Genomic DNA, 57,671 nt, shown 5'->3' with positions numbered 1-57,671 from the left:
CCGTTCAGGCGGAATGGGGCGTGCGGGTCACGGTGGCCGTCAGTCAAGCATGCGCCGATGCGACCCATCTTCCAAAGCTTGTTCAAGAGGCGCGCGCAGTGCTGAGAAAAAGGCGATTTTCTTCCGCTTCTCCGCTCACCGACATGGCCGAGAATGCCGAAGAAGCCGGTATGGATCGGGCGTTCTATCCGCTGGAGCTGGAGCAGGATATCCTTGCCGCATTGCGAAACGGAAGCGAACAGGAAGCAATGGATCGATTTCGCGATTTTGCGAATCGTTATGCCGCTTCCGCATCGCCCGGGGAGCAGGTTCGCCAGGCCATGTACCAGCTGCTTGCCCATATCCAGCATGCGCTTGCGCAATTGGGTGAAGATCCCGTGCGGCTGTTCGGGTTGGGGCTCTATGAAGAAGTGATGGAGCTTCATGATCTGGAGGAGACATGCGTGTGGTTCAGGGAGCGGATCATTCGCATTTGCGTGGAGGAATTCACCGGGCGGGAGGAGAAGCAGGTACAGATGGCGGTCCATCACATGAAGGAACATGCCGAAACGCAGTATGCCGAAGCGCTGTCCCTGGACGAACTGGCCGATGCTCACGGAATCCATGCCTATACGCTCAGCCGGGCGTTCAAGCAGGCATTCGGGCAAAATTTCGTCGACTATCTCACGGCCGTCCGTTTGGAGCGGGCCAAGGAGTTGTTGAGGACGACCGACGTCAAAATCAGCGAAATTGCGGAACAGGTCGGTTATCAGCCAAGTTATTTCAATCGTTTGTTCAAGAAAAGCGAGGGCACGACACCGAACCGGTATCGACAGGACCTTCAAAGGCAGGACGTGCATGCTCGGGATGACCGTTCCGTCTAAAAAAGCCAAAGGAGCGTGAGAGGCGACGTGTCACAGGAATCGCAAAATCAGCCGGACATTATTTTTCTCATGACAGACCAGCAGCGATGGGATTGCATCGGTCAGTATAACGAATATATACGCACCCCGAATATCGACCGGATTGCCGCCGAAGGCATTACTTTTCAGGAGGCCGTGTGCCAGGCGCCCATGTGCGTGCCGAGCCGCAGCTCGATGATGTTCGGGTATTACCCTTCGCAGCTTGGCGTGCGGACGAACTACGGCGGGCTGTTCGAAGAAGACAGGCTGCCGTCGGAACCGCTGCCGGAGCTGATGCGCCGTGCAGGGTATCAGACCGCCGGCTTTGGGAAAACGCACTGGAACCATGCCGAAGGCGTGGAAGAACCGTCTACCCGCGGATTTGAAGTGCGGGCCGTCGGATTGGCGCGCACAAGCGGCCATTACGAACAGGGAGCGACCATGATGGGAGACACCCATGCCGAGGATCTGGAGGCGTACCATCGGGAGACGAAGGATTTCGGCGGCGGCGAAGAAAACGCGAACGGTTATACCGGGATGACGAGCCAACTTGAGATGCATCAACACCGGGACGGATGGGTTGCGGAGCAGGCGCTGCAATTTTTGGAAGACGGCGTGGATCCGGATCGTCCGTTATTTTTTTACTTGTCGTTTCTCAAACCGCATGCCGGCTTCAATGTGCCGAAAGCATTTGAGGATCTGTACCGGCTGGAGGATATCCCCGACATCGCGCAGCCGCCCTGGCTGGACGAGCCGGACACGCATCTGTCCGCATCCGATGAATTAAATCCGCACAGCCGGCAATCGTATCTGGACAAAAGGCAAGTGTGGGAGCAGCGCAGTCCGGAAGAACGCAAACGGACCACGCTGAGATATTGGGCGAACTGTTCCTGGCTGGACCATTATTTCGGGCGTGCCCTGGAGCAGCTGGAGCGGCTTGGCAGACGACGGGACACCCTGGTTGTTTTTCTGTCGGACCATGGCGAGATGCTGGGCGAACGGCAATACCGGTTTACCAAATACAACCTGTACGACAGCAGCGTCAGAGTGCCGCTCATCCTTTCCGGATCTTACATACCCGAGCGGAACCGCGGAACCGTCGACGCCAAACCCGCAGAACTGGTCGATGTGGTGCCGACGCTCATGGAGGCAGCCGGGCTTGAACCGAACCCGATGCTTCCCGGCGTCGATTTGCTGGGCGGGCTGCGGCATCGCGGCACGTTTTGCGAGTTCCACGGCAAAGGCGTAACCGCGCCTCATTCGGCACCCGCGTATATGTGGCGGACAGGGGAATGGAAGCTCATTTTGTATATCGAAGGCTCCGTCGCGCAGGCAGCTTCCCGGGTTCATGAAACCAAAGGAGAGCTGTATCACTTGCTCACAGACCCCAATGAGTGGGACAACCTGTATGAGCGCGAAGAGCACGCGCGGATCAGGGAGCAGCTGAAGACCGAACTGTTGATGCATCTCGCGGTCAGCTGGGCCAAAGGGCCGTTTTTCTACGATCGCGGCGGACTGAAACCGTTGAGGTAGATTGCCTGCGACGGACGTGACCGTGGTTACATCTTGTATTGGACCTTTAGGCGTGGATGCGCGTGTCGCTCCATATGAATTACTCTGTTGACCGGGTAACCGGAGGCAAAGCCGTTGGCTGCCAGAATGCTTGCAGGACGAAATTCGATGCGGGCAGGGCGGAAGTCGGACTTTGCCTCTTTTTTTATACCAGAGATTAATCACGATGGAGGCGAGTTTGCGATGAAGATGTGGAGAACGGCGAAGAGGGAAGAAGCGAAGAACAGCACAGGCGGAGAAAACGGGCCGAGCACAGTGCATGCAGCAGGCAAAACAGACAAGGGGCGCAGAACGGCCCGCGGAAGCAAACGGATGTTGATGCTGCTGCTCAGCGGCGTCATTGGCGCGTTCCCGTTGGCAGGAAGCTTGGGATGGGACCCATATGCCCATGCGGAAACAACGTCTGCGCCCCGTTTGGTGGAACAGCTCGGGCGAGGGTTGACCGCCGTTTATTTGGGAGAGGGAAAAGTTTACCTGAGCTGGCGTTTGCTCGGTACCGAATCGCAGCAAACCACATTTGACATTTACCGCAGAACGGGCTCGGAAGAAGTGAAGCTGAATGACGCGCCGCTTGCCCAAGGCACGAATTTTACGGACACGGGAGTAGACGTTACGCAGAGCCACGGTTACGTGGTGAAATCCGTTGTGAATGGACAGCTGCAGGATATTAGCGAGGAGACGGTTATCGCTGCGCAACCGGAGGTTCGCAACTTCTTCAGCATTCCGCTCGAGCCGATGACCTCCAATCCGTCCGACTATTTCGTGCAGCATGGCTGGCCTGGCGATCTGGACGGAGATGGGGAGTATGAATTCGTGGTGACCCGCATCCCGGTCAATGGGGGCAACAAATATGTCGAAGCGTACAGTCTGACCGAAGGGTTTCTCTGGCGCATCGATCTGGGACCTTACAGCGTCACCGCGATCGATACGTATAACGCTCCGCCCGCATCCGTTAGCGAGTTCAGTGTTCCGGGCTTGGGCGGTTGGCGCGATAACGACAATGTCACCGTCTTCGACCTGGACGGCAACGGCAAAGCGGAGGTGCTGCTGCGCACGTATGAAGGCGTTGCGTTCGCGGACGGGAATGTCATACCTGCCACGCCGCAGCGTGAACAATACGTGTCGGTCGTGGACGGTCTCAGCGGAACAGAGGCTGCCCGGACGACGATCGTGAATGACTACGCCGCAGACGGTCCGTTGAGCGGGCATTTCGGCATCGCTTATTTGGACGGCGTGCATCCGAGCCTGGTGACTGCACTGAAAAATCGTGCCGCCAGCCGCGTGTTCCAGTACGTAACGTCAGCCTATGATTACAGGGACGGCGCGCTGACCGAGCGATGGAGACATGCCGGGGCAGACGGGGAGTTTTTTCATCAAATCCGCATACTGGATCTGGACGAAGACGGTCGGGACGAAATTTCCTTCGGCGGCTGGGCGCTGGATGATGACGGAAATACGTTGTACAGCCTGCCCGGCGTCGTGCACGGCGATCGGTTCCATATCACGGACATCGATCCGGACCGTCCGGGACTGGAGCAGTACGGGATACAGCAGGCGGAGAACGGCAACGTCAACCAGTTCCCCTGGTTTTATGCCGATGCGGCTACCGGGGAGCTGATCCGCACGGGCGAAGTGCCCCAGGACGTGGCACGCGGCACGGTTGCGGACATCGATCCCCGGTATAAAGGGCTTGAGTCATGGTCAAGCTCGGGCAGCATTTACAATGTAGACGGCGAAGTCATCAGTGCGGTTCAGCCTTCCACCAATTTCCGCATATGGTGGGACGGAGACGTATTGAGCGAATTGCTCGACAAAAACGTTGTGGAGAAATGGAATTGGGAATCGGAAGAGACGGCCAATCTGTTCACGGCAGAGGGCGTGCGCGTTAATTCGAGGAACGCCCCCGTGCTGTACGGCGATTTACTGGGCGACTGGCGCGAAGAAATTCTGTTCGAAGCCAGTGACAACCTGGAATTGAGATTATATACAACGACCATCCCGTCGGACGTCCGTCTGTACACGCTGCCTCATAATCCCGCATACCGTAACGGTCTCGCGGTCAAAGGATACATGCAGTCGCTGCTGACCGATTATTATCTGGGCGACGGAATGACGCCGCCGCTGTTGCCCAATATCCGGCCCGTATCGGAATAACCCGTTTACGAGAGATCCGACAGGAGACGGCGATTCTTCGCTCAATGATGCGTGGCACAACGGAACCCGGTAAGGGTCAGATGCGCTGTTCGCAAGCACTCCTTCAAAATGATCACGAAAAGAAAACCAGCCCTGCATGACCTGCGCCTCCATTGTTAGTCCTGTCTAACAAATGGGGGTGCAGTTCAATTGTCAAGGGCTGGTTTTGCATGTTCAATCGCTCCGCACGACATCGATTTCGAGCTGTTGCAGCGCCTGCAGCCAATCGGCCGGGCAGCATTTGTCCGTAACCACCATCGAAATACTTTCCAGTGGCGCAATGCGCGCAAAGGTCGAGCGCCCGAATTTCGTATGGTCCGCCACCAAAATCGTTTCCTCGGCCCGCTCCATCATCGTGCGGGATATTCGGGCTTCCTCCAGCAAATAGTCGGTGATGCCGTCCGTTAGCGATATGCCGCCCGCGGAGATGAACGCCTTGTTGACCTTGAACTGGTTCAGCAGCTCATGCGCGATCGGGCCGGTGGAGGCCTGAACGGCAGGCTGGATGTCTCCTCCCGCAAAAATGATTTTGCCTGCGAATTGTTCCAGTGCGCAGTTCAGGATCGGGACGGAGTTGGTGATGACGGTGACCTTGGAACGGGCTCTCAGCTCGCGCATGATCTCCAGCGTGGTCGTCCCGTTGTCCAAGAGGACGGTCTCTCCATCCTCGATCAATGCGGCCGCCGCGCGGCCGATGGCCTGTTTCTCGGCCGATTGCAGCTGTGATCGTTTCTGGAAGGGGGCTTCATTCATGCCGGCGCGAACGCGGACGGCGCCTCCGTATACTTTGCGCAGCTCGCCTTCCTTCTCCAGCCGGTCCAAATCCCGCCGAATCGTCTCGGTCGAGACCTGGAACAGCTGAGCCAGCGTTTGCACCTGAACCTTGCCTTCGATGGCCAGCCGGGTAAGAATCGTATGTTTGCGTTCCTCATAGGTTAGGGACATGATGCGGTGCCTCCTGTAGTTTACGTCGTTCTGCATTTCAATACTCGGGGGACACGGTTGTTAACGGTGTTTCAAGTCGCGATGAATCCGTTCCGTATATTCCGTAATTACCTCGTCGTATGGGGGATAAGGGTAACCCTGCCGGGATGCGACCGCTTTCGCGTATTTGCGAAACAGGTCGTAGATGACGAAGAGGGATGACCACATCTCTTTATATCCGTGTTGCGAATAAGAAGACAGCAGCGCCTGCCAGTCTTCCTCCGGCAAAAAGCGGTCGATGAATTTGTAGTTTTTCCCCACGCTAAAAGAATAGCCTTGTTCCGCCCCGATCTGCCAACTCATCATGCGCAGCAGATTCGGTCTGGAAATGTTGTTCATGTGATCCGCGGCAAACAGAATCTCTTTTCGTGCGAGGCCCTTGACGACATAGGTGGCGACGAACCAGAACTCGTTGCAGCAATCGTCGAAGGACCTGGCCGTAGGCGGTTTGATCCAGTAGGACTGATCGGTGGGTGCAGTTTGCTGCTGCTTCGCAGCCCGGCCGTCCTTGTCCAGCAGCACGCGAACCAGTCCGTCGCTGTCTTCGAAATAGGCTTCCGTTTCGTTCAGAGGAATGAGCGTCAAATCCAGTTTGTGCCCATCCGCCATAATCATGAGGTAGGAGAACCAGTTGCCGAGCTCGGGCGGGAACAGCTCCATGTCCTCGGGCTTTTGCATCATGAGTCTTTCGCCAAAAACGTCGAGCCAGGCATCGTTCGACTTGAAGGAGTCCAGTTCGGTCACGAAAAAGGATATGTCGAAATCGCGGAACGGGTCTGGCGCAATGTTGGGATTGGTTCGTGAGCCTTCCAGCGTGACGAGGCGCACGCGTTCATCGGATTTTGCTGCGTTCAGGATGCATGCCAGCATGTCCTGGTCTGTTCGCATGATGCATTCCTCCATTGTGTATTAGGTTGAACCCATGATTTTTACACAGAGACACTACGCGGTCAGAGCCATCCTCCAATCGCTGTTATCTCCAGATTGTTTCTGTTCTCTCTCCGTTTGGTGCAAAATTCCAGTTCAATCTATATCGTTTGTTATTTTGTTGTTGTGTAGTTCGACGCAAAGGCCGCGCAATCCTTCTAGTTCGTAGTTGACAGATGGAGGAGTCAGGAATAATATCATAACAAACAACATGAAACCACACAAAACAACAATGTGGATTTCAGGCATGGGCAGGAGGCGCAGGATGAAACAGCCATTGGCATTTGGGAAAAATGGAAGCTTTACGATCGTGCAGTTTACGGACTTGCACTGGAAAGACGGTCGGCCCGAAGACGAACGCACGCGCCGGATGATGGAAACGATCGTGGAGGCCGAACGGCCCGATCTCGTCGTGTTTACGGGAGACGTGATCTATACCGGCCCGGTCGATCCGGGCAATCAACCATGCGAGCATCCGGAGCAGGCATTCCGGGATGCGGTGTCCGCGATTGAGGAACGGGGCATCCCCTGGGCGTTTGTATACGGGAATCATGACGCGGAGAATCGGATCACCCAGCAGGGGCTGATGGACGTCATTCAGGAACATGACCACAGCGTCACCGAACCCGGGCCGACGTCCATTGCCGGATTGGGCAATTATGCGTTATCCATCGCCGGTACGGACGGCAAGGCGGCAGCGCAGCTGTATTTTCTGGATTCGGGCGCCTATTCGCAGATCGAATCCATCCCCGGTTACGGCTGGGTTCAGCCGAATCAGATCCAGTGGCTGATGGATGAATCCACACGCGCCAATCCCGGCCGCGCACGCGGGGAGAAGCTGCCAGCCTTGGCGTTTTTCCATATCCCGATTCCGGAATATCAGTACATGTGGGATACGCAGACCTGTTACGGCGTGAAGCATGAACCGGTGTGCTCCGCTCAAGTGAATTCGGGCCTGTTTGCGGCTATGCTGGAAATGGGGGACGTGATGGGCACCTTTTGCGGGCATGACCATGTGAATGATTTCCACGGGACGTACCACGGCATTCGCCTCTGTTACGGGCGTTCCAGCGGACACAGCACGTACGGACGTGACGGCATGCTGCGCGGGGCGCGGGTCATCAGGCTGCAGGAAGGGCAGCGCTCGTTTGATACATGGCTTCGTCTGGAAGACGGTTCGACGGTTGCAGAGCAGCCCGAACATGCTCCGGAAACGGCCGCAGGGCAGCAGCAAGCGTAAGAGAGGACGAAGACAACGATGATTTTGCCGATTACGCTGGTGTTGGCATCCGGCATGGCTCATGCGATATGGAGCATGTTTACGAAACGCAGCTTGAACAAAAGCGTTTTTCTTTGGTCGATTATGATGATTCCGACGGTGATTTTGCTTCCCGCATTAGTCATGGAGCTTGCGGAACAAACACTGTCCACCGTGGCATACGGATTGTTGGTGGTATCTATGGCGCTGCAGGCGCTGTATTCGTGGCTGTTGTCCAAGACGTACGTTCTGGGCGACCTGTCACAAATTTATCCGATTATGCGGGGGACGAGCACGCTGCTGGTCCCGCTGATCGGCGTCGTTTTTTTGAGGGAAGCGCTGTCCCCGGCGGGATGGATCGGCATTGCCTGCATGCTTGGCGGTTTTGTTGCGTTGAGCGGCATCGGCGGCAGGTCAGTGGCGGGCCATTCCGGAGTACAGGGGTTGAAACCGGTGCTGATGGCGCTTTGCGTCGGGCTGTGTACCACCAGCTACGTGTTTGTGGACAAGTTGAATCTGGAACACCTTTCGCCGTTGTCCCTGCTTGAAGTAACCAACATCGGTTTCGTGGCGGGACTTACGCCGGCCATGCTTGCTTCCAAACAATTGCGGCAGGAATGGAAGGCCAATCGGTCGACCATCCTGCTTGGTGCGCTGCTGAACCCCGGGTCGTACCTGCTGTTCCTGTTTGCGCTGGAGCAGGCGCCGATGGCTCGTCTTGGCCCGCTGCGTGAGGTAGGGACGGTGTTTGCCGCCTTTCTCGGTATTTTGCTGCTGAAGGAGCAGCAGGGCAGGAAACGCATCCTTTGCTCGATCGTCATATTCGGCGGCATCCTGTTGATCGGCATGTGGGGATGAGGGCCATGTCTGATTTTTGAAGCACCGGGATTCGGGAATATCATGTATACTCTTGGGGACAACGTATTTTTCAAGAGGGGGAGTCATGGTTGAGCGAGTTTAGCCTGGAGCAGATTCATTTGCGTGATCCTTACATATTGACGGTACCGTCCCGAAAGAAATACTACCTGTACGGTTCGATCGGAAAAAACGTATGGAACGGTCCGGCTATCGGGTTTGATGTTTACGAGAGCGAGGATCTTGTCCATTGGCAGGGACCGATTCCGTGTTTTCGTCCGGCACCGGACTTTTGGTCCGATCATCACTATTGGGCACCCGAAGTCCATGAATGGGATGGACGGTATTACATGTTCGCCAGCTTCAAGGCCGAGGGCATACCCCGGGTAACCGGGGTGCTGGTTGCGGATCAGCCGGAAGGCCCGTTTGAAATATGGGCGAAAACGCTGACCCCGCCGGAATGGGAGTGCCTGGACGGCACGCTGCATGTGGATGGACAGGGCGACCCGTGGATGATCTTTTGCCGGGAGTGGGTTCAGGTTGAAGACGGTGAGATGTATGCGGTCCGTCTGAAGCCAGACCTGTCGGCAGCGATCGGTGAACCGGTTCTGTTGTTCCGGGCTTCCGAAGCCCCATGGTCGGTGGGCAGCGGGGACGAAGGCCGCTGTCATGTGACGGACGGACCTTTTTTGTACCGGATGCAAAACGACGAGCTTGTCATGATGTGGTCCACCATGGGGGAGGCCGGATATACGATGGGCATTGCGCGTTCATTATCGGGGCGGCCCGAGGGGCCGTGGAAGCAGGACGAGACGCCGCTGTTTGCCAAAGATGGCGGACATGGCATGTTGTTTCGCACGCTGGACGGCAAACTCTGCCTGACCATTCATACGCCCAACGAACATCCGAAGGAACGCCCGGCCATATTCCGCATTGCGGAGCAAAACGGGAAATTCAGCCTCATAGACAAGTTGGGTTGAGCCGGGTTTGATAAATTCAGCGAAGTGACAAGGTCGAATAGAAACCAATAAGCATCGTATGCGGGAAAACCCCTTTGGTTGCCCAGGCTGCAAACGTCTGTACGGATGGATGTGAGCGGGGCTGCGGAAGGGGTATTTGCGTTTCTTAAAGGGGTCTTTGGCTTGGTTAGTTATTCCGGGAACCGGGGTTTGTTTTATTTGGGTCAGCCGGACGTGATATAGTGGTAAGGTGATGATTTGGAGATTACATGGGATCTGTGGGGGGAGGGCTTGGCTTAGGCGATGATACGGTTGGAGGATCGGCTGAAAGAGGACATCTCCGAATACGCGCAGCTTCTGCAGGATCTGCGGCGGGTACGGGCGCTTGGCTTGCCTCAATGCTGCATTGGCGCGGGATATATTCGCAATTATATATGGGATCGTTTGCATGGTTATAAGCATCGTGACTCGCATACCGATATCGACGTAGTTTATTATGATCCGGAGGATGTGCGGGAAGAACGGGACGTGCAGATCGAGAGCGTTCTTCGTCGTGAAACGGGGAATCCGCTCTGGTCGGTGAAAAATCAGGCCCGGATGCATCTGCGCAACGGTACGGAGCCGTATCAATCGACGTTGGATGCCCTTCGGCATTGGCCCGAGGTGGTAACGGCGGTAGGCGCTCGCCTGAATGAGCAGGACCAACTCGACATTTGCGCGCCGCACGGACTGGAAGACTTGTACGGTCTGATTGTGCGTCGAAGTCCCTTTTTTGCGGACCGGAGCGCATATTTGCGGCGTGTGGAAGGCAAAAATTGGCATCTACAGTGGCCGGAACTGACGATTATTCGGGATTAGCCTTGGGCAAATTCATCGAGTATTTCGTTCGTGGAGCTGTGGGTGGGAGTGGATGCCGATTGATAGAGAACTGGATGGGATGTTCACGTGTTAACGAACCTGAGGCGTTTTATTCGGCGGCATTGATGTGGTTTCGAGCGCTAACGAACCGTAGAGACGCTATTTGGCTGGATTGACATTAAAAAGACTCGTTCGGTCTACTTTAGCGTGCCTGAGATTCGTTAGCCTTCAACATAGGCGAAATCTTGCCGAATAAGGTGTGTGAGTTTCGTTAGAGTCTCTCCAGCGCCTGCTTTCCGTTACATGATGGGAAGGATACGTGGTAACTCGCAATTCGTGCAATCCGTCTATCCATCGCGATTGGAATTTGGTTCCTTGTTTGGCCGCAACGAAACTTCATATGATTTGTTTATAGGGTATACGGGAGCTTGAGTCAGAGTTCTGGCGTAAAGCTCAAGGAAGGAGGACAGGCCGGAGTTCATGAAACAATTCATGCGCAGCAAAGGGTGGATATTGGATATCGTTTTAGTGGTTAGTTTTATGCTCTTTTTATCGTTCTGGGGAGCACGGTTTCCCGTCATGTTTTTCGGCATGCTCAGCGCGGCGTTCATCGTTCTGCGCCGTATTGATTATAAGAGACACGTGGTGTTCAAAAGAATTCTGCTGATCGGCTTCGGCATCGCTGCCGTTTCGTTCGTCATCATAGAGGCCCTCGTATTTACCCAGCTGCACTCGGATGATCCCGAAGAGGCCGATTATGTCATCATTCTCGGATCAGGCATCAAAGGCACAGAGCTCTCGCTGACCTTGAAGCAGCGACTGGATGCCAGCCTGGACTACATACGTGCTCACCCGGATATTCCCGTCATTGTATCGGGCGGTCAAGGACCGGGGGAATCCATTACCGAGGCACTCGCCATGAGAACATACCTTGTTGAGGAACAGGGTATCGATCCGGGACAGGTGCTGATGGAAGACAAGTCGACCAGCACGCAGGAGAATCTCGCCTTTTCCAAAAAGATCATTGAAGATGCAGGGAACGAACATCCTGAAATCATGCTGGTAACGAGCGACTACCACATGTTCAGGGCCAAATACCTGGCTTCCAAAAACGGATATGCATCAGCATACGGCATTTCGGCGCCTTCGCCGATGCATCTGAAGCCGGTCAACATGATCCGCGAGTATTTCGCGGCGATCAAGGCCTTTCTCTAGATGCGGGAAAACAGGCAAACGCCGGCTCGTTGTTCCCGATCGGGTATGGCGGCCCTTGTTGTTTGGACCGATAAAGGTTTGACGGATACGCATGAGGTTGGGGAGAGCCCCAGCGTGGCAATCCGCGAACATCTGCGGAAGGAGTGATTTATTTCAGATGAAGACACATCTATTGCTTTTCGAAGGTTATGTTTCCTTTGAAATCATGCTGGCAAGTTATTTTATGAAAACGCAAGGGGAAATCGTAACGGTGGCGCCGGATCGGGGACCGCTTCGATCTTACGAGGGATTGTCCGTAAACCCGGACCACCTTTTCACAGAGCTGAACCCCGCTGAAGTTGAATTGCTTATCATTCCTGGCGGTGATGTCACATCGCTGCTTGACAGGCAGCCATTGTTTGAATGGCTGCGGGCGCTCGATCGGAATGGATCGGCGCTGGCTGCCATTTGTGCAGGCACATTGCTGCTGGGCAAGGCCGGCTTATTGGCGGGACGCTCGTTCACCACCAATGCGGAGACGGAAATGAGGACCATCACTTCGGAAGGGCATTACATGGATGCAAACGTGGTCGTTGACGGGCGTCTCGTTACGGCCAAAGCGCAAGGATACGTTGATTTCGGCATTGAGCTCGGCAAGGTCATGGAGATCTATTCGGGTCCGGAAGATTTAGCGGAGACGGTCGAAGTATTCAAGTATTTTGGCGACTCAAAATGATCAAAATGAAACGAAAGGACGTTCTTGTCGGCATCTTGCCGAGGGGGCGTCCTTTTTGAGTTAGCCCGCTTCTCTTGGTGAGAAGCTTACCGAGTATATGATTTTTCAATAACGTTATAGATTGTTTCGATTAAACATCCAGGAAGGGATCAAGTATCATTTAATACCAAGTATATCAATTGAATTAATCAATATTATAACGCGCAGGCATCATGGGCTAATGTTGCGGATCAAGCAGCACATGAATGTCTGACAGGGGGAGTGGGGATCGCATGCGCACACGGATACGCTGGGCTTCGGTCATTTTGACATTGGTTTTGTTGTTGTCGGCTTGCGCGAACGGTTCGGGCGGGGGTCAAGGAACGGCGACGAACAGTCCGACAGAAGGGTCTGAAGCATCGGGGAGTACGATAGCCAAAGGAGGGGACGTCACTTACGCGCTCGCCACCTCGCCGGATACGTTGGACCCGGCACGAAGCGGGCTTGCGGTTGCCATTCGCGTTTACCGGACGATTTTCGAAAATTTGGTGGTAAAAACGAACGATGGCACGATCAAACCTTGGCTGGCCACCGAGTGGGAGGAGTCGGAGGATCACAAAACGTATACGTTCAAACTGCGTAAGGGAGTGACGTTCCATGACGGCACGCCATTCAATGCCGAAGCGGTGAAATTCAGCTTGGACCGTATTCTTGACCCGAACACCAAAGCCGGCAATTCGGCGGCATTAATCGTTCCTTACGAAAGCTCCGACGTGATCGATGAATATACAATCCAACTGAATTTATCCGAGCCTTCGCGTGCATTTCTCGGCAATTTGAGCCAAGCTGCGCTGAGCATCGTATCGCCAACCGCGGTGAAAAAGTACGGCGAGCAGTTCGGACAGCATCCGGTCGGTACAGGACCATTCAAATTCATCAAATGGGACGAGAACGTGCAGGTACAGGTTGAACGCAATGCCGACTACGCTTGGGCTCCAGAAACGGTTGAAAATAAAGGAGCACCGTATCTAAACACGCTCACGTTCAAAATCATGCCGGAAGAAGCCACTCGCGTGGGCAGCCTGCAAAGCGGACAAGTGACGGCCATCGAGACGGTCCCGCCCCAAAATGTGCTGACATTGGAGCAACAGCCCGGTTTTCAATTGCTGAAAGTGAACACGCCAGGTCTTCCTTATACGTTGTTCATTAATCAGAAAAAAGAACCATGGAACGAATTGAAGGCCAGGCAGGCATTGCAATACGGCATCGATGTCGGTTCGATCGTGAAGACGCTGTATCTGGGCACCTATGAGCAAGCCTGGTCTGCGGTGACGCCTTCCATATTGGGTTACGATGCTTCTCTGGAAAATGCGATCCAGCCCGATCAGGCGAAGGCAGCGCAACTGCTGGAAGAGATCGGTTGGAAAGTCGGCGCGGACGGCATTCGTGAAAAGAATGGACAGAAACTTGTCTTGCATTACGTGGACGGTTCGCCGAACCGGGAAAAGCGGAATGACATTGCTGCAATGATCCAACAGCAGCTCAAAAAAATCGGCGTACAGGTCGAAGTGGAAATTACGCAGGATGTCGGTACCGTTGTGCACACGAACGGGGACTACGATATCTATGGCAACAGCCAGGTCAAGGATGATCCGCATGCGCTGCTTCCTTTCTATCATACAGCTGCTCCGGGAGCGAGGGCTACACTGTCCAATCTTTCCAGTCCGGAAGTCGACGAGTGGCTTGAACAAGGGGCGGTTGAATTCGACGATGCCAAGCGGGCTGAGATATACGGCAAAGTGTTGAGGTACATCCACGATCACGCGATTATCATTCCGATTTACATCTTCCCGTATGTGGTAGGAGCTAGCGATACGCTGAAAGGATTGCAATTTGATGGCTTGGGGTATCCGATCTTCAACGATGTATACGTTCAAAAATAGACGCATTGTCCAGATAAAACGAACTCTTCCCTTTATTGAGACTGCACGACGAAACGGAATTGTACACAGAAAGGATGAGAAACTTGGTCAAAGGCGTGGATTCAATTATTTCCCGGAACGAAGAGCTGTATTTGGAGCGATTGTTCAAGCTGCTGCGCCAGCCAAGCATCAGCACGCAAAATATCGGCATGCTCGAATGCGCCTCCCTGGTACAAGAGTTGTTCACGGATTGTGGCATCGAAAACCGCCGTTATGAAACGGAAGGGCATCCGATCATTTACGGGGAATACCTCCATCCCGACAATGAAACCACCGTGCTTATGTATGGCCATTATGATGTGCAGCCTCCCGATCCGCTGGACGAATGGGCAACTGCTCCTTTTGAACCGACGATTCGAAACGGCCGCATCTATGCACGGGGAGCGGGCGACAACAAAGGGCAATTCGTTGCAAGCATACTCGGTGCAAAGACGTACCTGGATTTCCACGGACGATTGCCCGTGAACGTCAAATGGATCATCGAGGGAGAAGAGGAAGCCGGGAGCCGTCATCTGGCAGCTTTCGTAGAGCAATACCGCGCGCTTCTACAAGCGGACCTGGTCTATACGACAGACGGTTCTTCCCATGAGTCGGGAGCACAATCCATCCTGCTCGGCGTGCGTGGTGCTTTGGGCGTGGAGCTGGTGGCGGAAGAAGCGAGATGGGACAACCATTCGGGCAACCTCGGCAATATCGTGCCTAATCCGATATGGCGACTGGTCGAGTTGCTGCACACGATGCGCAGCGGAAACGAGGTGACCATTGAAGGGTTCGCCGATGGAGTGAAACCGCCGACGGAGCTTGAAGAAAAGATATTGCACGACATCCCTTACGATCTGGAAGGGGTTCGACGCAAGAGCGGCTATGCTGCGCTGGATATCGATAGCGATACGTATCATCGCAGGCTGATGTTCGAGCCGACGCTGAATGTGAACGGATTGTTCAGCGGTCATACAGGCAAAGGAGGAAGGTCGATCATTCCGGCACGCGCCACAGCCCGGTTGGACATTCGTCTCGTTGCAGGACAGGACCCCGATCAGGTATACGAAGCGCTCGCCCGCCATGTGCGAAAACATGATGCCGGCATTACGCTGACGCGCAAAGGGGCGGTCCCCGCTTCAAGGACGCCCGCAGACCATCCGGCCGTGCTCGCCATTGCCGAGGCATTGGAGCAATCCACAGGGCAACGTCCTGTCATTCAGCCCAGCCTTGGCGGCACGCTGCCGGACTATGTGTGGACCCAGATTTTGAACGTGCCCTCCGTTATTGTTCCATATGCGAATTACGACCAAAACAATCATGGTCCGAACGAAAACTTGGAAATCAGCACTTTTTTCAGGGCGATCCGCAGTACATGTTACGTGTTGGAGCATTTGTCGCGCGTTTCTTTCAAGAGATGGTCGGGACAACCAGGTCATGCAATCCGGTGATATAAATGAACGAAAACGCAAGTGAGGGTGTGTCACAGCTCGCAGCTTGCGTTTTTTGCGATGTTTTGGTTGAGAGGCACTACCTTGTTTCGCCACATTAGCTGGTATGCATTGCTCGTCTGCTCAATCACTCCTTATTTTCGGGCAGAGCGCTTGCGCCGTCATGTTATAATAGTGTAAATCATAACCAAACGATGCAGGAGTGTACGATGATCAAAGACTATATGTTACCCCGACTTGTTCAAGAACATAAAATATGTGCGGAGCAGATGGAAGAAATCGTACGTTTGCTTGCTCAAGCTCCGCTTCTGTACGACGATGGACGCTCCATTCAGACAGATGATTTTCTCGCCGGTCTGGAAATGCAATTGACCCCGGAGGAGCGCCGCGCCGTGACGGAACTGTATGAACTGGCTGTAACGGCCTGTCGGCGCTGTGCCGACGAAACGGCCTACGAGCAGTTGCAGGATGTGCTGGGACTGCAAGCGGAGCTTTGGCAGGAAGGCGTGTTGTCCGTATCCGCATGGATGGTTTGGCTGGAGGAAATCGGTTCAGGAAAGCGCGTATTGCCGGAGTATGACTTTGTCGCCATGCTCGGTTCCTTGCCAGAGGGCTTCATGATTCATGATTTTTACGATGTGCTGAGAGAGCAGCTTGAGCAAAACCCTGCTCACGATTGGGCACGCCAAGAATGCGCGAAATTATACGCGGCACTGGGAGCAGGGAATACGCGGAACGAATAATCGAGGTCGCGATCGCTTCCATGGGCAACAAATGTGCAAAAATGAGCAAACCAGTAAGGCGATTTCGGCGTTCTTACTTGTATATGGAATGTTCGCAGTACATTCTGCGCGGAAACGGGGCGATTCGATGGGCAAAGTGGTATTGGCGGGAGGCACGGGGTTTGTAGGGCAGGATTTTGCGGACAGATTCGGCAAGCTCGGGTACGAGGTGCTCATCATCTCGCGCCAACCGGGGCATGTCGGCTGGGAAGACCGATCAGGCATTGTCCAGGCTCTGGAGGGGGCCGAAATGTTGATCAATCTGGCCGGAAAATCCGTGAATTGCCGTTATACCGAGGAGAACCGCAGGGTGATTCTGGAGTCCAGAACACGGACAACCCGGGCACTGGGCGAGGCCGCGCTGGCTTGCAAACAGCCGCCGAAGGTTTGGATCAATTCGAGCACGGCGACGATCTACAGGCATGCCGAAGATCGCCCGATGACGGAAAAAGAAGGCGAGATCGGTACAGGGTTCTCTGTTGACGTCGCGAAAGCTTGGGAGCAAGCTTTCTTTGAGTTTCAGCTGCCTTCCACGCGCCAGATCGCCCTTCGCATAGCCATCGTGCTGGGCAATGGCGGGGTGATGCAGCCGCTCGCGAATCTGGTCCGCTTCGGCTTGGGTGGTGCGCAGGGATCGGGACGGCAGCAGTTCAGCTGGCTGCACATCGAGGACTTGTTCCGGATAGTCCAGTTTCTGCAGCAGCATGAGCAGTTGGAAGGTGTCTTTAATGCTTCTGCGCCCCATCCCGTAACGAACCGCCAGTTGATGGCGAGTCTGAGAGAGCAGATGGGGGCGAAAGTCGGCTTGCCTTCGCCGCGCTGGATGCTGGAACTCGGCGCGCGCTTTATTCGAACCGAAACGGAGCTTGTGCTCAAAAGCCGCTGGGTGCTTCCCGAGAGGCTGGAGCAGGAAGGGTTTGTGTTCAAATATGACACGCTTGATAAGGCGCTTGCGAGCATTTTGCAGCGATAGCTTTAACAGGTTCGGTTTGTTCGTATGACATGAAGATGTGGAAGAGGCAGATCGTCTGCCTTTTTTCCGTTACATAAATAGAAAGAGGTTGGGCCATTGCAGCTTAGAAGAGTGAAGATCGTTGGAACCGGAAAGTATCTTCCGGTACGGAAAGTAACGGATGAGGAACTGGATGCTCGCCTGCAGGTGCCTGCAGGCTGGGTTGGCAAAGCGACGGGTGTGGGCGTGCGTCACTATGCCGAAGGAAAGGAAACGTCGTCGTACATGGGAGCAAGGGCGGCGGAGGCGGCACTGGCGGATGCCGGGTTGCAATTCACCGATGTGGACTGCCTCGTGTGTACGAGCGGCACGAAGGAGCAGCCTCTGCCAAGCACGGCTGCGTTCATCCAGCAGGCCATGGGAGAGCAGGATTCGGGCATCCCGGCCTTTGACATGGACGCGACTTGCCTGAGCTTCCTGAACGGTCTGGACGTGATCTCTTATATGGTAGATGCGGGCCGTTACCACCGGGTGCTGCTGGTTGCCTCGGAGATTGCTTCGCCGGGACTAAACTGGGCAGACAAAGAAAGCGCCGCGCTTTTCGGGGACGGGGCAGCGGCTGTTATTATTGAGCGGGCTGCCGACAACGAGAGTTCCCGGATCGTGCATGCCTCGATGAAAACGTACAGCCGGGGAGCGCGCTACTCGGAGATTGCCGGTGGAGGAACAAGGCTTCATGCGGCCCATTACGATGCTTTTGCACCGGAGCCGTATTTGTTTCATATGGATGGGCAGGCGATTTTTCGTATGGCGTCAAGGCTGCTCCCGGGATTTATGGATGACTTGCTTGCGGCTTCCGCAACGCGGATGGAGGATTTCAAACTGGTCATTCCCCATCAGGGCAGCGCGATGGCGATGAGGCTGCTTCGCAAAAAACTGGGCATTCCGGCGGAACGGTTCATGGACATCACGCGCAATCATGGCAATACGATTGCCGCGTCCATTCCGATGGGGCTGCATGAAGCCATTCGCCAGCAGCGCATTCAACGGGGCGACAGGGTGCTGATGGTGGGCACGGCTGCGGGATTGTCGCTGGGGGGACTCATTTTTGACTATTGACATTGCCGTGCAAGGCCGTATGCGCTCTACTCCCCTTCGCGTGTTATTGACGGGCGGGCGTGCGCCGGTGACGCTTGAGTTGGCGCGCATGCTTAAGCGGACAGGCCATAAGGTATATGTTGCCGAGAGTATGAAACACCATCTATGCAGTGCGTCTTCCGCGGTAGACCGGTGTTTTGCGGTACCGCCGCCACGCCAAGAGCGGGCCGCGTATTTGAAGGCCTTGGAGAGCTTGGTAAAGTTTCATCAGATCGATGTGCTGATCCCGATGTGCGAGGAGATTTTCCACGTGGCCCGGGGGGCGAAGCGGCTGCGCGAGCACTGCCGTGTTTTGGCTCCGGCCATGGAACAGCTGCATAGGCTGCATCATAAACATGAGTTTATTTTGCTTGCCCGCTCGCTGGGTCTTCCGGTTCCCGAAACTCGCCTGATCGAGAGTCGTCGGCAGTGGATCAAGGAAGACGCTGACTTACAGGCAAAGGGGCACTGGGTATGGAAACCGGCGTATTCCCGCTTTGCTTCCAAAGTGCGGCTGCCAAAAGTACGCAGCGGCGGGAATCGGCGTGGGGCATGGAGCATGCCATTGCACGATCTTTCCCAAACCCGGCACTCATACCGGAATGAACCGCCGGAAGGCGATCGTTTGTCCCCGGCTTCTCCTTGGGTCGCACAGTCTTATATTGAAGGCCGGGGAGTGTGCACCTACAGCATTGCGCATGAAGGCTTGGTGGTGGCGCATGCCGCTTACGAGAATCGTTTCCGGACAGGCCGGGCAGGAGCCAGCGTGCATTTTGAGCATCTGGAACATGAGCAGGCACTGCGTTGGGTCAGGCGTTTTGTCGAGGGGACGAACTATAGCGGCCAGATCAGCTTCGATTTCATGGAAACGCCGGATGGCCAAGTGTTTGCCATAGAGTGTAATCCCCGTGCCACGAGCGGCATTCATCTGTTTGGTTCGGGGGAAGAGCTGGTCAGCGCCTTGTTGGCTCCTGAACGTCTGGCGAGCGAAGGGCGCATGGTTGTTCCAGGACCTGATGCCAAGGCCATGCTGCTGCTGCCGATGCTGGGCGTCGGGCTGAAATATGCGTGCACGCCGTCCCGATTGCGGAAATGGGCGCATGCCTGGAAGGGCGCTCGCGATGTCGTATACGCTCGCGGGGATGGAAGGCCCTGGCTGCAGCAGCCGCGCATCGTGCTGGACGCATGGCGGCTTGCACGGAACCATCGGGTTTCCCTGACGGAAGCCCTGACTCATGACATAGAATGGAATGGTGAATAGCAATGAACAGAGCATTGGTAACGGGGGCTACCGGCTGCCTCGGCCGCAACCTGGCCGTCAGGCTGGCTTCGGAAGGTTGGGAGGTTACCGCCATGGGGCGCGATTCCGGTTTGGGCCAATCGCTTCAATCGGAAGCGGAGGGCATTCGGTTTGTGCGCGGCGACCTTCGGGACAAACACGCTGTCGAACAGGCATGCCAAGGGCAGGATGCGGTGTTCCACTGCGCGGCGTTATCGTCGCCATGGGGAGCGTATCGCGAATTTTACGGCAGCAACGTGGAAGGCACGCAAAATGTAGCCGATGCGTGCCTGCGATCAGGCGTGCAGCGATTGATTCATGTATCCACGCCAAGCGTGTACTTCGGATACGTTTCCAGGCATATGATTCATGAGGATGATCCCTTGCCGCCGAGACCGGCGAATCATTATGCGGCGACGAAACGTTTGGCCGAACAGGCTGTGCTTCAGGCCCACGCCGAAGGAATGCCTTCCATTATCATTCGTCCGAGAGCCATCTTCGGCCCCCATGACCGGACGCTGTTCCCGCGGATCGTGGCGGCGAATGCCAAATCGGGCGTGCCGATGATCGATGGCGGACAGGCGGAGATCGATCTGACGTGCGTCGATAACGTCGTGGACGCACTGCTGCTTTGCTGGAAAGCCGACGAACAAGCGCTCGGCAGGGCGTATAACATATCCAACGGCGATCCAAGGCCGTTCAAGGACGTCGTTGCCGACTTGTTCGCGCTGCTCGAACTGCCTTTGCGCACGCGCCGCATATCGCTTCGGACGGCGTACGGAGCCGCGGCGGTGCTCGAAGGAGTGCATCGCCTGCTGCCTTTTCTCGGGGAGCCGATGCTTACCCGCTATACGGTCGGCTCGTTAGCCGTCACGCAGACCTTGGACATTAACGACGCGAAGCGAAAGCTCGGGTATACGCCGCGATTGTCCGTGGACGAAGGCTTGCGGAAATTCGCGGATTGGTGGAGGGCTGCTGCATGCTGATATCGACCGCCGTTGAACTGCACCTTGGCGCTGCGGGGTACTGCACGCATCCCGAATTCCTGACACTGCGCGGCGGAAGCCTGCGCCCCGTTTCGTTTCCGGCCGGTTTCGCCTGCATCGTGCATCCGGTGCATGGACCCATGCTGCTGGATACGGGTTATAGCTCGCGTTTCTTCCGGGAAACGAATCGTCTGCCCAATGCGCTGTACCGTTATATTACGCCCGTCGTCTACAATGAAGGGGACAGTGCCGTTCAGTTTTTGGCGCGGATCGGCCTGCAGCCGGAAGACATTCGCTATATCATTCTCTCGCACTTCCACGGGGATCACATTGCGGGCGTGCGGGATTTTCCGCAGGCAAAAATGATCTATTTGCCGCAGGCCTACGACGCCGTTCGTTCATTGGGCCCGATCGCCGCCGTGCGGGCAGGCTTCCTGTCCGGATTGCTGCCGGAAGATTTTGAGGCCAGGTCTCTTCCCGTGACAGGAAAGGCGAAGCGAGTGGAAAGCCTTCCGGCAGATTTTCCATTTCCGGAGGTGTACGATCTGTTTGGGGATGGCAGCATGTTGGGCGTTGATGTTTCCGGACATGCCGCAGGCATGATGGGACTGCTGCTCAGCACGGGCAGGCACGATTATTTCCTGTGTGCCGACGCTGTCTGGTCCAGCAGGGCCTTTCGCGAACAACGCAGGCCGCATGCGTTTGCCGGCCTCATCATGTCGGACCGGGGGGAGTATCGGCGCAACTTTGACCGGTTGATCGCGATGCATCAGCGATTCCCTCACATTCGAATCGTGCCAAGCCATTGCCGCGAAGCGCTGCAAGCCTGGGGAACGGCCGAGGGGGCGAACCGATGAGCACGTTTCGCATATTGCGCCACTACGCATTAACTCGGGGGCTTCGAACTTGGAGAACGCGCCAGGCGCTTGAGCGCTGGCAGGAGCGGCAGATCGTTCGCCACGTCGATCGCATCCGCGAAAGCTCTCCTTTTTACCGGGAATGGTGGGCAGGGATTGCGTCGTCTGACTGGAGAAATTTCCCGCTGATCGACAAAACGCTGATGATGCAGCATTTCGATCGGCTCAACACGGTCGGCATATCGAAAGACGAAGCGATGGCCCTCGCCGGAGAGGGGGAGGAAACGCGCAATTTCAAACCATCGCTGCAGGGCATGACGGTAGGTCTGTCTTCGGGAACGTCCGGCAACCGCGGATTGTTTCTGGTGAGCGAGCGCGAGCAGGATGCCTGGACGGGTACGGTGCTGGCCAAGCTGCTGCCGGGCGGGCTGTGGCGGAAGGCGCGGATCGCGTTTTTTCTGCGGGCGAGCAGCAATTTATACGAATCGGTCCAGCGCGGTCGGCTTCAGTTTCAATATTTCGACCTGTTGGAGCCCGTTCATGAACTGATTGGGCGGTTGGAAGCGTATCGGGCCACGGTGTGGGTTGCGCCTCCATCCATGCTGCGCATGTTGGGCGAGGCCTATGCGAAAGGTACCTTGACCGTCAGACCTGACAAAATCATCTCGGTAGCCGAGGTGCTTGACCCGCTGGACCGCAGCGTGCTGGAGCAGACGTTCGGCCAGACGATCCATCAGGCGTATCAGTGCACCGAAGGTTTCCTGGGGGCGTCCTGCCGCATGGGCATGCTGCATCTCAATGAGGACGTCGTGCATATCGAAAAGGAATACATCGATCCGTCCACGCGGCGCTTCGTGCCGATCGTTACGGATTTTTCCCGCACTTCGCAGCCCATTGTGCGTTACAGGCTGAACGACATTCTGACCGAGGCGGAAGGGCGCTGCGCCTGCGGTTCGCCGTTTACGGCCATCGAGCGGATCGAAGGACGCTGCGATGATATGCTTTCTTTGTCGCATCGCGTGACCGGAGAGCCTGTGCCCGTATTTCCTGATTTTGTTGCTCGGGCGGTCATCGCCGCTTCTCCCGCCATTTTGCATTACCGGGTGGTGCAGCGCGTCGGTGGGGAACTGGAAGTCTCCATACGGCACGTCGGGGCGGAAACAACGGAACAGATCGAGACCAAGGTGTCGGCAGAGCTTTGTGCATTGGCTGAACGTTTGGAATGCGACTTGCCCGACATCAGGCATGTTCCGTATACATTCGAACCCGGCGTGACCAAGCTGCGCAGGGTGGAGAGAGAGCGGGCATGACGATCCGCCAAGAGGAAGGAAATTCGTTGAAACGGGAAGGATGATCGGGGTGACGGAACGAAAGAGGGGGCAAGATGAACCTGTTGCGTTGATTACGGGCACGTCGAGCGGTTTCGGCATGCTTACTGCAGTGACGCTGGCCAAACAGGGATACCGGGTCGCAGCAACGATGCGTGATCTCGGGCGCAAGGAGGAACTGGCAAAACGCGCCGAAGAAGCGGGCGTCCTGGATCGGCTGCATTTTATGCGATTGGACGTCACGGATACCGAATCCATCCGGGAGGCGGTTGCTGAAGCGTTGCGGATTCGCGGGCGGATTGACGTGCTGGTGAACAATGCGGGTTTTGCCGTGGGCGGTTTCATTGAGGAGCTGACGATGGAGGATTGGAGAGGCCAGATGGAGACGAATTTGTTCGGTCTGATCGGGGTGACTCGCGAGGTGCTCCCGGGCATGCGGGTCCGCAAAGATGGACTGATCATCAACCTTTCCAGCGTCAGCGGATTGTCCGGTTTTCCGGGGTATGGGCCATATGCGGCTTCCAAATTTGCCGTGGAAGGTTTCACGGAGAGCCTGCGTCATGAGATGCGGCCCTGGGGCGTCAAAGTGGTGCTCGTAGAACCGGGTGCTTATCGTACGCCCATCTGGGGCAAAGGGCTGGGTAATATCAGAAACCGCGAGGATTCTCCATACAAGGAGCAGTTGGACGCGGTGCTGAATTATTCCCGCCGGGCTTCGCAGACCGCCCCAAACCCGCAGGATGTCGCGGATCAGATCGCCCGTATCGTGCGTATGCGTTCTCCGCGCCTCCGTTATGCGTTGGGCAAAGATTCGGGCATGCTTATTTTCGCAAAATCATTTTTGCCTTGGAAATGGCTGGAATGGATCATCGCCCGTGGATTGGAACAGTCGGCGAAACGAAAGTAATGGGATGGCCGTTCAGGTTACAGTTACGTTTCAATACATGTCGGAGGTGCGCGTTCACGAAAATGCTTTTGTGTTTTTTACGGGTTTGGCGGACGTGAAGAGACAGATCGATTATCCTTACGAGGTGAATGGAGTGGCGGAGCATGAATGAACAAGTGGACTCATCGAAAATCATTTTTCGCGGCATTCTGCCGGATGAGGCAGAAGCATATTGGCCGTTGCGGCTGGAGGCGTTGAAAAACCATCCCGAGTCGTTCGGCGCTTCCTATGAAATGTCTGTACCGATTCCGTTGGAAGAGGTTCGGGAACGCATTCATACCGATCCCGACGATTATATTTTGGGAGCCTACACGGAAGAAGGCCTGCTTGCAGGCATGATGGGCTTCAAAAGGGAGCAGGGACTCAAGTTGAAACACAAAGCATTCATTTGGGGAGTTTATGTGTCGCCGCCGTTTCGCGGCCAAGGCATAGCTTCGGGTTTGCTGAAAGAGGTATTGGAGCGCGGCAGAAGGCTGGACGGGCTGCAGCAGATCAACCTGAGCGTGGTTGACTCGAATGAATCCGCCAAACGATTGTATGAGCAGCACGGGTTCGAGGTATACGGCATTGAAAAAAACGCGCTTGTCGTTCAGGGCCATGGATATGATGAAGCCCATATGACGTACTTCTACGTTAAAAGTTCTTAACGAGAAACAAGAGGGGGCAGTTGCATGTGCAGATATGCGATGAATGGACCTTACAAGGAAGTATTTGCCTGTTTCGCGTGCCGCAAATCGTTCAAACAAACTTCCAAATATGATCTGGAACCCGGGGTTTATGAGACGTTGGAACCTGTTTGTCCCCAGTGCGGCATGCCGATGCACAGCATGGGTCAGGATTTCAGGGCGCCCAAACAAAAGGACGTGAAGCAATGGGCAAAGGTGATCACTTTGTATGAGCACGGCTTCACGTATCATAACTGTGGTTGTGGGGCGGGATACCGTCCTGCAGAACCCCGGGAGCTGCCGGCTTTTTTGGAAGAGCATGCATCCAGAAAACGAAGTGACGGCGAAAGACTCTTGCAGCGTTTGTTGAACGGATGACGTTCAGGGAAAGACCCGCGAATGGAGGACGGACATACGATGATCCGCATGTATGAACAAAAGGACCTGCAACATGTCATTGCAGCACATATTCGTATTTATCGCGAGGAGTATAATTATGATGAAGGGTTCGCCGCCTTTGTGAAGAATGCAGTGCAGCAGTTCGGGCACGCTGGAGATCATGAGCATGAAATGATGTGGGTCGTGGAATTGGATGGCCGGCATGCAGGATCAATCGGGCTGGTCAGAGCGGACGAGCATACGGCGCAGCTTCGCTGGTTCCTGCTCGAACCGGGAGCACGGGGACAAGGTTGGGGGCGCAAACTGCTGGAGCAGGCCATTCGTTTCGCAGAGGAGCGGAGTTATGGCCGAATCGTGTTATGGACCAACGAAGCGTTAGCCGACGCTCGCCGGTTGTACAGTTCCTTCGGTTTTGAGATCGTGGAGCGACAGACGCAGCATTTGTCCGGCCAAAACGTAAATGAAGAGAAATGGGCTTTACGTTTGAACCGGAAACGGGAGGGAGCAATGTGACTAACCATCGGATGTGGAAGAAGGCGATCTTTGCGGCAGCGGGCGGAGGTTTGCTCCTGGCCATGTTGTGGGATGTCTCCGTTCAGGTAAACGAAGGGATTGCCGTATTGCGAATCGAGCAGAGCTTGCAGCAAATCACCAGCTCCTCGGCCAGTATGGTGCATAGCAACCCTCACGCGTATATTGCCTCCAGCGCGGATGCTTATAACCAGTTGTTGGATTTGGATACGACCGGATTGCGGGTTCTGCTGCAGCGGTTGGAAACGAGTCCGGACAATGGCCTGCGGGAGTGGATCATGGCGAAAGCCGGCTCTAGCCTGCTGGGAGAAGCTAACCCGGTAGAAACATGGGAGAGTGGCAAAGACTGGCTCAGACAGTATAAAATGAAGGCAGAGTAAACATTCCTCACCTCCAGTCATCATGAACAGGAATCACGACATTCCTGAAAGTCGAAACCATACGTAATGAGGTGAAACCTTTGAATAGTAAAATTGCATTTTTTGATTCCGGCATCGGCGGCCTGACGGTGCTGCATGAGGCTCTGAAACGACTTCCGCAGGAACAGTTTCTGTATTATGCGGATACGCTTCATGTTCCTTATGGTACGAAGCCGGCCGACGCGGTGCGCGGACATATTTTTGATTGTGTGGAAGCCATTATGCAGGAGCAGGTCAAGGCGCTTGTCATTGCCTGCAATACGGCGACAAGCCTTGCGGTCAGAGATCTGCGGAGCAGACTGGACATACCGGTAATCGGCATGGAGCCGGCGGTCAAACCCGCTGTGGAAATGAATCGAAAGAACGGCAAACGTGTACTGGTGTTTGCTACTCCGCTAACCTTGAGCCAAAGCAAATACAATGCGCTGGTGTCCCGGGTGGACGATCACTACAGCGTGGACTCGGTTCCGCTGCCCGAACTTGTCGAGTGGTGCGAACAGCTCGATTTTGATCCCGACAAAATCGCCGGCTATTTCCGTCAAAAGCTGGAGGGCCTTGACATGAAGCAATACGGAACGGTGGTGCTTGGTTGTACTCACTATCCGTACTACACGAACATTCTCGAATCCGTTTTGCCGGGCCATGTGCAAGTCATTGACGGAAGCCAGGGCACCGTCAAACGGCTGAAGCAGCTGTTGGGCGTTTCCGACCAGTCAGGCAAATGGGATGAAAGTCAAATTTCTTTCCTGAGCTCGTCGGGTCGGGAAGAGGATCGTGAAAAAATGAAACGTGCGCTCGCCTATTTGGAAAGCTGCTAAAGGCGCATCAGAGCTACAGAATGCAGGAGGGTTGGCCGTGCAGTCCATTTATCTCATTCGACATGCCCAGGCTTCGGGCCAGGAGCCGGATGCCGAGCTTACGGATCTTGGTTTGGTCCAGGCTGAACGTTTGGCGGAGCTGCTGGCCGACTCCGCGATCGAATATATCGTTTCCAGTCCATGGAAACGGGCGATTCATACCGCTGTCCCGCTTGCTCGGACGGTGATGCGGCATATACATACCGACGAACGTCTTCAAGAGCGGGTGTTGAGTACTCGGCATCTGGACAACTGGATGGACGTCCTTGCGCATACATATTTGGATGAGGATTGGGCAGAAGAAGGCGGGGAGTCATCCCGAATCGCAACGAGCAGGGGAATGGAAGTGCTGAAGGAGTTGTGGGGCAGATCCGAACAACGCGCAGCAGTGATCACCCATGGAAACCTGCTGTCCTTGTTGATCCGGACGTACGATCCGAGCTTTGGCTTTGAGCAATGGAAGATGCTTTCGAATCCGGATGTATTCGTGCTGGAGAGACAAGGGAATGGGGACGTTCCCATGCTCCGCCGATGCTGGAACGGCTAAAAGCAGCAAAAGAGTGCTCAAGCGATAAGGATATCGACTGGAACACTCTTTTTGTTCTATAAACAGACTCTTAAACGGAATTAAAGGACGGCAATCAACAGGATGACCCATCCCGCGAGGAAAGCAACGCCGCCAAGCGGCGTAATCGCGCCGAGTTTGCGAACGCCGGTGATGCTTAGCGCGTACAGGCTGCCCGAAAACAGGATAATGCCCGCAAACAACAACCAACCGGCGACGGAAACAAGATGGCTTTGTTCCAACCGATCGGCTAGTAATCCGATCAGGATCAGGCCAAGACCGTGAACCAAATGATACAATACACCCGTCTCGTAAATTTTGATCATATCGACGGACAATCTGCGTTTAAGAGCATGTGCCCCGAAAGCTCCCAGGGCAACGGCCAAAAACATCATGATGCTTCCTAGCGCGATCAATGTTTGCATGCGACTCGTCTCCTTTAGAATCATTTCTCGATTTCAGCAAGTGCAATAATATCCTGTTGCTTACAGCTTGCGCAGGCGGATACGCTGAATGGAATGGTCGGCTTCCTTTTTCAGGATCAGGCGAGCCCGCCCTTTGGTTGGCAAAATGTTCTCATGCAGGTTTTTTGCATTGATGTCCTGCCAGATTTGGCTGGCGGTGCGCACGGTCTCCTCTTCGTCAATATTGGCAAATCGGTTGTGAAAAAAGGACCCTTTGTCCTGAAAAGCCGTAGCGCGCAGCAGCTTGAACCGTTCGATGTACCAGTGCCGAATGTGTTCTTCTTCTGCATCGATATAGATGGAGAAATCGAAAAAATCGCTGACCAGCAAAGGCGTCTCCTTTTTCACCTGAAGTACGTTAATGCCTTCCAGAATAAGGATGTCCGGTTGGGAGATGACCTTTTCTTCACCCGGAATGACGTCATAGGCCAAATGGGAGTAAACAGGAGCTTTGATCTCGGGCTTGCCTGATTTCACGTCTCCCATGAATTGAATCAGCGCTTTGATATCATAGCTTTCAGGAAAGCCTTTGCGATTCATGATGCCTTTCTCTTCGAGCACGGCATTAGGGTAAAGGAACCCGTCGGTGGTGACCAGGTCAACCCGCGGTTTGCTTTTGCCTCTGGCCAGCAAGGTCTGAAGCAGGCGCGCGGTTGTGCTTTTGCCCACGGCAACGCTGCCTCCGATTCCGATAATATAAGGTACGGGTACCGCTTCCTTTTTCATGAAAGAGGCCGTCAATCGATTGAGCTCGCGCGAAACTCTGGCGTATAGGTCAATAAAGTGGGTAAGAGGTAGATAGATGTCTTCCACTTCCTGAATGGATACTTCCTCGTTAAGACTTTTCAGCTGCTTGAGTTCAGCCTCCGTCAATGTAAGCGTGGCCTGCTGCTCTTTCAGTCCGGCCCATTCCTTGCGGTCAAACTCGATGTACGGTGAATATGGATTCATGAGATCCCGCTTTCTATATGTAATATAGTCTGTGACACAGTCTTTAGTGTACCAAATTTCAGGGAACTGACAACATCTTGACATGTACCATTTTGTTGCAGGGTGACGAAAGTCGCTGGTTAGCAGCTTGTCCATGAAGGCAGTTCCCTTGATTCAACACGCAAAAATATATATACCATGCGGAAGGGTGACGGCAAATGATCGTATACGAGAGAGAGCATGATTTTGTTTTGACCACGCAGCATGAACATGGACTGGCAGCAGGTGAGCTCGCGGCACATTGGAAAACGGAACTGCTGCCGGAGGGAACCCAGCGGGATGAACTCCTTCTGGCGACTAAGGAGCATGATCGAGGGTGGATTGAGCTTGATGCCGCTCCTTTCTGGAACGATTACAGCCAGTCGCCGTATTCATTTCGGGATTTTCCGCTGCGCCCGCGATTTGTCTTTTATCGAAAGGGAGTCGAAGAAGTCTGCCAAAAGAGCCCGTATGCCGGCCTGCTCTGCAGCAAGATGTACACGGATCTGTTCCAGAAAACGTTGGGGGCCAGTCCGCAAGACGATGAAAACATCCGGAATTATCTTGAAACGGAGCGAGAGTACCAGCTTGCGTTGGAAATGCGGTTGGGCGGAGGAGAAGAGATGCAGCGGAGGGTCGAACGGGATGTGGGGATTATGCTGTTCTGCGACCAGCTAAGCCTGTTTCTGTGCATGGAAGAGCCGGGAACGCCCGCGGCGCGTTACGAATTTTTCTCGAAGGGGCTGACATGTTCGTTCGATGCTTGCGCAGGGCAAGTGATTCAGGCGGAATGGTTGTCCGGTGAAAAGGTGGGATTGTCTTATTTTCCGTTTGCGGAGGATTTTATCGTTACTTTGCCTTACAAATCCGTGCCGAAGGCGAGCATTCGCAAATTCGGCCTGCTGCAGGCGTATGGGCGTGCGGAGTGGAAGGAACGCAGGGTGCGGATTACGTCAATGACGTGACGGCCTGAGCTAAGTCGGCGGACTGCGAGCTGTCAGGTGCGGTCCGCTTTTGTAATTTTTGAATATAGCAGTCATCGATCGTTTGAGGATCAAGGCGTCAGGTAGGAGGACTAGCATGAGAGTGGAAATTTATACGATGTGCATGGTATGGGATAAAGCAGCCGGAAGGGTGCTGTTAATGAACCGGCCGGACCGGAAAGGTTTTCCGGGGTACATTGCGCCAGGGGGAAAGGTGGACTTTCCGGAGAGCATTGTGGACGGTGCCGTGCGGGAGGTCAGGGAAGAGACAGGGCTTCAGGTGAAGGAGATCACGTATAAAGGGTTGGACGAATTTTGCGATCCTCTGCAGGAACTTCGCTATATGGTATTTAATTATGTAGCGACATCGTTCGAAGGGGAACTTCTGCCGGACCCGCCTGAAGGCGAGCTGTTGTGGGTAGCGAAAGAACAGGCGCTTGAACTGCCGATGCAGGATTGGTTCGCCGAACGGTTTCCGCGATTTTTCGAAGAAGGCACGTTCGAGCGGAGTGTCATTTGGGAAAAGTCGACGCAGCGTACGTTAAAGGAAACGTTTATGACATTTAACGATGCCGTCATGAAGTAAAGGATGCTTGGTTTGCTATAGACCCATATTATCCTTTCTGTATATTCATATCCATATATTGTGATATAATGAAGATTGGCTTTGCTGAAAGAAGGAGGAAATCTATGGGGATTACATATCAATCCGATGTAGAGGGAATCAAGCATGATCAAGTTGCGGAAGGCTTTTTCCAAGGGTGGCCGAACGCGCCTTCGCCCGCTGTTTTCATGAAATTGCTCAGGCAGTCCTATGCCGTAGAGATTGCCGTGGATGAAGGAACCGGCAAGGTGGTTGGCTTCATTCAAGCGATTTCCGATGGCGTGCTTAGCGCCTATATTCCTTTGCTCGAGGTAGTACCTTCATACCAGGGGCAGGGCATAGGGTCGCAATTGCTGGAACGGATGAATAAACGTTTGGGCGATCTTTACATGATCGATTTGTTGTGCGATGAAGAACTGCAGAAATTTTATGAACGAAAAGGAATGCGCAAGGCTTCGGGCATGATGATCCGACATTATGCCAATCAAGCAGGGAAAGGCGAGGCATGAAATTTGTTTTGCATTTCAAACAGATCGTTAAGTACATACGTTATTAAGAATGAATGCTGGATTTCGCAAGCAAGGCGAAAAGAATATTGAATGGGGAAAAGGTGGAGAGTCGAAATGAGGCTGTCGTTCCGGATCTTGAATTGGGAAGAAGAAAAACCGTACGATCTATTATTGATGGCGGACCCTTCCAAAGCGATAGTTGACGAGTATCTGAATCGAGGCGTTTGTTTTATCGCGGAATATGAAGGAGAGATGGTGGGGGAATTCGTGCTGCTCAAAACCCGTCCGGAGACGGTGGAGATCGTCAACATTGCCGTTCAGGAGGAATTGCAAGGACAGGGTGTCGGCCGGCACATGATCAAGGAAGCGATTAAGGCCGCACGCAAAATGGGCGGGAAAACCGTTGAGATTGGTACGGGGAATTCAAGTCTGCATCAATTGAAGCTCTATCAACGCTGCGGCTTCCGCATTGTGGGGGTCGATCGCGATTTCTTTATAAGGCATTATGATGAAGAGATTATTGAGGACGGCATTCGCTGCGTGGACATGATTCGTTTATCGATGGATCTGGAGCAGGTTGGAGAGGAGCATGAGGTATAGAAATTTATAGACTGAATGTAGAGGAAGGTCGTATCATTACGGCATTTGGAAGCGAGGGAGCTCAAATAACCCCGGTATTGAGAAGCATGGCGGATTGTCATGTAGCCTGCCTGAGACTTGCTGCCGGAGGTCATCTTGGTTTGCATCCTGCAGTATCAGAGCAGGTGTTTCTGGTGCTGGAAGGTGAGGGATGGGTAGAAGGCGCCGATGGACAACATGAAAAGATCCGTGCAGGCGAGGCTGCTTATTGGAGAAACGGAGAGAACCATCAATCCGGTTCCGATCAGGGCCTTACCGCGTTGTTGATTGAAGGAGAGAATTTGGCCATGCGCCTGGCTCTGCGGAAGCAATAAAAGGGGACGAGCGTAAAGTTAGTGTATGGCGCAAACCTGAACAGGAACGAGTAAAGGAGCCGATCCATGAATCGACATACACACTTGGGTGTTTATGGTTTGATCGAATGCGAAGGGAAATTTTTGCTGATTCGCAAAGCGCGAGGCGCTTATCAAGGGAAATGGGATTTGCCGGGCGGCAGGCCCGAATTCGGCGAATCTCCGGAATCTGCCTTGCATCGCGAGATTGAAGAGGAAACAGGGCTCACGGATGTTGAAGTCGCTATCTACGGTGCTCAATCCAACGTCGTTCACTGGATGTATCAGGGGCAACCCGAAGAACTGTATCATATAGGCATTCTGTATGATGTGAGATTGAAGTTTGCGACAGATGCGACGAAGATCAGAAAAGAACCGGACGGACACGATTCGCTCGGTGCCGGCTGGTTTACGCGGGATCAAGTTCACGAGGTAGCTTTAACCCCTTTTGCGGAGCACATGCTACGTAATCATGTTCAGGCGAGTTCTCGAAACGAATGAAACTGGAGAGAAGTATCGTTTACGTAGGCACGGTTTCTGAAGCCTTCTTTCTATTTTGCTTCTGTTAAATATTGCAAGAATGCTAATGTATGCGCTATAATAGGGTCATACGTGGCAGTCGGTTTGGGTGAGACGAACAGAACTGCCGCATAGGGAAACAGTGCATGGGGCTGGAAACTGGCCAATATCGGGGTATAGCGCAGCCTGGTAGCGCGCACCCTTGGGGTGGGTGAGGTCGTGGGTTCAAATCCCGCTACTCCGATTGTCATTTTCTTTGGCCTATTGTAAGGGAGTTCACTTTGGAAAATCGATGAGCAATTGATCTATAACGCGCGATACATTAAATGGAGAGCATACAATACTTCTCATGTTGGATCATTCCAATGTGAGAAGTTTTTTTGTTGTCCCTACACATGCGGGTGAGGCACGAGGCTGACCTATAAAACTTTATATAACAATTAGTTATATGTTATTATACTATTTAGGCATAAATTACGAGGCAAACTTTGGTTTTAAGCATACGATGGAACATCAAAAAGCTTCTTGACAGCAAACTTGAAGAATCACGATTCCACCAAAACGTGGATAAACGGCCCGTGCCCGGCTTGTTTTACATAATTGCGGCACGGACGGGTGATGGGTTCCATGACAGATCGAAATCCTTCACGATGCTAAAATCCGATGATGGGCAATGAATTGCATGTAAACCTATTTTTTTGCGAGCTGCTGTTTGTTCAAGGACATAATGGTCCAAAATTATATCAGGAGTCCTTTTTTTAAAGTGTTTTATGCCGTAATGCTCCGATTCATCTAATTTATGCATCAATCGGACTAAAAATAGGAAATGCTCCTGAGCGAGAAAGTTTATAGAATGGTATTAGAAACATGAACTTCATCACAGCATGATCGAAGAAAGTGTGGCCCTCGAACGGATCAGGACAATACTCGATATCTGTGCGATGGCATACCGAAAAAACTTGTTTTGAGCATTTTTGAAAACGCAGACAAACGTTGACGGAAGCGTCGGAACAACGTAATTGCCACAGTCAGCACGATGATTGGACTTCATGAAAAATTTCGCTTAAAATGTTGATCGAACGCGAATTTAGGCGGTCAATGATTTCCGTCAAAACAACGACTAAATCAAGACGGAGGGAACGTCGATGACGATCGAGGAAGGCAACAAGAAACCCTGGGAGAGTTACTATGGACCTAACCTGGGATACGTACAGGAGCAATACGAATTATTTTCTCAAGATCCAGGATCGGTAACCCCGGCCTATCAGGAATTGTTTGAACAATGGGGTGCTCCGCCGATGCCCGGCAGAGATGCACATATAGCCACGCAATCTGGTTCTGCCCAAAACGCGACCGGAAGCGTGGATATCCAATTATTACAGAAAGCGGTTACAGCGGGTAAGCTGGTATGGAATATCCGGACTTACGGTCACCTTGCTGCGGACATCGATCCGCTTGGCATCAGTGAGTCGGCGGATACATCGCTGTTGGAACCAGAGCATTTCGAATTGAACGAAGAGGACCTCAAGGCGTTGCCGGCTTCCCTGATCTGGGAAGGCGCTGACGGCCAGACGTTAAACGGATGGGATGCCATTCAACGTTTGCGCCAGATTTACACGGGGCCGATTGCTTATGAATTCAGCCATGTCCATGACGTCCGTGAACGCGAATGGTTGAACCGGCGGGCGGAATCCCGGACGTCTCCGGCTCCGCTTACCCATGAGGAACGCAAGGCATTGCTGAAACGTCTCGTGGAAGCCGAGCAGTTCGAGGATTTCCTTCATAAAACATTTGTGGGTCAGAAGCGTTTCTCCATCGAAGGTAACGACGTGCTCGTACCGATGCTGGATGAAGCTGTGCGAATCATGGCGCATTCGGGCTCAAGCCACATCCTGATGGGAATGGCTCACCGCGGTCGTCTGAACGTCCTTGCCCACGTGCTGGGGAAACCTTATAGCAAAATTTTCGCTGAATTTCATCATTCCCCGAACAAGGATCTCGTTCCGTCGGAAGGTTCGACCGGCATCAATTACGGCTGGACGGGGGATGTCAAATATCACTTAGGGGCCAATCGCTACGTCAAAGAAGGCGAAACGGTGCAGGCTCGCTTGACGCTTGCCAACAATCCGAGCCACTTGGAATACGTCAATCCGGTAGTGCAAGGGTTTGCCCGTGCCGCACAGGACGATCGCAGAGACCCAGGCTATCCGAAACAGGACGTAAGCAAAGCGGCAACCATTCTGATGCACGGCGACGCAGCATTCCCGGGTGAGGGAATCGTGGCGGAAACGCTCAATTTCAAAGCATTGCCAGGGTATCAAAATGGCGGGACCATTCACATTATCGTTAACAACCGCCTCGGGTTTACGACCGATAGTTCCGATTCGCGGTCCACATATTACGCCAGTGACCTTGCGAAAGGGTATGAAATCCCGATCGTGCACGTCAATGCCGACAACCCGGAAGCGTGTATCGCGGCCATTCGCATGGCGGCTGAGTATCGCAATCGTTTCAAAAAGGATTTCCTGATCGACCTGATCGGGTACCGCCGTTACGGCCATAACGAAACGGACGATCCGGAAACGACGCAGCCGACCGTATACGAAAAAGTGAAAAACCATCCGACCGTCAGCCATCTGTATCAGGATCAGCTGAAAAAGGATGCCATTGTCGACGATGCTCTGATCGGGAGCATTCGCGAGGATGTAGGCAATCGTTTGAAAGAAGCTTATGAGCAGATGAAAAACAATGAAGTACGTGAGAAAGGGCAGCTGCAAGCTGCGCAGCCGGAAGCCGTATCTCTCATGCCAACGGCGGTTCCGCTGGACCGATTGCGCGGCATCAATGCCGATTTGCTCAAATGGCCGGAAAACTTCAACGTTTATCCGAAGCTGCAGCGTATTTTGCAGCGTCGCAAAACGGCGCTGAACGAAGGGGAAAAGGTCGATTGGAGCCTTGCGGAAACGCTGGCCTTCGCGACCATTATCGCCGACGGCAAACCGATTCGGATCAGCGGGCAGGACGCGGAGCGCGCCACGTTCGCTCACCGGAATCTTGTGCTTCACGATGCGGTCAACGGGTCGAAATATTGCCCGCTTCACCATCTGCCGCAGGCGAAAGCTTCGTTTGCCATCTACAACAGCCCGCTTTCCGAAGAATCGGTGTTAGGCTTCGAATACGGCTATAACGTGTACTCCCCCGAGACGCTAGTGATCTGGGAAGCGCAATTCGGCGATTTTGCCAACTGTGCGCAAGTTATTTTCGACCAGTTCGTATCTGCAGGCCGCGCCAAATGGTCGCAAAAATCAAGCCTGGTCATGCTGCTTCCGCACGGCAATGAAGGTCAAGGTCCGGAACATACCAGTGCCCGGTTGGAGCGTTTCCTGCAGCTCGCGGCCGAGGATAACATGATGATCGTAAACCTGAGCAGATCGTCGCAATATTTCCATTTGCTGCGCCGCCAGGCTTCGCTGACCGACACCGAAGACGCCAAACCGCTTGTCATGATGTCGCCGAAAAGCCTGATCCGCAATCCACGTGTGGCTGCTCCGGCATCGGAATTCAGCGAAGGCCGCTTCGAACCGATTCTGGAACAAGCAGGCCTGGGGACGAAACCGGATCGCGTTGAACGCATCGTACTGTGCAGCGGCAAAATCGCCATCGATCTGGAAGATGCGATCGAAAAAGACAAGAACGATTGGTCATGGCTCCACATTATCCGTGTTGAGCAGCTCTACCCGTTCCCTGCCGAAGAAATCAAGCGTGTGCTGGCCCGTTTCAGCAATGCGAAGGAACTGGTGTGGGTGCAGGAAGAAAATAAAAACATGGGCGCATGGACGTACATGGAACCTCGCCTCCGCGAGATTGCCCCGGAAGGGACAACAGTGCGCTATGAAGGCCGTCCTGAGCATGCAAGCCCATCCAGCGGGTATCAGCGCGTACACAGCCTGGAACAGCAGCAGATCATTACGGCAACCTTGAAGCAAATGACAAAGAACAATATTCCACTGGGGAGGTAACAGCTGTGAGTGAAATTAAAGTTCCCGCCATGGGCGAATCGATTACGGAAGGAACCGTATCCAGATGGCTTGTCAAAGAAGGAGATGCCGTCAATCAGGGCGATGTTCTTCTGGAGCTTGAGACGGATAAGGTAAACATCGAGATCAGTGCGGAAGAGAGCGGGGTTTTGGAAAAAATCCTTCGGCAGGAGGGAGATACCGTCGAGATCGGCGAAGCGATCGGTATCATCGCTGTTGGAGCGGGAGCCGCAAGTGCTCCTGCCTCCCCAGCTGCTTCCGACCCTGCGCCTGAACCGAAGAAGCAAGCTCCGGCTCCACAGGCTGTTGCTCCCGCACCGGCGGCTCCGGAAGTTTCCGAAGCGGGCGTGAAGGCAGCTTCTCCTGCTGCGCGAAAGCTTGCCCGCGAGCGCGGCATTGAGCTGGATCAAGTGCAAAGCAAAGATCCGATCGGACGCGTTTACCAAGAGGACGTCAAAAATCACGGCAGTCAACCGGCTGCTCCGGCTACTCCGGCCGCACAGGCACCCAGCAAGCCGTCTGCGCCGAGTGCGCCCGCTCCTAGCGCAGCTACATATGCGAAACCCGTTGAGCGCCAGCGCATGACGCGCCGCCGGGCAACGATTGCAAAACGTCTGGTGGAAGCACAGCAAACGGCAGCGATGCTGACCACGTTTAATGAGGTCGACATGACGGCGATCATGGACGTGCGCAAACGCCGCAAAGACAAGTTCAAGGAGAAGCATGACATCGGCCTTGGCTTCATGTCCTTCTTTACCAAAGCGGTCGTTGGGGCGCTGAAAAAATTCCCGATGATCAACGCTGAAATCGATGGCGAAGACATCATTCTCAAAAAATACTATGACATCGGCATTGCCGTTTCGGCGAAGGAAGGTTTGGTTGTGCCTGTCGTCCGTGATGCGGATCGCTTGAGCTTTGCCGAGATCGAACGCAGCATTGCAGATCTGGCATCCAAAGCACGTACGAACACGCTGGCCTTGTCTGATCTTCAAGGAGGAACGTTCACCATCACTAATGGCGGTACGTTTGGCTCGCTGTTGTCCACGCCGATTCTGAATACACCTCAAGTAGGTATTCTCGGCATGCATAACATCCAGCTTCGTCCGGTGGCGATCGATGCCGAGCGCATGGAAAACCGTCCGATGATGTATATTGCGTTGTCTTATGACCATCGCATCATTGATGGTGCGGATGCCGTACGCTTCCTAGTGACGATCAAAGAACTGCTGGAAGATCCGGAATCGCTGCTGATTGAAGGATAATTCAAGCGTACAAGCAGGTAAGCGATGATGCTTTCCTAAGCACTTATTGACATTTCAAAAGAATGAACGAAGAAGCCCCTGATCGGGGACACAGCCTGTGCTGTGTCCGATCAGGGGCTTCTGTCTTTGATAGAGAGTTAACGTGTCCCTCACAAGGAGTCAGCCGGAAAATTGTCGGCGATGGCGTTTGTTTCTGTGCCTGTGTCTGCAGCAGCGCCGCTGAGCAGCGGTAAATGCCGTTCCAGCCACTCCAGGATGTCCTGGGTCACCTCCGCTCGGTTCGTTTCGTGCAGCATTTCATGGCGTCCACCCGGGTACAGGCGAACCTCGATATCTTGCAGCTGCAGCTTGCGATATTGGGCAACCAGGTTCTGAACGCCTTTGCCATGCAAGCCAACCGGGTCCTGTTCGCCGGAAAACAGGAAAACGGGTTTATCCTTGGGGATGCCCGCCATGTTATGGGGAAGATGGATTTCCAGCAGCAGCCGGAAAAAATCCCGGAAAAATCCTGCAGTGCAGATGCTGCCGCACATGGGGTCATCAATAAATTTTTTGACTTCGGCCTGATCCCTGGAGAGCCAGTCAAAAGGCGTTGCCGCGGGGCGGAACGCGCGATTAAAGCCGCCAAATACGATGGCGTTAAGCAGCAAGCTATGATGCGCGGCCCCTTGGAGGCTGCATTGCAGCCAGGCTAATTTTTCACCCAATTGCAGCAGGCTGCGTTTACCGTTGGTACCTGACAAAATAAAGGCCGAATAACGTTCATGACCCGCATACATGAGATGCTGAACCAAAAAAGACCCCATGCTATGTCCCATCAAAATGATGGGTACCCCCGGATGCTCCTTGGCGGCTACTTCCCCCAGGTTCATCATGTCGCTTGCCATCCAGCGAAATGCATCTGAGCCTGCATCGCCCAGCATTTCCGGGCTTCCAGCCGTTTTTCCATGCCCGCGGTGGTCATTGGCATATACGGCGTATCCGCTTTGCGTGAGCGATTGGGCAAACTCTGCATATCTGGCCGCGGTTTCAGCCATGCCGTGTCCAATCTGGAGCACGCCTTTAACGGAAGTATCCGAAGAGGGCAGCCAACGATACACGTGGATTCGGCTCCCGTCATTGGCGATGAGGTCAAAGGTCGATTCCTGCATGAGCATAGCTCCCTTCTTCATGATACAAACCTCGTTCCTATTCCCGTCCGATGCCAATTAAGGAAGGTATGAACGGAGCACAGTGGCATTCCCATCCATCGTATAAGCGCCGAGATTGGCCGGAAGCAGGTAACATTGCCCTGCCTTCAGTTCGACGCGCTCCGCGTCGCTGTTGCCCCATCTCAGCAAACCGCTGCCGTCGCAAACGACGAGAATGGTGAAGCTTTCCGCATCCGTGGTGAGCTCCCATTGATTGCGCACGACGCCTTTTTCGACGACGAAATAAGGGCATTCCGCAAGTTTCAGCCATTCTCCCGGAACGGCGTTGCCTGTTTTCATCGTTGTGGCACCTGCGCCTTCGTAAGCTGTTACGTTAAGGGAATCCTCAATGTGCAGTTCGCGCGGCTTTCCGTCAAGGCCGGGACGATTGTAGTCGTAGAGTCGATAAGTGGTATCCGAATTTTGCTGGATTTCGGCGACGACCACGCCAGCGCAAAGGGCGTGAACCGTTCCCGCAGGGATGAAGAACGTGTCGCCTGCTTCAACGGGAACTTGGCGCAGCGTATCCATCACCGTTCCGTTTTCCAGCGCGGATTTCAACGTTTCCCGATCCACGCCGTCGTTCAGGCCATAAATGATGTGCGCGCCCGGTTTGGCGTCGAGTACGTACCACATTTCTGTTTTGCCGAGCTCGCCTGGAGGAAGTTCTGCGTAGTCGTCGGTCGGATGGACTTGAACGGATAAATCGTCATTGCAGTCCAGCAGTTTGATTAGAAGCGGGAAGCGTCCGCCTTTTTTGGAAACGCCTTTGGTTCCGAGCCATTCCGTGCCGAGCAGTTCGCGCACTTCATCCAAGCCTTTTCCCGCCAACTCGCCGTTGATCACTTTCGTTGTTCCGTTCGGATGGTCCGCAATCATCCAGCCTTCGCCGATATGTCCTTCGGGCGGGGTCAGGCCGAATTGCTCCAGCGCACGCCCTCCCCAGACGCGCTCTTTAAATTCAGGTTGAAATTGCAAAGGATATGGTTTAGTCATCGTATAGTTCTCTCCTCTATTATATAAAATGGCGAATCACTTTAATCAGCACATGTTGCTGAACAACATGTATACGGTTGCATGATGATATGTATAGCAGGCCATTGCGCCAACGGCGTCAAACCGGGCCTCAGAGCCGGGATGGCTTCTGTTGGCAGACAGCGGCATGCAGTATAAAACGACAGGATGACAGTGGGCAAGGGCTAAATGCTGCACTTAGCCCTTTAGACCGTGACCGTGCAAATTACTTTTTTTCGATGCCGATCAAAAAAGGTGAGGTTTCCCGCTGCAATTGACGGTAAACGACCGTCTGGGCTTGCTCCACCGGCAAGGCAGACGCCCACTGCCAAACGGCATCGGCTTCCTGGGCCCCTCCGTCATGGCCCGGATAGAGCACGGTAGTTATGATGCCACGGGGCCGCAGGAGCTGCAGGGCGGCTTCCAGAGCAGCAATGGTACTATCCGTCTGGGTAATGATAGACGAATCTGCCCCTTCCGATGGCAGATAGCCAAGGTTGAACATCACCGCGCCGACCGACCCATGCCAATCTTCGGGAACGGCCTCGGCCATGCGTTCATGGCCAAGCTGCAGCAGGGAGATGGAGCCCAGCTTGGCTGCATCCTCTTGTTTGCGAATGCGCGCTTGGGCGAGCGCGAGGGCTTCGTTTTGAATATCGAAACCGATCACCTGTCCGCGCGGGCCTACCCTTTGCGCAAGAAACAATGTATCCGCTCCAGTGCCAACGGTCGCGTCAATGGCGAGATCCCCGGGCTGCAAACGAGCGGAAATCCATTGATGGGCACAACTGAGCACCGATAAAAATCCCATATCAGCATCTCCTCCAATACTTGCCCTGCCAGGAATCCCGTTCACGAAGCTCCCGGTCAATGGAATTGAGCACTTCCCATTTCTTGAGCGACCACATCGGTCCGATCAGCAGGTTTCGCGGCGCGTCGCCGGTCAGGCGGTGCACGATCATTTCCGGAGGCAGCATTTCCAACGTATCCACGATCAACTTGATATACTCGTCCTGCTCCAGGAAACGCAGCAGCCCGGCTTCATACTGTTTGACCATCGGCGTTTTGCGCATGAGGTGAAGCAGATGGATTTTGATGCCCTGCACATCCATATTGGCTACCGCGCGCCCGGTATCGAGCATCATTTCATGCGTTTCCTGCGGCAATCCGTAGATGATGTGCGTACATACGCGGATGTTGTGCCTGCGCAGTTTGGCGACGGCTTCCTCGTAACATCGGGTATCATGTGCCCGGTTGATCAGGGTGGAGGTGGACTCGTGGATTGTTTGCAATCCCATTTCGACCCATAGATAGGTTCGCTCGTTCAATTCAGCCAAATATTCAACCACGTCATCGGGCAGACAGTCGGGACGCGTCGCAATCGAGAGGCCGACCACGCCGGGCTGCCGCAGGATGACTTCGAAGTATTCACGGAGGACTTCGACAGGGGCATACGTATTCGTATAAGCCTGAAAGTAACCGATATATTGGGCGTTCGGCCACTTTAGATGCTGCTTGTCCCGAATAGTATTAAACTGCGTTACCAGATCGTCGCGTCTGCTGCCGGCGAAATCCCCTGATCCGCGGGCACTGCAGAAAGTGCAGCCGCCTTTGGCAATGGAGCCGTCGCGATTGGGACAAGTAAAGCCGGCGTCCAGCATGACTTTGAACACTTTGTTGTTGAATTCGTTTTTCATTTCATGGTTCCAGGTATGAAACCGTTTATCCCCCCATAGGAGGGGTGTATCGATTGCAGGTGCGTTCATATTGTTTCGGGTGCTCCTTTAACGGCCATCCTCCATACGCGAAAAAAGGAAAGGCTCTTATCTGTTCACGATCAGGAACGGATTTCGGAAATCCGCATCTGTATGGACTGCTATTATTGTATCAAAAAATGGGGGCAGTGTGCATCCGTCGTCCGGACGCGATATCGAGGCCTTCATCCAAGCTGTAATGCTCCATTTTAAATCGTTTTCAACTCTCAAAAATAGGCCGGAAATTCAACGATTTCACTTGAAATAGTTCACATGATGTGTTATATTTAAACCAACGTCAGACACATCCAAAGGGTACTTATTCATCACGGCAATTGAATGAATTTTGACGTCATGGACCATATTATACCGTGAGGTGATATGAATGAATTCCCAAGTCAAAAATAATAATGATGTTCATCGCGTTTCCGTTGAGTTGACGGCAGAAGAGGCGCTGGCCCTGACAGGTGTTCGTTTTAATGGCAATCCGAAAGTGAAAGCGGCTGCAAGGCAAAAAGTTCGCGATGCTTTCGAAAAGACATTTGATTTTTCACACCAAGATAAGGTAGACTATGAACTGTTAAAGTAGTTGGACCCCAATTCCAAATATATCGGAAAAGGAATCTTTGTTATTTGCCTCATCGGCAATTCAAAGATTCCTTTTTCTTTGCCCTTTACAATTCGCCGCTTCTTCGGCACAATGATTCTGAGACAAGTATCAGCAAACGGAGGAATAAGATGCGTTTACGTGGAAGAAAAGGGATCCGGGAAAGCCTGGAGCAGCAGGAAGACCTCGTGATTTTGGATCCCAAACAATACAAGGGACAATGGTCCAAACTGTTTGGCAATGATCGTCCGATCTTTGTGGAATTCGGCATGGGCAAAGGCCAGTTCATTAGCCAGATGAGCCATAAACACCAACAGTACAATTTTATCGGTTTTGATATGTTCGATGAACTGGTGCGAAGAGCCAGTGAGAAGGCGAGAAAGGCATGGAATGAGGACGCGGTCGACACGCCGCCGAACCTCAAGCTGGCTTTGGCTAACATCGAGAGCATCGAAGAAATATTCGAACCTGGCGAGCTCGAACGCATTTATTTGAATTTCAGCGATCCGTGGCCGAAGGCAAAGCATGCACGCCGCCGTTTGACGCATCCCCGTTTTTTGAAGAAATACGTCGAATTGCTGAATGCCAAAGGACAAATCCATTTCAAGACCGATTCGGAGACGTTGTTTGAATTTTCCCTTAACGCATTTGCGGACTTTGGCTTGCAAATGACGAATCTATCGCTCAACTTGCATCGGGATGGATTGAACGAAGAGCATGTCATGACCGAGTACGAGCAGAAATTCATGGGCAAAGGCATGAACATCCACCGCGTTGAAGTGATCGTTGGGGAAGAGGCTTTGCGTGAATATCAGCAAATCCGTCTGGACAAATACAAAGTACGTGAAGCGAAAGACAACAAGGAAACGAGTGAAAAGTAGAAAAACGGCACCGGGTTGGCTGCAACCTGTGTGCCGTTCTTTTTGCGCTGGCAGGTCGCGAACGGAGCATTCTGATTCGAAATTTTGCTTTTTGCGCCTGCATTGAACTTTGGTCATCGGGGTTTCGTTGGTGGAGTCGGTTCCGTCTTAGGCTTGGGCAACGCTGGTGCGCACACAAAGGCGCCTTCAAGCATGAGGGCGCCTTTGTGTAGAATGATTGAAATTGCACGATAAAACCGCGATCATTACGGGGCAGGGTTCGCGTTCTGGTCAGGCTGCGTGCGAAAGTCAAGCAGATCGAGAATGCTCTGAGCGCTTTGCAGCGGGTGGTACTTCGCGATCTGCGCCAAATGACGCTTCCGCCTGCGAACGATATCCGGGTATTTGTGGAGCAGTCTGTTCATCCATTTGACGATCACGTCGAAGGAAGAGATAGACTCCCCGAGTCCTCTGGAAGTAAAATACTGCACATTCTCTTCTTCCTGGCCCGGAATGGGATTGTGGAACAGCATGGGAATGCCTTTGGCAAGCCCTTCCGAGCATGTCATGCCGCCGGGTTTCGTGATGAGCAGGTCCGAAACTTCCATTAATTTGTCGATTTCTTTGGTATAGCCCATGATATGAATGTTTTCTTTCTGATAAGTAGGGTTCTGCTCCATGTCCGTTCTTGCTTTGTCATTGCGGCCCAAGCAGAAAATAATCTGTATATCCTCGTGCCAGCGCGTCAAAAACTGGTTGATGACCTCATCGCTGAGCATGCCCCAGCCGCCACCCATAACAAGTACGGTAGGCATGTCTTTTAAGCCGAACTTGCTGCGGATTTCATCTTTGCCTGGATGCTCCCAAAAACTCGGGTGCACGGGAATGCCTGTAACCCGAATGCGGTCTGAGGACACTCCGCGCAGCAGCAGTTTGGATCGTACCTCTTCGGTAGAGACGAGATACAGGTCGACTTCGGGGCTGATCCACGTTCCGTGCGCATCGTAATCGGTAATGACCGTGCACAGCGGCACCATGATGCCCAAACGTTTCAAGCGGGAGATGACCGCGCTTGGTATCGGGTGGGTGCATACGATGACATTGGGCCGAAGCTGGCGCACGATGCTGCGCGTATGCGTATAGAACAACTTGTGCAGGGCGAGCGTCGTGAACCGGTTCAGTGATTTTTTATACTGGTGTTTGTATACGTAACCCACCAGCTTCGGCTGTTTGGTTACCGTTTTTTTGTAAGCTGTAATGATCAGCGGCGCAACCCTGGGATTCAAAAAGCTTCCCAGTTCAAGCACCTTCGTCTGCACGCCAGGCGATAGCTTGCGCAAACTGCTGGAAAGTGCATAAGCTGCCTGGGTATGACCTGCACCAAAGCCTTCGGATAATAGGAGTATTCGTTTCTTTTCCACGCTTGCTTCACCTGTTCCTGCTAGGTTTTCCTTAGTCTAACATATCTGCTTTATGCCCATAATGCAACTGTTGCCAGTGCGACTAAAGTACCGATTGTTGCCCCTGCTAGTACGTCTGAGGGATAGTGCAGCCCGAGATAAATGCGAGAAAATCCGACAATAAGTGCAACCGGCAATAAAGCGCATAACAGAATGAAGTCCATGGCCATAAAAGGGACGGTCACCGAAAAGATGGCTGTAGTATGCCCGGATGGAAAAGAATGATCCGTAAGCGGGTTGCGGAACGTGATCGCATCCGGCAGTGCGAGATACGGCCTGATGCGAGGGTACAGCTTTTTGGCGATGGCAACAGGAATGTGGCTGACTGCCAAAGCGATGCAGGCCTGCAGCCCGGTTGTGCTCCACGGTGCCGGAGCCAGCAGCCATATCAACAAGGATACGGTGATCGAAGCGGTCGCTCCGCCGAGATGAGTGAAATAGTATAGCCAAAAATTCATAAAGCGATTATGAAGTCGACCATTAATCCACATGAAAACATTGCGATCATACTCTTGAAACTTAACGAATAAACGGCTCATTTTGGCCTCCTGCCAGTCAGGCCGCCCAGACGGCGGCGGTATTTCTGTCATTGTGCTTCCGGATCGCCCTGATTGTTATATAACCGTTTTTCGTGAAGTCGGGGTTATTCAGGTACATGTTTATCATATTTTTAAATGATGTCCTTTTCAAGAAGAAGACATGTAAAGAACGTAAAATGAATGTTAAACTATGGGTGCCCAACCAGTTTGCTTTTTGACTTGGACGAGCCAAAACGGCTACAATGATTCAATGTGGCGGAATGGGGTAAAGAAAATGTGAGTTTCTTTAGAACTTTTTGCCGGCCGTAAACGTTATTTTAGTGAAGTCTCTTTCCGACCAACGGCAGGAGGGTGAACACAAACAGGGACTTTAGAAATAAAAATAAAGGAAACGGCTGAAAATAGGATATAACGGGCATGAATCCAAGGGTGTGGTGCAACGGATTGCCAATTCAGCGTTTTAAGATCACATTTCTGCTTCAATACGTGGAATCGGGGTTTTGACAAATGGCTGAAAAGCATCCAAAATCGATAAAGCAGCAAACTGCTGGCAACCATGCCTGAGACATCTGCGTAGTAATCAAAGCAACGGGTCATATTCTGCATCAAACAAAAACAAACAACATGCAGAAACAAAAAAGACAAAAACGAAAAGCAAAAAAGGGTCTGAAAAAAAAGGGGGTAACAGAGAACGATGTTGGACGCTATATTCGTCACGCTGCAGGTCATTCTCGCGCTGCTGGCTGTGTACCAATTCACGTTTTCACTGTTCGGTCTGTATAAGAAAAAGAAAAAGAAGCATTACCCTGCGACAAAGTCCTTCGCGGTGCTGGTAGCGGCCCATAACGAAGAGCAGGTTATCGGGGCATTGATGGAAAATCTCAAGCAGCTGGATTACCCGAAGGATCTGTACGACGTATTCGTCATTTGCGACAACTGTACGGACAGCACGGCGCAAATCGTGCGCGAGCACGGATGGAATGCCTGTGTGCGCACCAACCCGGATCTGCGAGGCAAAGGATATGCCATCGAGTGGATGCTTAAATATTTATGGGGCCTGCCGCGCCAGTATGATGCGGTTGTCATGTTTGATGCGGACAATCTGGTTGACCGCAACTTCCTGCTCGAAATGAACAATGATTTGTGCAACGGAGCTCGCGTTATCCAAGGTTATATCGACACGAAAAACCCGGAAGATTCCTGGATCACTGCGGCTTACGGCGTATCGTACTGGTACATCAACCGTCTGTGGCAGCTGTCCCGCCACAACCTGAATATGGCGAACTTCCTTGGCGGTACGGGAATGTGCTTTGAGACCAATCTGCTGAAGGAAATCGGATGGGGCGCCACAAGCTTGGTGGAGGACCTGGAGTTTACCATGCGAAGCGTGCAACGCAACGTATATCCGGTATTCAATTACGATGCCAAAGTGTTCGACGAAAAGCCATTGACGTTCAAGGCTTCGGCCAGACAGCGCCTGCGCTGGATGCAGGGTCACTTTACCGTCGCACGCAGATATTTCTTCCCTCTGTTGTGGAAAAGCATCAAGGAACGCAGTCTGGTCAAATTCGACCTTGCCATTTACGGTGCGAACGTTTATGTTGTCTTGCTGACGTTTTTGCTCACTGCGATAATGTGGGTCGATACAGCCGTGTTCAACGGTCCGAACATCGCCAATATTTATGGATACTTCCCGCTTTGGGTCGGATTTCTGGCAATCGGTTTGAACATTTTGACGTTCCTGTTGTCGATGGCTCTCGAGAAAGTTAAATTTGCCAAAGTGTACATGTACCTGATCGTATTCCCGATCTATCTGCTCTCCTGGTATCCCATCACGTTCTATGCGTTCTTCACGCAGAACAACAAGCAGTGGAGCCATACGCAGCATACGCGGGTTGTACGTCTGGATGAGGTGCAGAGCAAACAAGGATAACGTTGAACGAGGCATGCGGCCATCGGCTGTGTGCCTTGATTCATAAAATGGTTGACAATGCTTTTCCAAAGTGATATATTGTTCTAGTGCTTTGAAAGAGAATAGACTGGAATCACAAGCAGAAGTCCGACTTCTCACCTGACCAACATATGTTGGCTGGTCAACGATCCCAATCATTATGAATTTATGTGAAGTATGTTCATGAGGAATGGTGTTGATTACAGGGATGTCGGTAGCTAGACCGGCATCCCTTTTATTTTTGTGTAACAGGATATTCAAAATGACCTGGAGGTGGACTGTTATTAGTAAAGATCACATGATTAATGATGAGATTCGGGCGAAGGAAGTACGCCTTGTCGGAGCTGAGGGAGAGCAAATCGGGATTAAGCCCATTCGTGAAGCGCTGCAAATGGCGATTGATCTGAACCTGGATCTGGTCAATGTGGCTCCGCAGGCTAAACCGCCGGTATGTCGCATCATGGACTATGGCAAATTCCGCTATGAGCAGCAAAAGAAAGAAAAAGAAGCCCGTAAGAACCAGAAAATTGTGGATATCAAAGAAGTATGGTTCCGTTCCAATATCGAGGAGCATGATTTCCAAACGAAGCTTCGCAATGTAGTTAAGTTTTTGAAAGAAGGCGACAAAGTGAAATGTTCCGTGCGTTTCCGCGGACGGGAGATTACACACGCTTCGGTTGGTCAGAAAATTTTGGAACGCGTCAAAACGGAAGTTGCAGAACTCTGCACCGTTGAGCGCCAACCGAAACTGGAAGGCCGCAGCATGATTATGATTCTGGCTCCAAAAGCCTGATAACATTGAAGGAGGAAACACAACATGCCTAAAATGAAAACACACAGCAGTTTGAAAGGACGCTTCAAAATCACCGGTTCCGGTAAAGTCCTGCGTTACAAAGCTCACAAAAACCACTTGCTTTCCCACAAATCCAAACGTGCTAAACGCGTCCTGAACGGCAACCCGGTTATGGCTGCTGGAGACGTAAGACGTTTGAAACAAGGTCTGGCTAACCTGAAAGGCTAATTCAAAAATTCGTACGTGATATGGGGGGACGGCCTCGGCTGTACGCATATCAGGATACATTTAATATTTATTTGGGAGGTTCTTTAATATGGCAAGAGTAAAAGGCGGTTTTGTAGTACGTCGTCGTCATAAGAAAGTATTGAAACTGGCTAAAGGTTATTTCGGTTCCAAACACCGTATTTTTAAAACAGCTAACGAGCAGGTCATGAAATCCCTGGTATACGCATACCGTGACCGTCGTCAAACGAAACGCAACTTCCGCAGACTGTGGATCGTTCGGATCAACGCAGCAGCTCGTCAAAACGGACTGTCCTACAACAAGCTGATCCATGGATTGAAATTGGCTGGCGTAGACATGAACCGCAAAATGCTGGCTGATCTGGCTGTTAACGACATCAACGCGTTCAACTCCTTGGCTACTGTAGCCAAAGGCAAACTTAACGCTTAATCAAGAAACGCAATTCCAAGCCGCCGTACCTATATGGCGGCTTTTTCTACGCCACAATCCTTAATTGCATACTCTGCCTGAACGGAGGAGACACTGGAAATGTAGTGGCGGAAAGGATATCAGCTTAGTCACTTACATATCATTGGCTGTGTGAAATAATGCAAGTTTTTTTGAGTGAAATCAAGTTGGAAATATAACAAGAGTCACATTTTTGTCACATAACGTAACATCGTTTTGACGTTAGTGTGTTAAATCGCTAAATTTTAAAGCGTTTCCAACAAAAAAAGTGCAAAAATAAGTGAACTTTGCTAAGGAACATCTAGATTTATACACTGGTTAAATGTATAATCACCTCTGTAGGCTAGTCCTAAACTTTTCTTTCTTGGTCATAATGTTCGGTTTTTCGACAGATCAACGGGCTGGATCAGCAAGGAATTAAGGTTTATTGCTTGATAAACCATACATTCCAATGATTATCTGCGTCTGATATCTGTTCATTTCGTCCAATATGGCTCGGATTGGAATTAGGTATATATCATTAAGGGGGAACAGATTAAATGAAGAAGTTTTTGAGCTTGTCCTTGTCGATGCTGCTTGCCGGTTCCGTACTGCTTGCAGGTTGCGGCAGCAAACCTGCTGAAGAAAATAATGCAGGTGGAAGCACTGAAGCACCTAAAACGGAAACTGCCAGCGATGTGACGATCGGTATGGTAACCGATGTCGGCGGCGTTAACGACAAATCCTTTAACCAATCCGCTTGGGAAGCTCTGCAAGCAACAGAGACTGAAACCGGAGCGAAAGTAAAATACCTGCAATCCAAAGCTGATGAAGAGTATATTCCTAACTTGAACGAGTTTGTTAAAAACAACTACTCCTTGACTTGGGGAATCGGGTTCCAATTGGCTGATGCGATCAAAACGGTTGCTGACCAAAACCCGGATGCCAAACTGGCCATCATCGACAGCGTTGTGGATGCGCCAAACGTTAAATCCGTAACCTTTGCTGAAGAAGAAGGGTCTTACCTCGTAGGCGTTGTTGCCGGACTGAGCACAAAAACGAACAAAATCGGTTTTGTCGGCGGTATGGACAGCCCGCTGATCAAGAAATTTGAAGTTGGCTTCAGAGAAGGCGTAAAAGCTGTAAATCCGGATGCCGAATTTATTTCCAACTACACAGGCGCGTTCGACAAGCCTGACCTTGGTAAAGCAGCGGCAGCGACACTGTACAACAAAGGCGTAGATATCATTTTCCACGCTTCGGGCGCAACAGGAAACGGTGTGTTCAACGAAGCGATCGCTCGCAAGAAACAAGGACAAGACGTATGGGTTATCGGTGTCGACAAAGACCAATCCCTTGAGTTTGGCGACGATGTGACCCTGACTTCCATGATCAAAAAAGTTGACGAAGCGGTTAAACGCGTGAATAAAGAAGTGATCGACGGCACGTTCAAAGGCGGAGCAGAAAATCTGACTCTGAAAGAAAACGGCGTAGGCATCGCAGATACATCCACGAAAAACGTATCCAAGGAAATCCTGGACAAAGTGGAAGAGTACAAACAAAAAATCATCAGCGGCGAAATTAAAGTACCTACCGAATAATATGGTTTGCAAATAAGGAAATACGTCATTGGGCCGGTCTTGACCGGCCTTATGATTGCCCGCAGCTTATCTTGGCCAGCGAAGCCTCCAAAAGGAGCGCTTCAGACATATTGCATGAAGAACAATCGCAAGAAGCATTTGGTCTAACAATTAACGTCGATGGACGTTTTTCTTTCGTTTTGCGGAACCACACACTATATCAGTTATAAGGGTGATTACATGGGTGCAGGAACCCCCGTCGTTGAGTTAAAACAAATCACGAAGCGTTTCCCAGGCATTGTTGCCAACGACGCTATCAGCCTTCAGCTTCGAAAAGGCGAGATTCATGCTTTATTGGGCGAAAACGGTGCTGGTAAGTCAACATTGATGAATATTGTATTTGGCCTCTATCAGCCGGATGAAGGATCCATTGAGGTGAACGGCAAGCCGGTGATCATTGATAGTCCAAACAAAGCGATTGAGCTTGGCATCGGCATGGTGCATCAGCACTTTAAGCTTGTCCAGCCGTTCACGGTAACAGAGAACATTATTTTGGGATCTGAGCCTACCAAAGGTCCCAACATTAACTATAAAAAAGCAGCAGCAGAAGTACAGCGCCTGTCCGAACAATATGGACTTCAGGTGAACCCGCATGCCAAAATCCACGATATCTCGGTGGGTATGCAGCAGCGCGTTGAAATCGTGAAGACCTTGTATCGCGGTGCGGACATTCTGATCTTTGACGAGCCTACGGCCGTATTGACTCCGCAGGAAATCAAAGAATTGATGCAGATCATGAAGAAGTTGGTGGCCGAAGGCAAATCCATTATTTTGATCACGCACAAGCTGAAAGAAATCATGGAAATTTCCGATACGGTTACCATCATTCGCCGAGGCAAAGTCATCGATTCGGTGAAAACGTCGGAAACCAACCCGAACGAGCTGGCCGAAAAGATGGTTGGACGCAACGTAACGTTTAAGGTAGACAAAAAACCTGCGACTCCGGGTGCGAACGTGCTGGAAGTCAGCAATTTGTCGTCCAAAAACAAGGAAGGCATTTCCGTTCTGAATCAGCTTAACCTGAATGTGCGCGCCGGAGAAATCGTCGGCATTGCAGGCGTTGACGGCAACGGCCAGAGCGAGTTGATCGAAGCGCTCACCGGCCTGCGTAAAGTGGACGGCGGCTCCATTCGTTTGCAAGGGAAAGAACTTGCCAACCAGTCTCCGCGTTATATCTCGGAATCCGGGTTAGCGCATATTCCCGAAGATCGGCATAAACATGGACTTGTTCTCGATTTTTCCGTTAGTGAAAACATTGTTCTGGAGTCTTATTACAAGGCGCCTTATACCCGCAGAGGGTTCCTCAATTTTGACGCGATCAAAAAACAAGCCAAAAGGCTGGTCGAGGCGTTTGACGTGCGTACACCAAGCATTGAAACAAAAGCCCGCTCTTTGTCGGGAGGGAACCAGCAGAAAGCGATTATTGCGCGCGAAGTCGACAAAAATCCGGAGCTTCTTATCGCTGCTCAGCCAACCCGCGGTTTGGACGTTGGTGCGATCGAGTTTGTGCAAAAGCAATTGATTGCTCAGCGGGATCAAGGGAAGGCCGTTTTGCTGATTTCGTTCGAACTGGATGAGATCATCAACGTGTCTGACCGCATTGCCGTCATCTACGAGGGACGGATTGTGGGCGAGGTGCTGCCGGAAGAAACCAATGACAGGGAGCTCGGCTTGATGATGGCGGGCAGCACCCAAAAGAGAGGTACTGTGCATGAGTAACATATTGAAATGGTTTACCCGAGATTCCTTTATTTTGCCTGTTGTGGCCATCGTCATGGGATTGATTTTGGGCGGAATCGTCATGCTGTTCGGTGGATACAACCCGGTTGAAGCATATAGCGCGCTGTTCACCAAAGTGTTTGGCGATATGTACAACTTCGGCGAAGCCGTGCGGGAGATGACACCGCTCATCATGACCGGGCTTGCGTTTGCATTCGCTTCGCGCGCAGGTTTGTTTAACATCGGGGGAGAAGGTCAATTTCTCGTAGGTATGACGGCTGCGACGTTTGTCGGGGTTAAATTTGCAGGTCTGCCTATTTATATCCATGCACCGCTCGCCATGATCGCGGGAGCCCTTTTCGGTGGACTGTGGGCGGCGATTGCCGGTTATTTGAAGGCTGCGCGTGGCGTAAACGAAGTGATCAGCAGTATCATGCTGAACTGGATCGGGCTTTATCTGGCTAATTTGATCGTGCGCCAATTTTTGCTGCTTCAGGGCGAAAACCGTTCCGTCGATATTAGCGAATCGGCTTCGATCAGTTTGAACTGGCTGTCCGAGTTGATGGGCAATTCCCGCGTGCATTTGGGTACGCTGATCGCTCTCGTTTTGGCCGTGGTCTTTTATATTTACATGTGGAAAACGAAACAGGGTTATGAAATCCGTGCCGTAGGTCTCAACCCTAATGCGGCCGAATATGCGGGCATGCACGTAAATCGCAACATTGTCAAAGCGATGTTCATCAGCGGTATGCTTGCAGGGCTTGGCGGAGCGTTCCAGGTTCTGGGCGTATTCCAATATCAGACCGTGATGTCCGGTTCTCCGGGAACGGGCTTTGACGGCATCGCGGTAGCGTTGATTGGTTTGAATCATCCGTTCGGCGTTCTGCTCGGAGCTTTGTTGTTCGGTACGCTTACTTATGGCTCTGCGGGGATGAGCTTTGCCGCGGATGTGCCGCCTGAAATCATTCGGATTGTGATCGGTTCGATTATCTTCTTCATTGCGGCACAAGGCATCGTGCGCTGGGTACTTAAACCGTTCTATTCCAAGCGCAAGAAAGAGAAGGTGTTGTAGATGGACTTGTTGACAATTGGGCAAATTATCAATACGACGCTTGTCTTTGCCACGGCATTGATTTTTGCATCCCTAGGCGGAATTTTTTCGGAAAAGTCCGGTGTAACCAACCTCGGAATTGAAGGTTTCATGGTCTTTGGCGCGTTTGCGGCAGGGATCGGTGCACACTATGCTCAGGAAGCGGGCATGGGAGGAACGACTTCGGCATGGATGGGTGTACTGTGCGCTGTTTTGCTAGGCGTACTGGTATCCTTGATTCATGCGGTCGCGTCCATTACGTTTAAAGCGGATCAAATCATCAGCGGGATCGTGATCAACTTCCTGGCGGCAGGAAGCACGCTGTATTTGGTTAAATTGTTGTTTGAAGGTTCCGGGGACTCCCCGTTGGTGCAAGGTTTCAACAAATTCGACGTGCCGCTGCTCAAGGATATTCCTTTGCTCGGTGAAGCGTTGTTCAAGAACGTATATCCGACAACCTATCTGGCGATCGTATTTGTTTTCCTGACGTATTACATCATGTTCAAAACACCTTTCGGTCTTCGGTTGCGTTCCGTGGGCGAGCACCCGAGTGCAGCGGATACTGTCGGTGTGAAAGTTCGCCGTTACCGTTATGTTGCGGTGATGATCAGTGGCGCGCTCGCAGCAGTTGGCGGGGCGGCCATTACATTGACAACGACAGGAACGTTCTCCCATAATACGGTATCCGGACAGGGGTATATTGCGATTGCAGCCATGATCTTTGGTAAATGGAACCCGATCGGTGCCTTTGGCGCAGCCGTATTCTTCGGTTTCTCGCAAGCGATCCGGAACTATGTACAGTTGTTCGAATGGACGCAAAGTATTCCCCAGGAAATTATTTATATGCTTCCATACCTGCTCACACTGATTGTGCTGATTGCTGCGGTAGGGCGTTCTTCCGCGCCATCCGCATTGGGCGAACCGTACGATCCCGGGAAAAGGTAGTTTCACCGACAAATGTGAACATCACCATATCAGGTTTTACCATAAAGGGCCCGCGCTTGCGGGCCTTTTTCTGTTACATTCATTCGTTTGGAAGCCGCTCAACAGGGTAGGGGGAATCCCCCAAATTTTTGGGCATGGACAAAGAAACAGGCGAACCATGCTTTGGACGAATACACTGTTTTGAACGATCCGAGGAGGAGGGGAAAGTATGAGATCACGAATTACGCGTACTGATGCGATGAAGTTTGTTGGCCAAAATATCGTTGCGGTCAAAAAGGACGGAACTCGGGTTACTGGAAGACTGGTGAAGATATCCGGAAACAAGCTTGTGTTGAAACGCATAGACGGCAAAAAGGTTCGCACAAAAGCAATTTTGCCACTCGTTTTATTTGATTTGTTGGCTATTGCAACCTTGCCGTATGCTTATGGCCCTGGTTATGGAGCACCTGGACCAGGTTATGGGCCGGGTCCGAAACCGGGATGTGGAGCGGGGTATGGCCCTGGCTATGGGGCCGGGTACCCTGGGATTGGTCCTGGCTTCAGTCCTTATGGACCGGGCCCGCGTCCACCAGGATTTTACTAAAGACGATTGATTTTGCCCTTCCGGTCGAATGAATTATACCGATAGACGGTTGTTTGGGGGAGCAGAGGCGGCGACAAGGACCACGAAGGACGGCAAATGCCTAAATTGGTTTCGGGGAGACGGCGAAGAGTGCTCCTCTTTTCGAGCTCAGATGTTTTTTTCGAGCTCAAAGCAGCGGCTGATCATGATATATCGGATGATGCGATATCCTTGTTTTTGATAAAACTGAAGTCCTTTCATATTTCCTTCGTCCACCATGACTTTGGATATTTTGCAGCCGCGTGATGTGGCGAATGTTTCTGCTTTATGCAGGAGCGTTTCCCCGTATCGTTTGCGCTGTTCTTTGGCGGAAACGGCCATCATGTCGATGTACAGCAGCTCGCCATGCATGAGAAGATGGATGAAGGCCAAGGCTTCTTTGTCGGGACTCGGAGAAATCACGAAGGTCATGCCCCTGCTCATCCGCAGGGGTATTTCTTTGCGAATTTTGTTGATATCGTTCTCACCCATATGGGACAACGGAACAAGTTCGGTATCGATTAACCGCATGATGGCGGCATCGTCCAGTTTGGATTTGCGCTGCCGAATGACCATGCCGGGCCTCCTTTCGTAAGAGGTCTTGGTGCTCGTATATTTTATGCCTGGATGAAGTTGAAAGGTGACTGAATGAAAGAGTGAAAATGGGTTATGTTAAACGATGGAAGCGTTGAAAGAAATGCTTAAGCTATGTCCTGTTCCAATATTGCGTATTGGATTCAGGGAGAAAAAATATTTTCATTTTGGAAAGCGCTGCGGGAAAGCGCCGTGTTTGTTACGAGCATATGAAACGGGCGTTCTGAAATTAATTAAAATCAGGTATTGACTTATCTGCTGCCGGGGTCATATAATGTTCCTAACATTTAACGAGAATATTTTATCGGCTATGAAGAGGACGAAGTTTTAAGGGCTCTTTTGCTCAGAGAGTGGCTGGATCTGCTGAAACCACCACCATTACCCCTTATATACGAGCTCACCTCGGAGCTGTTTTCCTGAAAAGCAATGGAGATCGTTCCTTGCCTATTAGGGGGAATCGTATGCCTGCGTTACAGGCAACAGGTACGGGAACGACTTTGATCGTTTTACGTCATCGTCTTTTTAGTACCTGGTAAGGTCCGTTATTGCGAAATAGCGGGCAAAGTTGGGTGGTACCACGGAAGAACAACCTTTCGTCCCTCGCAAGCATCATTATGTTTGCAGGGATGGAAGGTTTTTTTTGTAACTTCAAATGTCAGAATGGTGTAAATTCCGAGAGGAGGATGACTGATGGGAGCTCATATTCCAGAAGTACGATCAACAGATGAATTACGTGAAAAATGGATGAAGCCGGAGGTCATTAGCGGTTCTGAAATTTTGCTGAGAAGCTTGCTGCTGGAAGGCGTCGAGTGTGTCTTTGGATATCCGGGCGGTGCCGTGTTATATATCTACGATGCGATGTACGGCTTCGAAGATTTCAAACATGTGCTTACGCGCCATGAACAAGGTGCCATTCACGCAGCAGACGGTTATGCGCGGGCAAGCGGCAAGGTTGGCGTGTGCATCGCGACTTCCGGGCCGGGGGCGACGAACCTGGTTACAGGCATTGCCACGGCTTATATGGATTCCGTACCGCTCGTCGTTATTACGGGGAATGTCGTTTCCAGCTTGATTGGTTCGGATGCATTCCAGGAAGCAGACATTACCGGCATCACGATGCCGATCACGAAACACAGCTATCTGGTCAAAGATGTCGAGGATCTGCCGCGTATCATTCACGAAGCATTCCACATCGCGAACACAGGACGCAAAGGTCCGGTGCTTATCGACATTCCGAAAGATGTTTCGGCCAATAAAACGTTGTTCGAACCACTGACAGGTCCGGTTACGCTGAGAGGATACAATCCAACGACGGTACCGAACAAGCTGCAGATCGATCGTCTGGCCCAAGCGATTCAGGAAGCGGAACGTCCAATGATCATCGCTGGCGGCGGTGTCGTTTACTCGGGCGGACATGAAGCGCTGTTGGAATTCGTGGAAAAAACGGGCATTCCGATTACGACAACATTGCTTGGACTCGGCGCTTTCCCAAGCGGTCATGAACTGTGGACGGGAATGCCGGGCATGCACGGAACGTACACGTCCAACCAAGCCATCCAGCAAGCCGATTTGCTGATCAACATCGGGGCACGCTTTGATGACCGGGTAACGGGCAAGCTTGACGGCTTCGCACCGCTTGCAAAAATCGTGCATATCGACATCGACCCGGCAGAGATCGGTAAAAACGTTGCCACTGACATTCCGATCGTAGGAGATTGCAAAACGGTTTTGGAATTGGTCAACAAGGAAGTGCAGCGTGCAGAACGTGCGGATGCCTGGAGAGATCAGATCAAGCAGTGGAAACAGGAAAAACCTTACCGTTACAACGATTCGAACGAAGTGCTGAAACCGCAATGGGTTATTGAAATGCTGAATGAAACGACCAAAGGCGAAGCCATTGTAACAACGGACGTCGGTCAGCATCAAATGTGGGCGGCCCAGTATTACAAATTCAACCAACCACGTTCATGGGTAACTTCAGGTGGTTTGGGAACGATGGGCTTTGGATTCCCGTCGGCGATCGGCGCGCAGATGGCAAACCCTGACAGGCTGGTTATTTCCATCAATGGCGACGGCGGCATGCAAATGTGTTCCCAAGAGCTTGCAATTTGCGCGATCAACAACATACCGGTCAAAATCGTCATCATCAACAACCAGGTGCTCGGTATGGTTCGTCAGTGGCAGGAGCTCATTTACGACAACCGCTACAGCCACATCGATCTGGCAGGAAGCCCGGATTTCGTAAAATTGGCTGAGGCTTACGGCGTTAAAGGCCTTCGTGCAACCAACAAAGAAGAAGCGCAGCGTGCTTGGCAAGAAGCCTTGGACACAGACGGTCCGGTCGTTGTAGAATTTGTTGTAAGCAAGGAAGAAAATGTGTACCCGATGGTTCCGCAAGGAGCAACGATCAAT

Annotated in this window: 57 protein-coding genes and 1 tRNA gene (2 of these 58 running past the window's edge); 47 read left to right on the top strand and 11 right to left on the bottom strand. The window is 52.5% G+C overall.

Annotation, left to right across the window (positions count from 1 at the left end; genetic code table 11):
* From L6H98_RS14510 to L6H98_RS14500, 3 genes are all read left to right on the top strand, one after another.
* On the top strand, positions 1–863 hold the final stretch of the coding sequence (locus L6H98_RS14510; protein ID WP_236416075.1) for a helix-turn-helix domain-containing protein. 1,558 nt of this gene lie to the left of the window's left edge; the window shows 863 of its 2,421 coding nt (coding positions 1,559–2,421); its start codon lies beyond the left edge, outside the window; its stop codon occupies positions 861–863.
* 27 nt (positions 864–890) lie between these two features.
* Positions 891–2,414: a sulfatase-like hydrolase/transferase gene (locus L6H98_RS14505; RefSeq protein WP_236416074.1), complete on the top strand. Its 1,524-nt coding sequence runs from the start codon at positions 891–893 to the stop codon at positions 2,412–2,414.
* Positions 2,415–2,636: 222 nt separating this feature from the next.
* Entirely contained in the window at positions 2,637–4,607 is a 1,971-nt protein-coding gene (locus tag L6H98_RS14500; RefSeq protein ID WP_236416073.1) for a hypothetical protein, read from the top strand.
* A gap of 213 nt (positions 4,608–4,820) precedes the next feature.
* On the opposite strand, the gene L6H98_RS14495 is transcribed toward L6H98_RS14500, so the two are convergent.
* Positions 4,821–5,591, bottom strand: coding sequence for a DeoR/GlpR family DNA-binding transcription regulator (locus L6H98_RS14495; protein WP_236416072.1), 771 nt, complete (start codon positions 5,589–5,591; stop codon positions 4,821–4,823).
* A 60-nt stretch (positions 5,592–5,651) separates the two neighbouring features.
* Entirely contained in the window at positions 5,652–6,518 is an 867-nt protein-coding gene (gene ant(6) / locus L6H98_RS14490; RefSeq protein ID WP_236416071.1) for an aminoglycoside 6-adenylyltransferase, read from the bottom strand.
* Positions 6,519–6,822: 304 nt separating this feature from the next.
* On the opposite strand from ant(6), the gene L6H98_RS14485 reads away from it, so the two are divergent.
* The 23 genes from L6H98_RS14485 to L6H98_RS14375 all read left to right on the top strand — a co-directional run bounded on the left by L6H98_RS14485 (position 6,823) and on the right by L6H98_RS14375 (position 27,493).
* Positions 6,823–7,797, top strand: a complete 975-nt coding sequence (locus L6H98_RS14485; protein ID WP_236416069.1) for a metallophosphoesterase family protein — start codon at positions 6,823–6,825, stop codon at positions 7,795–7,797.
* A gap of 18 nt (positions 7,798–7,815) precedes the next feature.
* Positions 7,816–8,673, top strand: coding sequence for a DMT family transporter (locus tag L6H98_RS14480; RefSeq protein WP_236416066.1), 858 nt, complete (start codon positions 7,816–7,818; stop codon positions 8,671–8,673).
* An 89-nt stretch (positions 8,674–8,762) separates the two neighbouring features.
* Complete coding sequence (locus L6H98_RS14475; RefSeq protein ID WP_236416065.1) at positions 8,763–9,650, top strand: glycoside hydrolase family 43 protein; 888 nt, start codon at positions 8,763–8,765, stop codon at positions 9,648–9,650.
* A 282-nt stretch (positions 9,651–9,932) separates the two neighbouring features.
* Positions 9,933–10,487 carry a nucleotidyltransferase family protein gene (locus tag L6H98_RS14470; RefSeq protein ID WP_236416062.1) on the top strand — a complete coding sequence of 185 codons (555 nt, stop codon included), beginning with the start codon at positions 9,933–9,935 and terminating at the stop codon, positions 10,485–10,487.
* Positions 10,488–10,967: 480 nt separating this feature from the next.
* A complete protein-coding gene (locus L6H98_RS14465) occupies positions 10,968–11,702 on the top strand; it encodes a YdcF family protein (RefSeq protein ID WP_236416059.1) in 735 nt (244 codons plus the stop codon).
* A 157-nt stretch (positions 11,703–11,859) separates the two neighbouring features.
* The gene (locus tag L6H98_RS14460; RefSeq protein WP_236416056.1) at positions 11,860–12,417 is read left to right on the top strand and encodes a DJ-1/PfpI family protein; all 558 of its coding nucleotides are present in this window, start codon (positions 11,860–11,862) and stop codon (positions 12,415–12,417) included.
* Positions 12,418–12,689: 272 nt separating this feature from the next.
* Positions 12,690–14,339 carry an ABC transporter substrate-binding protein gene (locus L6H98_RS14455; RefSeq protein ID WP_236416054.1) on the top strand — a complete coding sequence of 550 codons (1,650 nt, stop codon included), beginning with the start codon at positions 12,690–12,692 and terminating at the stop codon, positions 14,337–14,339.
* A 74-nt stretch (positions 14,340–14,413) separates the two neighbouring features.
* Positions 14,414–15,808, top strand: coding sequence for a M20/M25/M40 family metallo-hydrolase (locus L6H98_RS14450; protein WP_236416053.1), 1,395 nt, complete (start codon positions 14,414–14,416; stop codon positions 15,806–15,808).
* A gap of 209 nt (positions 15,809–16,017) precedes the next feature.
* A complete protein-coding gene (locus L6H98_RS14445; RefSeq protein WP_236416051.1) occupies positions 16,018–16,551 on the top strand; it encodes a hypothetical protein in 534 nt (177 codons plus the stop codon).
* A gap of 127 nt (positions 16,552–16,678) precedes the next feature.
* The gene (locus L6H98_RS14440; protein ID WP_236416049.1) at positions 16,679–17,563 is read left to right on the top strand and encodes a TIGR01777 family oxidoreductase; all 885 of its coding nucleotides are present in this window, start codon (positions 16,679–16,681) and stop codon (positions 17,561–17,563) included.
* A gap of 96 nt (positions 17,564–17,659) precedes the next feature.
* Positions 17,660–18,661, top strand: coding sequence for a beta-ketoacyl-ACP synthase III (locus L6H98_RS14435; RefSeq protein ID WP_236416048.1), 1,002 nt, complete (start codon positions 17,660–17,662; stop codon positions 18,659–18,661).
* The gene (locus L6H98_RS14430; protein ID WP_236416047.1) at positions 18,651–19,940 is read left to right on the top strand and encodes an ATP-grasp domain-containing protein; all 1,290 of its coding nucleotides are present in this window, start codon (positions 18,651–18,653) and stop codon (positions 19,938–19,940) included. The genes L6H98_RS14435 and L6H98_RS14430 overlap by 11 nt, the downstream gene beginning before the upstream one ends.
* Before the next feature lie 2 nt (positions 19,941–19,942).
* Positions 19,943–20,944 carry an SDR family NAD(P)-dependent oxidoreductase gene (locus L6H98_RS14425; protein WP_236416045.1) on the top strand — a complete coding sequence of 334 codons (1,002 nt, stop codon included), beginning with the start codon at positions 19,943–19,945 and terminating at the stop codon, positions 20,942–20,944.
* Positions 20,938–21,801, top strand: a complete 864-nt coding sequence (locus L6H98_RS14420; RefSeq protein ID WP_236416042.1) for an MBL fold metallo-hydrolase — start codon at positions 20,938–20,940, stop codon at positions 21,799–21,801. The genes L6H98_RS14425 and L6H98_RS14420 overlap by 7 nt, the downstream gene beginning before the upstream one ends.
* Positions 21,798–23,111, top strand: a complete 1,314-nt coding sequence (locus L6H98_RS14415) for a F390 synthetase-related protein (protein WP_236416040.1) — start codon at positions 21,798–21,800, stop codon at positions 23,109–23,111. The genes L6H98_RS14420 and L6H98_RS14415 overlap by 4 nt, the downstream gene beginning before the upstream one ends.
* Positions 23,112–23,151: 40 nt before the next feature.
* Positions 23,152–24,036 carry an SDR family oxidoreductase gene (locus tag L6H98_RS14410; RefSeq protein ID WP_236416038.1) on the top strand — a complete coding sequence of 295 codons (885 nt, stop codon included), beginning with the start codon at positions 23,152–23,154 and terminating at the stop codon, positions 24,034–24,036.
* A gap of 4 nt (positions 24,037–24,040) precedes the next feature.
* Positions 24,041–24,187 carry a hypothetical protein gene (locus L6H98_RS14405; protein WP_236416036.1) on the top strand — a complete coding sequence of 49 codons (147 nt, stop codon included), beginning with the start codon at positions 24,041–24,043 and terminating at the stop codon, positions 24,185–24,187.
* Positions 24,180–24,722: a GNAT family N-acetyltransferase gene (locus L6H98_RS14400; protein WP_236416034.1), complete on the top strand. Its 543-nt coding sequence runs from the start codon at positions 24,180–24,182 to the stop codon at positions 24,720–24,722. Before L6H98_RS14405 ends, L6H98_RS14400 begins: the two co-directional genes overlap by 8 nt.
* A 24-nt stretch (positions 24,723–24,746) precedes the next feature.
* Complete coding sequence (locus tag L6H98_RS14395) at positions 24,747–25,118, top strand: hypothetical protein (RefSeq protein WP_236416032.1); 372 nt, start codon at positions 24,747–24,749, stop codon at positions 25,116–25,118.
* A 21-nt stretch (positions 25,119–25,139) separates the two neighbouring features.
* Positions 25,140–25,652 (top strand): GNAT family N-acetyltransferase, encoded by a 513-nt coding sequence (locus L6H98_RS14390; protein ID WP_236416030.1) that lies wholly within the window; start codon positions 25,140–25,142, stop codon positions 25,650–25,652.
* A complete protein-coding gene (locus tag L6H98_RS14385; RefSeq protein WP_236416029.1) occupies positions 25,649–26,050 on the top strand; it encodes a hypothetical protein in 402 nt (133 codons plus the stop codon). The genes L6H98_RS14390 and L6H98_RS14385 overlap by 4 nt, the downstream gene beginning before the upstream one ends.
* Before the next feature lie 80 nt (positions 26,051–26,130).
* Positions 26,131–26,907, top strand: coding sequence for a glutamate racemase (gene murI / locus L6H98_RS14380; protein ID WP_236416027.1), 777 nt, complete (start codon positions 26,131–26,133; stop codon positions 26,905–26,907).
* Positions 26,908–26,944: 37 nt separating this feature from the next.
* On the top strand, positions 26,945–27,493 hold the full coding sequence (locus L6H98_RS14375) for a histidine phosphatase family protein (protein WP_236416025.1): 549 nt from the start codon (positions 26,945–26,947) through the stop codon (positions 27,491–27,493).
* Between the two features lie 80 nt (positions 27,494–27,573).
* Here L6H98_RS14375 and L6H98_RS14370 read toward each other — a convergent pair whose 3' ends face one another.
* Complete coding sequence (locus L6H98_RS14370) at positions 27,574–27,936, bottom strand: DUF423 domain-containing protein (RefSeq protein ID WP_236416023.1); 363 nt, start codon at positions 27,934–27,936, stop codon at positions 27,574–27,576.
* A gap of 60 nt (positions 27,937–27,996) precedes the next feature.
* On the bottom strand, positions 27,997–28,926 hold the full coding sequence (gene coaA / locus L6H98_RS14365) for a type I pantothenate kinase (RefSeq protein WP_236416020.1): 930 nt from the start codon (positions 28,924–28,926) through the stop codon (positions 27,997–27,999).
* A 197-nt stretch (positions 28,927–29,123) separates the two neighbouring features.
* Between coaA and L6H98_RS14360 the strand changes: the two genes are divergently transcribed.
* The 9 genes from L6H98_RS14360 (at position 29,124) to odhB (ending at position 37,829) form a co-directional block, all read left to right on the top strand.
* Entirely contained in the window at positions 29,124–29,909 is a 786-nt protein-coding gene (locus L6H98_RS14360) for a DUF3891 family protein (protein WP_236416018.1), read from the top strand.
* Between the two features lie 115 nt (positions 29,910–30,024).
* Positions 30,025–30,513 (top strand): 8-oxo-dGTP diphosphatase, encoded by a 489-nt coding sequence (locus tag L6H98_RS14355; protein WP_236416016.1) that lies wholly within the window; start codon positions 30,025–30,027, stop codon positions 30,511–30,513.
* Between the two features lie 104 nt (positions 30,514–30,617).
* The gene (locus tag L6H98_RS14350) at positions 30,618–31,040 is read left to right on the top strand and encodes a GNAT family N-acetyltransferase (RefSeq protein ID WP_236416014.1); all 423 of its coding nucleotides are present in this window, start codon (positions 30,618–30,620) and stop codon (positions 31,038–31,040) included.
* Positions 31,041–31,154: 114 nt separating this feature from the next.
* The gene (locus L6H98_RS14345) at positions 31,155–31,640 is read left to right on the top strand and encodes a GNAT family N-acetyltransferase (protein ID WP_236416012.1); all 486 of its coding nucleotides are present in this window, start codon (positions 31,155–31,157) and stop codon (positions 31,638–31,640) included.
* An 86-nt stretch (positions 31,641–31,726) separates the two neighbouring features.
* On the top strand, positions 31,727–31,993 hold the full coding sequence (locus L6H98_RS14340) for a cupin domain-containing protein (RefSeq protein WP_290371450.1): 267 nt from the start codon (positions 31,727–31,729) through the stop codon (positions 31,991–31,993).
* 66 nt (positions 31,994–32,059) lie between these two features.
* The gene (locus tag L6H98_RS14335; RefSeq protein WP_236416010.1) at positions 32,060–32,512 is read left to right on the top strand and encodes an NUDIX domain-containing protein; all 453 of its coding nucleotides are present in this window, start codon (positions 32,060–32,062) and stop codon (positions 32,510–32,512) included.
* A 188-nt stretch (positions 32,513–32,700) separates the two neighbouring features.
* A tRNA-Pro gene (locus L6H98_RS14330) sits at positions 32,701–32,774 on the top strand.
* A gap of 901 nt (positions 32,775–33,675) precedes the next feature.
* The gene (locus tag L6H98_RS14325) at positions 33,676–36,549 is read left to right on the top strand and encodes a 2-oxoglutarate dehydrogenase E1 component (protein WP_236416009.1); all 2,874 of its coding nucleotides are present in this window, start codon (positions 33,676–33,678) and stop codon (positions 36,547–36,549) included.
* Between the two features lie 5 nt (positions 36,550–36,554).
* Positions 36,555–37,829, top strand: coding sequence for a 2-oxoglutarate dehydrogenase complex dihydrolipoyllysine-residue succinyltransferase (gene odhB, locus L6H98_RS14320; protein ID WP_236416008.1), 1,275 nt, complete (start codon positions 36,555–36,557; stop codon positions 37,827–37,829).
* Positions 37,830–37,978: 149 nt separating this feature from the next.
* Here the strand turns inward: odhB and L6H98_RS14315 are convergent, their stop codons facing one another.
* From L6H98_RS14315 to L6H98_RS14300, 4 genes are all read right to left on the bottom strand, one after another.
* The gene (locus tag L6H98_RS14315; protein ID WP_236416329.1) at positions 37,979–38,980 is read right to left on the bottom strand and encodes an alpha/beta hydrolase; all 1,002 of its coding nucleotides are present in this window, start codon (positions 38,978–38,980) and stop codon (positions 37,979–37,981) included.
* A gap of 57 nt (positions 38,981–39,037) precedes the next feature.
* Positions 39,038–40,015, bottom strand: a complete 978-nt coding sequence (locus tag L6H98_RS14310) for a type I phosphomannose isomerase catalytic subunit (protein ID WP_236416007.1) — start codon at positions 40,013–40,015, stop codon at positions 39,038–39,040.
* Positions 40,016–40,259: 244 nt separating this feature from the next.
* Entirely contained in the window at positions 40,260–40,844 is a 585-nt protein-coding gene (locus L6H98_RS14305) for a class I SAM-dependent methyltransferase (RefSeq protein WP_236416006.1), read from the bottom strand.
* Position 40,845: 1 nt separating this feature from the next.
* Positions 40,846–41,799 carry a TIGR01212 family radical SAM protein gene (locus L6H98_RS14300; RefSeq protein WP_236416005.1) on the bottom strand — a complete coding sequence of 318 codons (954 nt, stop codon included), beginning with the start codon at positions 41,797–41,799 and terminating at the stop codon, positions 40,846–40,848.
* A 373-nt stretch (positions 41,800–42,172) separates the two neighbouring features.
* Between L6H98_RS14300 and L6H98_RS14295 the strand changes: the two genes are divergently transcribed.
* A complete protein-coding gene (locus L6H98_RS14295; RefSeq protein WP_236416004.1) occupies positions 42,173–42,376 on the top strand; it encodes a hypothetical protein in 204 nt (67 codons plus the stop codon).
* A gap of 149 nt (positions 42,377–42,525) precedes the next feature.
* On the top strand, positions 42,526–43,275 hold the full coding sequence (gene trmB, locus L6H98_RS14290) for a tRNA (guanosine(46)-N7)-methyltransferase TrmB (protein WP_236416003.1): 750 nt from the start codon (positions 42,526–42,528) through the stop codon (positions 43,273–43,275).
* A gap of 245 nt (positions 43,276–43,520) precedes the next feature.
* Here the strand turns inward: trmB and L6H98_RS14285 are convergent, their stop codons facing one another.
* Both L6H98_RS14285 and L6H98_RS14280 read right to left on the bottom strand, forming a co-directional pair.
* Positions 43,521–44,675, bottom strand: coding sequence for a glycosyltransferase (locus L6H98_RS14285; RefSeq protein WP_236416002.1), 1,155 nt, complete (start codon positions 44,673–44,675; stop codon positions 43,521–43,523).
* Between the two features lie 50 nt (positions 44,676–44,725).
* Entirely contained in the window at positions 44,726–45,253 is a 528-nt protein-coding gene (locus L6H98_RS14280; protein ID WP_236416001.1) for a phosphatase PAP2 family protein, read from the bottom strand.
* 694 nt (positions 45,254–45,947) lie between these two features.
* Between L6H98_RS14280 and L6H98_RS14275 the strand changes: the two genes are divergently transcribed.
* The 9 genes from L6H98_RS14275 (at position 45,948) to L6H98_RS14235 (ending at position 54,647) form a co-directional block, all read left to right on the top strand.
* Positions 45,948–47,186 carry a glycosyltransferase family 2 protein gene (locus L6H98_RS14275; protein ID WP_236416000.1) on the top strand — a complete coding sequence of 413 codons (1,239 nt, stop codon included), beginning with the start codon at positions 45,948–45,950 and terminating at the stop codon, positions 47,184–47,186.
* A gap of 316 nt (positions 47,187–47,502) precedes the next feature.
* Positions 47,503–47,997 carry a translation initiation factor IF-3 gene (infC, locus tag L6H98_RS14270; protein WP_236416326.1) on the top strand — a complete coding sequence of 165 codons (495 nt, stop codon included), beginning with the start codon at positions 47,503–47,505 and terminating at the stop codon, positions 47,995–47,997.
* Positions 47,998–48,021: 24 nt separating this feature from the next.
* Complete coding sequence (rpmI, locus tag L6H98_RS14265; protein WP_017689665.1) at positions 48,022–48,225, top strand: 50S ribosomal protein L35; 204 nt, start codon at positions 48,022–48,024, stop codon at positions 48,223–48,225.
* 88 nt (positions 48,226–48,313) lie between these two features.
* Positions 48,314–48,673 (top strand): 50S ribosomal protein L20, encoded by a 360-nt coding sequence (gene rplT, locus L6H98_RS14260; RefSeq protein ID WP_236415999.1) that lies wholly within the window; start codon positions 48,314–48,316, stop codon positions 48,671–48,673.
* Between the two features lie 557 nt (positions 48,674–49,230).
* The gene (locus tag L6H98_RS14255) at positions 49,231–50,271 is read left to right on the top strand and encodes a BMP family ABC transporter substrate-binding protein (RefSeq protein ID WP_236415998.1); all 1,041 of its coding nucleotides are present in this window, start codon (positions 49,231–49,233) and stop codon (positions 50,269–50,271) included.
* A 219-nt stretch (positions 50,272–50,490) separates the two neighbouring features.
* On the top strand, positions 50,491–52,029 hold the full coding sequence (locus L6H98_RS14250) for an ABC transporter ATP-binding protein (RefSeq protein ID WP_236415997.1): 1,539 nt from the start codon (positions 50,491–50,493) through the stop codon (positions 52,027–52,029).
* Positions 52,022–53,101 (top strand): ABC transporter permease, encoded by a 1,080-nt coding sequence (locus L6H98_RS14245; RefSeq protein WP_236415996.1) that lies wholly within the window; start codon positions 52,022–52,024, stop codon positions 53,099–53,101. Before L6H98_RS14250 ends, L6H98_RS14245 begins: the two co-directional genes overlap by 8 nt.
* A complete protein-coding gene (locus L6H98_RS14240) occupies positions 53,102–54,064 on the top strand; it encodes an ABC transporter permease (protein ID WP_236415995.1) in 963 nt (320 codons plus the stop codon).
* Positions 54,065–54,272: 208 nt separating this feature from the next.
* Entirely contained in the window at positions 54,273–54,647 is a 375-nt protein-coding gene (locus L6H98_RS14235; protein ID WP_236415994.1) for a hypothetical protein, read from the top strand.
* 147 nt (positions 54,648–54,794) lie between these two features.
* On the opposite strand, the gene L6H98_RS14230 is transcribed toward L6H98_RS14235, so the two are convergent.
* On the bottom strand, positions 54,795–55,241 hold the full coding sequence (locus L6H98_RS14230) for a GNAT family N-acetyltransferase (RefSeq protein ID WP_236415993.1): 447 nt from the start codon (positions 55,239–55,241) through the stop codon (positions 54,795–54,797).
* 708 nt (positions 55,242–55,949) lie between these two features.
* On the opposite strand from L6H98_RS14230, the gene ilvB reads away from it, so the two are divergent.
* On the top strand, positions 55,950–57,671 hold the 5' portion of the coding sequence (gene ilvB, locus L6H98_RS14225; RefSeq protein WP_236415991.1) for a biosynthetic-type acetolactate synthase large subunit. The gene runs 30 nt beyond the window's last position; 1,722 of the gene's 1,752 nt are visible here — the first part of the coding sequence; the start codon lies at positions 55,950–55,952; its stop codon lies off the right edge, out of view.

Source organism: Paenibacillus sp. JJ-223, assembly GCF_927798175.1.
GTDB classification, from domain to species: domain Bacteria; phylum Bacillota; class Bacilli; order Paenibacillales; family Paenibacillaceae; genus Paenibacillus; species Paenibacillus hubeiensis.
Note: the sequence above shows the minus strand (reverse complement) of the source record. Positions and strands in the feature narration are given on the sequence as shown.

Excerpts from the sequence above, each read along its gene's own strand:
- infC (WP_236416326.1), top strand. The coding sequence starts at position 47,503 with ATGATTAATGATGAGATTCGGGCGAAGGAAGTACGCCTTGTCGGAGCT.
- L6H98_RS14405 (WP_236416036.1), top strand. The coding sequence starts at position 24,041 with ATGGCCGTTCAGGTTACAGTTACGTTTCAATACATGTCGGAGGTGCGC.
- L6H98_RS14415 (WP_236416040.1), top strand. The coding sequence starts at position 21,798 with ATGAGCACGTTTCGCATATTGCGCCACTACGCATTAACTCGGGGGCTT.
- L6H98_RS14410 (WP_236416038.1), top strand. The coding sequence starts at position 23,152 with ATGATCGGGGTGACGGAACGAAAGAGGGGGCAAGATGAACCTGTTGCG.
- L6H98_RS14255 (WP_236415998.1), top strand. The coding sequence starts at position 49,231 with ATGAAGAAGTTTTTGAGCTTGTCCTTGTCGATGCTGCTTGCCGGTTCC.
- L6H98_RS14310 (WP_236416007.1), bottom strand. The coding sequence starts at position 40,015 with ATGACTAAACCATATCCTTTGCAATTTCAACCTGAATTTAAAGAGCGC.
- L6H98_RS14345 (WP_236416012.1), top strand. The coding sequence starts at position 31,155 with ATGAGGCTGTCGTTCCGGATCTTGAATTGGGAAGAAGAAAAACCGTAC.
- L6H98_RS14400 (WP_236416034.1), top strand. The coding sequence starts at position 24,180 with ATGAATGAACAAGTGGACTCATCGAAAATCATTTTTCGCGGCATTCTG.
- trmB (WP_236416003.1), top strand. The coding sequence starts at position 42,526 with ATGCGTTTACGTGGAAGAAAAGGGATCCGGGAAAGCCTGGAGCAGCAG.
- L6H98_RS14300 (WP_236416005.1), bottom strand. The coding sequence starts at position 41,799 with ATGAACGCACCTGCAATCGATACACCCCTCCTATGGGGGGATAAACGG.
- L6H98_RS14325 (WP_236416009.1), top strand. The coding sequence starts at position 33,676 with ATGACGATCGAGGAAGGCAACAAGAAACCCTGGGAGAGTTACTATGGA.
- L6H98_RS14500 (WP_236416073.1), top strand. The coding sequence starts at position 2,637 with ATGAAGATGTGGAGAACGGCGAAGAGGGAAGAAGCGAAGAACAGCACA.
- L6H98_RS14250 (WP_236415997.1), top strand. The coding sequence starts at position 50,491 with ATGGGTGCAGGAACCCCCGTCGTTGAGTTAAAACAAATCACGAAGCGT.
- L6H98_RS14235 (WP_236415994.1), top strand. The coding sequence starts at position 54,273 with ATGAGATCACGAATTACGCGTACTGATGCGATGAAGTTTGTTGGCCAA.
- L6H98_RS14465 (WP_236416059.1), top strand. The coding sequence starts at position 10,968 with ATGAAACAATTCATGCGCAGCAAAGGGTGGATATTGGATATCGTTTTA.
- L6H98_RS14460 (WP_236416056.1), top strand. The coding sequence starts at position 11,860 with ATGAAGACACATCTATTGCTTTTCGAAGGTTATGTTTCCTTTGAAATC.
- L6H98_RS14280 (WP_236416001.1), bottom strand. The coding sequence starts at position 45,253 with ATGAGCCGTTTATTCGTTAAGTTTCAAGAGTATGATCGCAATGTTTTC.
- L6H98_RS14485 (WP_236416069.1), top strand. The coding sequence starts at position 6,823 with ATGAAACAGCCATTGGCATTTGGGAAAAATGGAAGCTTTACGATCGTG.
- L6H98_RS14275 (WP_236416000.1), top strand. The coding sequence starts at position 45,948 with ATGTTGGACGCTATATTCGTCACGCTGCAGGTCATTCTCGCGCTGCTG.
- L6H98_RS14360 (WP_236416018.1), top strand. The coding sequence starts at position 29,124 with ATGATCGTATACGAGAGAGAGCATGATTTTGTTTTGACCACGCAGCAT.
- L6H98_RS14390 (WP_236416030.1), top strand. The coding sequence starts at position 25,140 with ATGGAGGACGGACATACGATGATCCGCATGTATGAACAAAAGGACCTG.
- L6H98_RS14370 (WP_236416023.1), bottom strand. The coding sequence starts at position 27,936 with ATGCAAACATTGATCGCGCTAGGAAGCATCATGATGTTTTTGGCCGTT.
- L6H98_RS14240 (WP_236415995.1), top strand. The coding sequence starts at position 53,102 with ATGGACTTGTTGACAATTGGGCAAATTATCAATACGACGCTTGTCTTT.
- L6H98_RS14335 (WP_236416010.1), top strand. The coding sequence starts at position 32,060 with ATGAATCGACATACACACTTGGGTGTTTATGGTTTGATCGAATGCGAA.
- L6H98_RS14480 (WP_236416066.1), top strand. The coding sequence starts at position 7,816 with ATGATTTTGCCGATTACGCTGGTGTTGGCATCCGGCATGGCTCATGCG.
- L6H98_RS14445 (WP_236416051.1), top strand. The coding sequence starts at position 16,018 with ATGATCAAAGACTATATGTTACCCCGACTTGTTCAAGAACATAAAATA.
- rpmI (WP_017689665.1), top strand. The coding sequence starts at position 48,022 with ATGCCTAAAATGAAAACACACAGCAGTTTGAAAGGACGCTTCAAAATC.
- L6H98_RS14230 (WP_236415993.1), bottom strand. The coding sequence starts at position 55,241 with ATGGTCATTCGGCAGCGCAAATCCAAACTGGACGATGCCGCCATCATG.
- L6H98_RS14455 (WP_236416054.1), top strand. The coding sequence starts at position 12,690 with ATGCGCACACGGATACGCTGGGCTTCGGTCATTTTGACATTGGTTTTG.
- L6H98_RS14425 (WP_236416045.1), top strand. The coding sequence starts at position 19,943 with ATGAACAGAGCATTGGTAACGGGGGCTACCGGCTGCCTCGGCCGCAAC.
- rplT (WP_236415999.1), top strand. The coding sequence starts at position 48,314 with ATGGCAAGAGTAAAAGGCGGTTTTGTAGTACGTCGTCGTCATAAGAAA.
- L6H98_RS14315 (WP_236416329.1), bottom strand. The coding sequence starts at position 38,980 with ATGCAGGAATCGACCTTTGACCTCATCGCCAATGACGGGAGCCGAATC.
- L6H98_RS14350 (WP_236416014.1), top strand. The coding sequence starts at position 30,618 with ATGGGGATTACATATCAATCCGATGTAGAGGGAATCAAGCATGATCAA.
- L6H98_RS14470 (WP_236416062.1), top strand. The coding sequence starts at position 9,933 with ATGATACGGTTGGAGGATCGGCTGAAAGAGGACATCTCCGAATACGCG.
- L6H98_RS14340 (WP_290371450.1), top strand. The coding sequence starts at position 31,727 with ATGGCGGATTGTCATGTAGCCTGCCTGAGACTTGCTGCCGGAGGTCAT.
- L6H98_RS14305 (WP_236416006.1), bottom strand. The coding sequence starts at position 40,844 with ATGGGATTTTTATCGGTGCTCAGTTGTGCCCATCAATGGATTTCCGCT.
- L6H98_RS14295 (WP_236416004.1), top strand. The coding sequence starts at position 42,173 with ATGAATTCCCAAGTCAAAAATAATAATGATGTTCATCGCGTTTCCGTT.
- coaA (WP_236416020.1), bottom strand. The coding sequence starts at position 28,926 with ATGAATCCATATTCACCGTACATCGAGTTTGACCGCAAGGAATGGGCC.
- L6H98_RS14450 (WP_236416053.1), top strand. The coding sequence starts at position 14,414 with ATGAGAAACTTGGTCAAAGGCGTGGATTCAATTATTTCCCGGAACGAA.
- L6H98_RS14395 (WP_236416032.1), top strand. The coding sequence starts at position 24,747 with ATGTGCAGATATGCGATGAATGGACCTTACAAGGAAGTATTTGCCTGT.
- L6H98_RS14495 (WP_236416072.1), bottom strand. The coding sequence starts at position 5,591 with ATGTCCCTAACCTATGAGGAACGCAAACATACGATTCTTACCCGGCTG.
- L6H98_RS14440 (WP_236416049.1), top strand. The coding sequence starts at position 16,679 with ATGGGCAAAGTGGTATTGGCGGGAGGCACGGGGTTTGTAGGGCAGGAT.
- L6H98_RS14420 (WP_236416042.1), top strand. The coding sequence starts at position 20,938 with ATGCTGATATCGACCGCCGTTGAACTGCACCTTGGCGCTGCGGGGTAC.
- L6H98_RS14245 (WP_236415996.1), top strand. The coding sequence starts at position 52,022 with ATGAGTAACATATTGAAATGGTTTACCCGAGATTCCTTTATTTTGCCT.
- L6H98_RS14355 (WP_236416016.1), top strand. The coding sequence starts at position 30,025 with ATGAGAGTGGAAATTTATACGATGTGCATGGTATGGGATAAAGCAGCC.